The sequence below is a fragment of the Halorubrum wangae genome (genome assembly GCF_051194135.1).
Classification (GTDB): domain Archaea; phylum Halobacteriota; class Halobacteria; order Halobacteriales; family Haloferacaceae; genus Halorubrum.
On the sequence record NZ_JBLZNH010000004.1, the window covers coordinates 1 to 53626 of the forward strand.

Annotated in this window: 59 protein-coding genes and 1 tRNA gene (1 of these 60 cut by a window edge); 28 read left to right on the top strand and 32 right to left on the bottom strand. The window is 65.8% G+C overall.

All coding sequences use genetic code 11. The features are described from left to right. From ACNS84_RS12355 to ACNS84_RS12380, 6 genes are all read right to left on the bottom strand, one after another. A partial coding sequence (locus ACNS84_RS12355; protein ID WP_435075174.1) for an AzlC family ABC transporter permease occupies window positions 1-594 on the bottom strand: 594 nt, incomplete at its 3' end. A gap of 251 nt (window positions 595-845) precedes the next feature. Continuing rightward, window positions 846-1427: a hypothetical protein gene (locus tag ACNS84_RS12360; RefSeq protein WP_435075175.1), complete on the bottom strand. Its 582-nt coding sequence runs from the start codon at window positions 1425-1427 to the stop codon at window positions 846-848. A gap of 112 nt (window positions 1428-1539) precedes the next feature. Continuing rightward, complete coding sequence (locus ACNS84_RS12365) at window positions 1540-1917, bottom strand: hypothetical protein (protein ID WP_435075176.1); 378 nt, start codon at window positions 1915-1917, stop codon at window positions 1540-1542. Window positions 1918-2138: 221 nt separating this feature from the next. Continuing rightward, window positions 2139-2969, bottom strand: coding sequence for an IS5 family transposase (locus ACNS84_RS12370; RefSeq protein WP_435075598.1), 831 nt, complete (start codon window positions 2967-2969; stop codon window positions 2139-2141). Window positions 2970-3338: 369 nt separating this feature from the next. Then, entirely contained in the window at window positions 3339-3494 is a 156-nt protein-coding gene (locus ACNS84_RS12375; RefSeq protein WP_435075177.1) for a hypothetical protein, read from the bottom strand. A gap of 173 nt (window positions 3495-3667) precedes the next feature. Further along, window positions 3668-3741 (bottom strand) — tRNA-Tyr (locus ACNS84_RS12380). A 152-nt stretch (window positions 3742-3893) separates the two neighbouring features. Here ACNS84_RS12380 and ACNS84_RS12385 point away from each other — a divergent pair. Together ACNS84_RS12385 and ACNS84_RS12390 are read left to right on the top strand one after the other, a co-directional pair. Continuing rightward, entirely contained in the window at window positions 3894-4754 is an 861-nt protein-coding gene (locus ACNS84_RS12385; RefSeq protein WP_435075178.1) for a hypothetical protein, read from the top strand. A gap of 148 nt (window positions 4755-4902) precedes the next feature. Then, window positions 4903-5493: an NAD(P)/FAD-dependent oxidoreductase gene (locus ACNS84_RS12390; RefSeq protein WP_435075179.1), complete on the top strand. Its 591-nt coding sequence runs from the start codon at window positions 4903-4905 to the stop codon at window positions 5491-5493. Window positions 5494-5655: 162 nt separating this feature from the next. Here ACNS84_RS12390 and ACNS84_RS12395 read toward each other — a convergent pair whose 3' ends face one another. From ACNS84_RS12395 to ACNS84_RS12425, 7 genes are all read right to left on the bottom strand, one after another. Beyond that, entirely contained in the window at window positions 5656-6087 is a 432-nt protein-coding gene (locus ACNS84_RS12395) for a universal stress protein (RefSeq protein ID WP_435075180.1), read from the bottom strand. 113 nt (window positions 6088-6200) lie between these two features. Beyond that, a complete protein-coding gene (locus ACNS84_RS12400) occupies window positions 6201-7073 on the bottom strand; it encodes a sulfurtransferase (protein WP_435075181.1) in 873 nt (290 codons plus the stop codon). A 127-nt stretch (window positions 7074-7200) separates the two neighbouring features. Continuing rightward, window positions 7201-7626 carry a universal stress protein gene (locus tag ACNS84_RS12405; protein ID WP_435075182.1) on the bottom strand — a complete coding sequence of 142 codons (426 nt, stop codon included), beginning with the start codon at window positions 7624-7626 and terminating at the stop codon, window positions 7201-7203. A 72-nt stretch (window positions 7627-7698) separates the two neighbouring features. Beyond that, window positions 7699-8709 carry a Gfo/Idh/MocA family protein gene (locus tag ACNS84_RS12410; protein WP_435075183.1) on the bottom strand — a complete coding sequence of 337 codons (1011 nt, stop codon included), beginning with the start codon at window positions 8707-8709 and terminating at the stop codon, window positions 7699-7701. 60 nt (window positions 8710-8769) lie between these two features. After that, the gene (locus tag ACNS84_RS12415; RefSeq protein WP_435075184.1) at window positions 8770-9312 is read right to left on the bottom strand and encodes a GNAT family N-acetyltransferase; all 543 of its coding nucleotides are present in this window, start codon (window positions 9310-9312) and stop codon (window positions 8770-8772) included. Beyond that, window positions 9309-10610: an ornithine cyclodeaminase, nickel-pincer nucleotide-dependent gene (locus tag ACNS84_RS12420; protein WP_435075185.1), complete on the bottom strand. Its 1302-nt coding sequence runs from the start codon at window positions 10608-10610 to the stop codon at window positions 9309-9311. The genes ACNS84_RS12415 and ACNS84_RS12420 overlap by 4 nt, the downstream gene beginning before the upstream one ends. A 90-nt stretch (window positions 10611-10700) precedes the next feature. Then, the gene (locus ACNS84_RS12425; RefSeq protein ID WP_435075186.1) at window positions 10701-12566 is read right to left on the bottom strand and encodes a site-2 protease family protein; all 1866 of its coding nucleotides are present in this window, start codon (window positions 12564-12566) and stop codon (window positions 10701-10703) included. A gap of 135 nt (window positions 12567-12701) precedes the next feature. Between ACNS84_RS12425 and ACNS84_RS12430 the strand changes: the two genes are divergently transcribed. Then, window positions 12702-12941, top strand: a complete 240-nt coding sequence (locus ACNS84_RS12430) for a DUF8024 family protein (protein ID WP_435075187.1) — start codon at window positions 12702-12704, stop codon at window positions 12939-12941. A gap of 99 nt (window positions 12942-13040) precedes the next feature. Here the strand turns inward: ACNS84_RS12430 and ACNS84_RS12435 are convergent, their stop codons facing one another. Together ACNS84_RS12435 and ACNS84_RS12440 are read right to left on the bottom strand one after the other, a co-directional pair. Next, window positions 13041-14024 carry a 5,10-methylenetetrahydromethanopterin reductase gene (locus tag ACNS84_RS12435; RefSeq protein WP_435075188.1) on the bottom strand — a complete coding sequence of 328 codons (984 nt, stop codon included), beginning with the start codon at window positions 14022-14024 and terminating at the stop codon, window positions 13041-13043. A 1-nt stretch (window position 14025) separates the two neighbouring features. After that, a complete protein-coding gene (locus tag ACNS84_RS12440) occupies window positions 14026-14784 on the bottom strand; it encodes a coenzyme F420-0:L-glutamate ligase (RefSeq protein WP_435075189.1) in 759 nt (252 codons plus the stop codon). A 136-nt stretch (window positions 14785-14920) separates the two neighbouring features. Here ACNS84_RS12440 and ACNS84_RS12445 point away from each other — a divergent pair, with 136 nt between their 5' ends. Together ACNS84_RS12445 and ACNS84_RS12450 are read left to right on the top strand one after the other, a co-directional pair. Beyond that, entirely contained in the window at window positions 14921-15424 is a 504-nt protein-coding gene (locus ACNS84_RS12445; RefSeq protein ID WP_435075190.1) for a DUF367 family protein, read from the top strand. A gap of 107 nt (window positions 15425-15531) precedes the next feature. Next, a complete protein-coding gene (locus ACNS84_RS12450) occupies window positions 15532-16005 on the top strand; it encodes a redoxin domain-containing protein (RefSeq protein ID WP_435075191.1) in 474 nt (157 codons plus the stop codon). Window positions 16006-16050: 45 nt separating this feature from the next. On the opposite strand, the gene ACNS84_RS12455 is transcribed toward ACNS84_RS12450, so the two are convergent. Further along, on the bottom strand, window positions 16051-16413 hold the full coding sequence (locus ACNS84_RS12455; RefSeq protein ID WP_435075192.1) for a DUF5518 domain-containing protein: 363 nt from the start codon (window positions 16411-16413) through the stop codon (window positions 16051-16053). Between the two features lie 88 nt (window positions 16414-16501). On the opposite strand from ACNS84_RS12455, the gene ACNS84_RS12460 reads away from it, so the two are divergent. The 3 genes from ACNS84_RS12460 (at window position 16502) to ACNS84_RS12470 (ending at window position 18228) form a co-directional block, all read left to right on the top strand. After that, entirely contained in the window at window positions 16502-17488 is a 987-nt protein-coding gene (locus ACNS84_RS12460) for a hypothetical protein (protein ID WP_435075193.1), read from the top strand. 94 nt (window positions 17489-17582) lie between these two features. Continuing rightward, entirely contained in the window at window positions 17583-17882 is a 300-nt protein-coding gene (locus tag ACNS84_RS12465; RefSeq protein WP_435075194.1) for a WNWW family protein, read from the top strand. 169 nt (window positions 17883-18051) lie between these two features. Beyond that, window positions 18052-18228 carry a hypothetical protein gene (locus ACNS84_RS12470; protein ID WP_435075195.1) on the top strand — a complete coding sequence of 59 codons (177 nt, stop codon included), beginning with the start codon at window positions 18052-18054 and terminating at the stop codon, window positions 18226-18228. A 47-nt stretch (window positions 18229-18275) separates the two neighbouring features. Here ACNS84_RS12470 and ACNS84_RS12475 read toward each other — a convergent pair whose 3' ends face one another. Further along, entirely contained in the window at window positions 18276-19343 is a 1068-nt protein-coding gene (locus ACNS84_RS12475) for a type II glyceraldehyde-3-phosphate dehydrogenase (RefSeq protein ID WP_435075196.1), read from the bottom strand. 178 nt (window positions 19344-19521) lie between these two features. Between ACNS84_RS12475 and ACNS84_RS12480 the strand changes: the two genes are divergently transcribed. Then, the gene (locus ACNS84_RS12480) at window positions 19522-20472 is read left to right on the top strand and encodes an aminopeptidase (protein WP_435075197.1); all 951 of its coding nucleotides are present in this window, start codon (window positions 19522-19524) and stop codon (window positions 20470-20472) included. Window positions 20473-20495: 23 nt separating this feature from the next. Here the strand turns inward: ACNS84_RS12480 and ACNS84_RS12485 are convergent, their stop codons facing one another. Further along, complete coding sequence (locus ACNS84_RS12485; protein WP_435075198.1) at window positions 20496-21443, bottom strand: HVO_0234 family beta-propeller protein; 948 nt, start codon at window positions 21441-21443, stop codon at window positions 20496-20498. Between the two features lie 130 nt (window positions 21444-21573). On the opposite strand from ACNS84_RS12485, the gene ACNS84_RS12490 reads away from it, so the two are divergent. Then, a complete protein-coding gene (locus tag ACNS84_RS12490) occupies window positions 21574-22557 on the top strand; it encodes a nucleoside recognition protein (RefSeq protein WP_435075199.1) in 984 nt (327 codons plus the stop codon). Between the two features lie 52 nt (window positions 22558-22609). Here ACNS84_RS12490 and katG read toward each other — a convergent pair whose 3' ends face one another. The 4 genes from katG to ACNS84_RS12510 all read right to left on the bottom strand — a co-directional run bounded on the left by katG (window position 22610) and on the right by ACNS84_RS12510 (window position 27182). Next, complete coding sequence (gene katG / locus ACNS84_RS12495) at window positions 22610-24763, bottom strand: catalase/peroxidase HPI (RefSeq protein ID WP_435075200.1); 2154 nt, start codon at window positions 24761-24763, stop codon at window positions 22610-22612. Between the two features lie 318 nt (window positions 24764-25081). Further along, a complete protein-coding gene (gene nirK, locus ACNS84_RS12500; protein ID WP_435075201.1) occupies window positions 25082-26152 on the bottom strand; it encodes a copper-containing nitrite reductase in 1071 nt (356 codons plus the stop codon). 243 nt (window positions 26153-26395) lie between these two features. Further along, entirely contained in the window at window positions 26396-26629 is a 234-nt protein-coding gene (locus ACNS84_RS12505; protein WP_435075202.1) for a DUF2249 domain-containing protein, read from the bottom strand. A gap of 70 nt (window positions 26630-26699) precedes the next feature. Then, window positions 26700-27182, bottom strand: a complete 483-nt coding sequence (locus ACNS84_RS12510; protein WP_435075203.1) for a metal-dependent transcriptional regulator — start codon at window positions 27180-27182, stop codon at window positions 26700-26702. Between the two features lie 88 nt (window positions 27183-27270). Between ACNS84_RS12510 and ACNS84_RS12515 the strand changes: the two genes are divergently transcribed. The 5 genes from ACNS84_RS12515 (at window position 27271) to ACNS84_RS12535 (ending at window position 31920) form a co-directional block, all read left to right on the top strand. Continuing rightward, window positions 27271-28632: a heme o synthase gene (locus ACNS84_RS12515; RefSeq protein WP_435075204.1), complete on the top strand. Its 1362-nt coding sequence runs from the start codon at window positions 27271-27273 to the stop codon at window positions 28630-28632. A gap of 117 nt (window positions 28633-28749) precedes the next feature. Continuing rightward, entirely contained in the window at window positions 28750-28905 is a 156-nt protein-coding gene (locus ACNS84_RS12520) for a hypothetical protein (protein WP_435075205.1), read from the top strand. Between the two features lie 7 nt (window positions 28906-28912). After that, on the top strand, window positions 28913-29455 hold the full coding sequence (locus ACNS84_RS12525; protein ID WP_435075206.1) for a cupredoxin domain-containing protein: 543 nt from the start codon (window positions 28913-28915) through the stop codon (window positions 29453-29455). A gap of 1 nt (window position 29456) precedes the next feature. Then, window positions 29457-31181 carry a cytochrome c oxidase subunit I gene (locus ACNS84_RS12530; protein ID WP_435075207.1) on the top strand — a complete coding sequence of 575 codons (1725 nt, stop codon included), beginning with the start codon at window positions 29457-29459 and terminating at the stop codon, window positions 31179-31181. 49 nt (window positions 31182-31230) lie between these two features. Next, entirely contained in the window at window positions 31231-31920 is a 690-nt protein-coding gene (locus ACNS84_RS12535) for a hypothetical protein (protein WP_435075208.1), read from the top strand. A gap of 46 nt (window positions 31921-31966) precedes the next feature. Here ACNS84_RS12535 and ACNS84_RS12540 read toward each other — a convergent pair whose 3' ends face one another. Then, window positions 31967-34483 carry a heavy metal translocating P-type ATPase gene (locus tag ACNS84_RS12540; protein WP_435075209.1) on the bottom strand — a complete coding sequence of 839 codons (2517 nt, stop codon included), beginning with the start codon at window positions 34481-34483 and terminating at the stop codon, window positions 31967-31969. A 204-nt stretch (window positions 34484-34687) separates the two neighbouring features. Between ACNS84_RS12540 and ACNS84_RS12545 the strand changes: the two genes are divergently transcribed. Together ACNS84_RS12545 and ACNS84_RS12550 are read left to right on the top strand one after the other, a co-directional pair. Then, a complete protein-coding gene (locus ACNS84_RS12545) occupies window positions 34688-36046 on the top strand; it encodes a hypothetical protein (protein WP_435075210.1) in 1359 nt (452 codons plus the stop codon). Window positions 36047-36172: 126 nt separating this feature from the next. Next, window positions 36173-36796: a DUF7998 family protein gene (locus ACNS84_RS12550; RefSeq protein ID WP_435075211.1), complete on the top strand. Its 624-nt coding sequence runs from the start codon at window positions 36173-36175 to the stop codon at window positions 36794-36796. A gap of 91 nt (window positions 36797-36887) precedes the next feature. Here ACNS84_RS12550 and ACNS84_RS12555 read toward each other — a convergent pair whose 3' ends face one another. Further along, window positions 36888-37970 carry a DUF2249 domain-containing protein gene (locus ACNS84_RS12555; RefSeq protein ID WP_435075212.1) on the bottom strand — a complete coding sequence of 361 codons (1083 nt, stop codon included), beginning with the start codon at window positions 37968-37970 and terminating at the stop codon, window positions 36888-36890. A gap of 154 nt (window positions 37971-38124) precedes the next feature. On the opposite strand from ACNS84_RS12555, the gene ACNS84_RS12560 reads away from it, so the two are divergent. Both ACNS84_RS12560 and ACNS84_RS12565 read left to right on the top strand, forming a co-directional pair. Next, window positions 38125-38541 carry an SRPBCC family protein gene (locus ACNS84_RS12560; RefSeq protein ID WP_435075213.1) on the top strand — a complete coding sequence of 139 codons (417 nt, stop codon included), beginning with the start codon at window positions 38125-38127 and terminating at the stop codon, window positions 38539-38541. A gap of 29 nt (window positions 38542-38570) precedes the next feature. After that, the gene (locus ACNS84_RS12565; protein ID WP_435075214.1) at window positions 38571-39071 is read left to right on the top strand and encodes a molybdopterin-dependent oxidoreductase; all 501 of its coding nucleotides are present in this window, start codon (window positions 38571-38573) and stop codon (window positions 39069-39071) included. Window positions 39072-39335: 264 nt separating this feature from the next. On the opposite strand, the gene ACNS84_RS12570 is transcribed toward ACNS84_RS12565, so the two are convergent. The 5 genes from ACNS84_RS12570 to ACNS84_RS12590 all read right to left on the bottom strand — a co-directional run bounded on the left by ACNS84_RS12570 (window position 39336) and on the right by ACNS84_RS12590 (window position 43284). Next, entirely contained in the window at window positions 39336-40007 is a 672-nt protein-coding gene (locus ACNS84_RS12570; RefSeq protein ID WP_435075215.1) for a helix-turn-helix domain-containing protein, read from the bottom strand. Window positions 40008-40239: 232 nt separating this feature from the next. Continuing rightward, window positions 40240-40431 carry a hypothetical protein gene (locus ACNS84_RS12575; RefSeq protein ID WP_435075216.1) on the bottom strand — a complete coding sequence of 64 codons (192 nt, stop codon included), beginning with the start codon at window positions 40429-40431 and terminating at the stop codon, window positions 40240-40242. Between the two features lie 148 nt (window positions 40432-40579). Next, window positions 40580-40885, bottom strand: coding sequence for a cupin domain-containing protein (locus tag ACNS84_RS12580; RefSeq protein WP_435075217.1), 306 nt, complete (start codon window positions 40883-40885; stop codon window positions 40580-40582). Next, window positions 40882-41262, bottom strand: coding sequence for a cupin domain-containing protein (locus ACNS84_RS12585; protein WP_435075218.1), 381 nt, complete (start codon window positions 41260-41262; stop codon window positions 40882-40884). Before ACNS84_RS12585 ends, ACNS84_RS12580 begins: the two co-directional genes overlap by 4 nt. A gap of 186 nt (window positions 41263-41448) precedes the next feature. Further along, the gene (locus ACNS84_RS12590) at window positions 41449-43284 is read right to left on the bottom strand and encodes a multicopper oxidase family protein (RefSeq protein ID WP_435075219.1); all 1836 of its coding nucleotides are present in this window, start codon (window positions 43282-43284) and stop codon (window positions 41449-41451) included. A gap of 118 nt (window positions 43285-43402) precedes the next feature. Between ACNS84_RS12590 and ACNS84_RS12595 the strand changes: the two genes are divergently transcribed. After that, window positions 43403-43636, top strand: a complete 234-nt coding sequence (locus tag ACNS84_RS12595; protein ID WP_435075220.1) for a DUF2249 domain-containing protein — start codon at window positions 43403-43405, stop codon at window positions 43634-43636. A gap of 39 nt (window positions 43637-43675) precedes the next feature. Here the strand turns inward: ACNS84_RS12595 and ACNS84_RS12600 are convergent, their stop codons facing one another. Next, complete coding sequence (locus tag ACNS84_RS12600) at window positions 43676-43963, bottom strand: glutamyl-tRNA reductase (protein ID WP_435075221.1); 288 nt, start codon at window positions 43961-43963, stop codon at window positions 43676-43678. 129 nt (window positions 43964-44092) lie between these two features. Between ACNS84_RS12600 and ACNS84_RS12605 the strand changes: the two genes are divergently transcribed. From ACNS84_RS12605 to ACNS84_RS12620, 4 genes are all read left to right on the top strand, one after another. Then, window positions 44093-44458 carry a group I truncated hemoglobin gene (locus tag ACNS84_RS12605; protein ID WP_435075222.1) on the top strand — a complete coding sequence of 122 codons (366 nt, stop codon included), beginning with the start codon at window positions 44093-44095 and terminating at the stop codon, window positions 44456-44458. A gap of 79 nt (window positions 44459-44537) precedes the next feature. Then, on the top strand, window positions 44538-45857 hold the full coding sequence (locus ACNS84_RS12610) for a phosphoribosylamine--glycine ligase (RefSeq protein ID WP_435075223.1): 1320 nt from the start codon (window positions 44538-44540) through the stop codon (window positions 45855-45857). A 95-nt stretch (window positions 45858-45952) separates the two neighbouring features. After that, window positions 45953-46522: a helix-turn-helix domain-containing protein gene (locus ACNS84_RS12615; RefSeq protein WP_435075224.1), complete on the top strand. Its 570-nt coding sequence runs from the start codon at window positions 45953-45955 to the stop codon at window positions 46520-46522. A 58-nt stretch (window positions 46523-46580) separates the two neighbouring features. Next, window positions 46581-46799 carry a hypothetical protein gene (locus tag ACNS84_RS12620; protein ID WP_435075225.1) on the top strand — a complete coding sequence of 73 codons (219 nt, stop codon included), beginning with the start codon at window positions 46581-46583 and terminating at the stop codon, window positions 46797-46799. Window positions 46800-46862: 63 nt separating this feature from the next. Here the strand turns inward: ACNS84_RS12620 and ACNS84_RS12625 are convergent, their stop codons facing one another. Together ACNS84_RS12625 and ACNS84_RS12630 are read right to left on the bottom strand one after the other, a co-directional pair. Then, a complete protein-coding gene (locus ACNS84_RS12625; protein ID WP_435075226.1) occupies window positions 46863-47267 on the bottom strand; it encodes a universal stress protein in 405 nt (134 codons plus the stop codon). Between the two features lie 616 nt (window positions 47268-47883). After that, window positions 47884-49428 carry a DNRLRE domain-containing protein gene (locus ACNS84_RS12630; RefSeq protein WP_435075227.1) on the bottom strand — a complete coding sequence of 515 codons (1545 nt, stop codon included), beginning with the start codon at window positions 49426-49428 and terminating at the stop codon, window positions 47884-47886. 374 nt (window positions 49429-49802) lie between these two features. Between ACNS84_RS12630 and ACNS84_RS12635 the strand changes: the two genes are divergently transcribed. The 4 genes from ACNS84_RS12635 to ACNS84_RS12650 all read left to right on the top strand — a co-directional run. Then, a complete protein-coding gene (locus tag ACNS84_RS12635; protein WP_435075228.1) occupies window positions 49803-50777 on the top strand; it encodes a hypothetical protein in 975 nt (324 codons plus the stop codon). Window positions 50778-50874: 97 nt separating this feature from the next. Next, the gene (locus ACNS84_RS12640) at window positions 50875-52137 is read left to right on the top strand and encodes an HD domain-containing protein (protein ID WP_435075229.1); all 1263 of its coding nucleotides are present in this window, start codon (window positions 50875-50877) and stop codon (window positions 52135-52137) included. Window positions 52138-52203: 66 nt separating this feature from the next. Continuing rightward, window positions 52204-53268, top strand: coding sequence for an amidohydrolase family protein (locus tag ACNS84_RS12645; protein ID WP_435075230.1), 1065 nt, complete (start codon window positions 52204-52206; stop codon window positions 53266-53268). Window positions 53269-53295: 27 nt separating this feature from the next. Beyond that, on the top strand, window positions 53296-53626 hold the 5' portion of the coding sequence (locus ACNS84_RS12650; RefSeq protein ID WP_435075231.1) for a hypothetical protein. Its footprint extends 125 nt past the window's final position; 331 of the gene's 456 nt are visible here — the first part of the coding sequence; the start codon lies at window positions 53296-53298; the stop codon falls past the right edge of the window.

A 53626-nucleotide genomic window follows, 5' to 3' on the forward strand; every position in this document is an offset into this window, starting at 1 on the left:
ACCGACGAGGGACACGACGCCGGCGACGACAGCGACGACGGCGATAGTCCACGTTTTGATCATGCTGTTCAGGAGACCGATGAACACGAGCGGGACGACGAAGTCGAACTCCCACGCCGAAGGGATGCCTACGCCAAAGACGATACCGGCGGCGAGCGAAGCCTGCCATGCGAGCCAGAACGGGCCCACTACGCCGAGATAATAGCCGCGGATATCGGTATCAGTGTCGGCCTCAAACCGCCGCACTGAGAGCGCGTAGTTTGGGGTGTTGAGAAAGTACGCAAGCACCCACTTCCAGGAGGTCGACACACGCTCGAAAAAAGGGGCGATGGAGAGACTGAGGATAGTAAAATGAACGACGACCGACAGCGCGGTGAGGATGATTACGATGTCCGGGGCACCGGCTGCCAGCAAATCGATAGTCGTGATCGTCGATACTGGCGAGAAGAAGAGCACGCCCATCCCGAGAATTTCGACTGGCGAGAGCCCCGCCTCAGTGCCGGCGATGCCGGCCACGGCCCCGATTGTGATAAGCGGCGGGAGTAACGCCGTGACGTCCTTCGCACCAGCTAGGACATCAGTTTTGAATGACATCTATGCCACTATGGTACCGTCTCCATCACCCTAAACGTTCGGCAGCGTCCCTGCCCGATAGGCGCGATGTATCCAGCAGTGTCGTTTCGAACTACTCCGCGCTTGTCAGTATCAGCATGACCGATACAGAGGTTGTGGTCAGCACGGGAACTGCGTTATTTTCTCTATCTGAATGCTGAATCAGCCGACAGAATGCGCTTATGTATTGTTCACCAAAACTCTACGGTGGTCATCGGAACTACTGGATCTTCTCAGGGGGCGTGATAATCGACGGTGATATCAGTCGGTCGGTCGGCACCGTTCAGATGCCAGAGAGTGAACGAATAGTCGTAATGATACTCAGGGGTGTCCGGGTCTGGCGGGAAAGCTTGGTATGAGGTTACGTCGTATCGGAGTTGCCCGTTTTGGTAGACTGAGCGGTCGGTGAAGTCATCAACGACATCTTCGACGACATTCTCGTTCTCTTCGCTATAGTCCATGAGGGCGTCACCCGTTGGAAGGATGCCGACAATGACCGACATAAACTGCGTATCCGGGTCGAACGTGCGGAACTCCGCTCCGGGGCCGCTGTCGCCCTCTTCTGGGGTGAGTTCTCCCCAGTCGATGAGTTTGCGCGCAGCATCTGGATGCCCGAGTATTATTCCCCAGGCCGCGGGGACACCCTCCTCGGGTGTTGGTTGGTCATCAATAACCGCATCATAGACAGTCGTTCCAAGCGATGAATTAACCTGTGGTTGAGCGTCGAGTCCCACGGCGCTACAACCAGCAAGGCCAGTGAGGGCTGCTAAACTGGAGAGGTGGAGGGTCTTCCGTCGTGACCATTCAGGGGCCATACGCACAGGTGACTATACTGACTGTTATAACCGGCTAATTAAACTCAAAATGCCGTATTGATGCTTCAATGGCAGGAGGATTCACTAGATACCTTGTCTACACTGAACTGATTCATGTCCCGCTTGTCGCAGTCCAGGTTGCACTCGCTTCGACAGCAGTCTCGAAAGTGAGGTGAGCTACTTCTGGCGGATAATCCTCACCACCGCCTGCGGGGAGAAACTGGAAACTGATTTGTTCGCCAGTCTCTCCGAGCAGAGCTTCAAGAGTCACGATGTCACCCGATTCGGCGGTGACAAATTCACGACGGACAACCGTTTCACCGCCAGCGACTTCGGTGTCAAGTTCGGCATCAAACTGCTCTAATTTTGTGTTTACCGAGACTCTCACAGGTCTGTCACCGATATTTTCAATAACTAATGTCCCACCCGGATACTCAGGGGCCGTATTACCGCTTGGAAGCATTTTCGCACACCCTGCGAGTGATAGCATACCAGAGCAAGCTCCAATCCCCCGGAGAAATCGTCTTCGCTGCATACCTGTACACTCAACCCATCATCAAAATATCTGTTCATAAGTCAAGAATTTCTCTCAGATTCTCTGTACTGAACAGTTCTTCGACTGTGTTGACCGATCCACTCTGATCGAACGGTGAATGGTTCTGTGCGAGATACGCGCCCTGGGCCTTGTTTAGACGCTCGAATTCACGTGGTTCAGGCGGTGAGAGACTGCTTGATGTTTCTGATGGCGGCCTTTAGGACAATTTCTCGAAACTGACCAAACCACGTTCTGGCTTTAATCGTCGAGCCGAATCGCTTGCGCAGCGCGAAAAATATCGATTCGACGATAGACCGTCGATGGTACGTTTCATCATCAATCCGAGCATTGTGAGCGGCATCAAGCGAGTAGAATTCACGGTGCTTGATCACCGGTCTGATGCCTTCTTTACGCAGCATATGACGGAGTTCGTCCCAGTCAAAGCCTTTGTCGGCGACTACAGTTCCTAGCTGTTCGAGATTTCTCGTGAGGACTTGCCACGCGATTTGTGTGTCGTGTGGAAGATTCTTTGAGCAGTGAACGTCGAGGATTGCTCTCGTCGAGCAATCCACGAGAAGCGTGGTTTTAACCGACTCAAACGTGCCTTTGACACGCTTCGCGTAGTTGTGGCTGGACGAACGATGAGCGAGACTGGTGGAGTCGATGGCCTGAATCTCTCCAGTATCAAATAGATTCACCGACAGCCGCAACAGCACTCGCCAGACGCGCATCTTCAGCGCTTGTTTCCGAGCACAAACCGTGGTGAAGTCCGGCAACTCCTCGACCGACAGCCCGATTTTCTCCACGATATCAGGCATTTCACGGAGGATATCGAGGAGTCGTCGGTACGGAAGGTCGAGGTATTCGCGGAGTCCATGGAGAGTGATGATCACCCAGTCAGCGTAGCCACCTTCCCCTTTCTTGACAGGCTGATTTCCGTCACTCCCGACAGATTTTTGAGACAAAGCCACACATCGGTCGGTGAAGCGGGCGAGTTTCGAAGGCACATCGAACTCTGCTCGCTTCACTTCCTCGAAATCCCGCCGTTCAGGCAATATTCTTAGCGTCTAAACACAGCCCGCGCCCTGTATTCAGCAGAACGCTGAGAATATATCACCGGTTGAGGATTTCAACAGAGCCCAGATAATAAATGTCAAGATATTAGACCGCAGTTTTGGATTTTTGTATAGAGAGTCCCAAACTAGTCTTAGACGTTACCACGACACCGATTGACTCACTTCTAAAGAAGAAACTATCACTGGTTACAAAAGTTTCATTTGTAAGTGATTCCATATACATTTCGGGGATTCGTTCCCTAATAGTCAGAGGCAAAACTGCATCGCGACCCCCCTCCCTCCTCCTCCTCGGACCAGGTGTCATCGTCCACCTCTGTGGAGCGCATCGCGAGCATCCCGGTTGAGTGCGTGGATCCTCTCGTGGCGCCGGAACCTAGTCAAGAACTCGCCAGCGAAAGATCGGTCGATGTCGACAGCGATCTCGATCTCCTCCTCGCTGTCGCGCTCCGCACTCATGCTGCACCTCCGTCCACTATAGAAATCGCAGGACGGCGTCGGGGGGCGTTATCTACCTTGTTGCACTCCGATTTTTCGGGGCGTCTTCTGAAAACGCGGACTACCGTCTCATGTCTTCTACGGTCCGAAATCGTCGGTTCCGGGGTGCACCCGGAATCGACCAGAAGTTGGTATCCGCCCTCCCCGAATTGAACGGGGGACAAGTCGATCTACAGTCGACTGCTCTACCAGGCTGAGCTAAGGGCGGTTACTGTATTCTAGCCGCCGGATTCGACTTAAGAGTTCCCTTTCAACAGCGGTGTGATCCGCCATACCGCGGACGTCTCGGGTCGCGACCGGCCCCCCTCGACCTCGCTCGTCGCGCGCGGTTTTTAAGTCGCTCGCGGCGGGAGCGAGCGTATGGCCGACGGCGACGACAGACAGGCGACGTTCGGGTCGGACGGGAGCTTGGAGACCGACACGACGCCGGACGCGACCGGCGAAAACGACTTCGGCGAGCCGAAAGAGCCGAACGAAACCGACGGCGGCTACAGCCGCTACGCCGTCTCCAGCCTCCTTCAGAAGGCCGTGCGCCGCTCCGACGAGGAGGTCGCCGCGTGGGCCGCCTGGGAGTTGGCCCGCTCCGGGTACGCGTGGAACCTCTGGGACCGCCTGACGCTGTACATCGTCGAGGACCTCCGCGCCGGCAGCGAGGTCGCCCTGACGATCGAGCGCTACGAGGAACTCGCCACCGAGCGGTGGGAACCCGCCGAGTGGAAGGGTCGTCTCTGTGCGATCCACGCCGCGCTGGCGGCCGCCCGAGCGCAGTCGACGCGTGAATCGCCCAACGCCGACGAGTACTTTCGAGCCGTCGCCGACCAACGCGCCGAGGCCCGCGAGCGCGGCGAGGAGCCAGCCCACGATTTCCCAGTCGGCGACCTCGAACCCGAGGGGACGTTCGACGCGATATTCGACGGCCACACCGGCGAGGGGTCGAAACGCGGGCGCGGCACGCGCTTCTTCAAGACCCGAGGCGCGCGCGTCGGCCCGGAGGGCGAGGGCGAGCACAGCGCCCGTTGGCAGCGCCTCGCGATGCTGCTCGACGACGATCACGACTACTCCGCAGCCGAACTCGACCGCGCCGTCGAACCGGTCGACCCCGACGATCCGTGGCGCGAGCCCGGCCCCGTCGGCGACGCCGACGACGAGGGCGACGGTCGGCAAGACGAGGCCGGCGGCGATGACGGGGACGACACCGACGACTCGCGCGGCTCTCTCTGACTTCTCGTCGTAAGCGACGACGATCCGGCGGGCGAAACCCGGCAGCGGACCGGCGTCTCTCTCCCCTCGCGGACGGCGGCGGACGAACTACCGCATCCCGGTGGCCGGTTCCGCCAATCCTTATCCTCCGGAGCCCGAAACGGGGACCATGACCGATGTAGCAATCGTTGGTGGCGGACCGGCCGGGCTCAGCGCGGGACTGTTCGCGGGCAAGAACGGCCTCGACGCGGTCCTGTTCGACACCGACAAAACCTGGTTGCACAAGGCACACCTGTTCAACTACCCCGGAATCGGCTCGGTCGGTGGCAGCGAGTTCCTCGCGACCCTCCGCCAGCAGGCCGACGACTTCGGCGTCGACCGCCGCCAGGGCGAGGCCGTCAAGGACGTCGCAGCGGCTGACGAGGGATTCACCGTGACGACCGAAGAGGGCGAGTACGAGGCCGACTACGTCGTGCTGGCGACCGGCGCGAGCCGCGACCTCGCCACGTCGCTCGGCTGCGCGCTCGGCGACGACGACACCGTCGACGTCGACGTCTCGATGGAGACCAGCGTGGAGGACGCCTACGCGACGGGCGGAATGGTCCGCGCCGAGGAGTGGCAGGCGGTCATCTCGGCCGGCGACGGCGCCGCCGCGGCCCTCAACATCCTCTCGAAGGAGAAAGGGGAACACTACCACGACTTCGACGTCCCCGACACGGCGACGTCGGTGTTCGGCGGCCTGATCGACGACGACGAGTGACGTCCGGCGCTCCGACTCTTCCTTTTTAATCCCCGTCCAACCGCTCAGTCGCTTGCCACGCCCATCGCACCCCACGCGTGGCCACTATCGTGGTCTCGATTACGATCGGCGTCGGGCATCGCAGGACACTCGCGCGGGACTCGACGGGTGAACCGGGGGACGTCAGCGGACGACCGTCACCGTCACCGGCGCCTCACCGACGACGCTCGTCGCCACCGTTCCAAGCAGCCGACGGGTGATGCTCCCCCGCTCGCCGCCGTGCCCACCCATGACGACGTGGTCGACGCCGGTGGCGTCAACGTACTCGAGGATGGTCTCGGCCGGGTCACCAGTCTGGACCACCGTCTCGACGGTTCGGTCGGCGGCGGTGGCCTGTGTCCTCGCTCGTTCGACGAGGCGGTCGGCCCGGTCGCGCGCGTCCTCGCGACGACTTTCGTCGGCGTCGAGCACGCCTCCCTCGCTCATCGAGGCGTCGAGCGGCGTCACCACGTTCAGCACCGTTACCCGGCAGTCGAACAGTTCGAGCGCCTGCGCAAGCGCCTCGTCGGCCAGCGGCGACCCGTCGAGGGGGACGAGGACGTGTGACGGAGCCATGTGACGGCTTGCGTCCCGGCATACATATCGACGGTGATCCGTCACGGAGCGCGTGGGGTGGAGGGACGAACGCTTCAACAACAGATGCGGCGATCGGCGTCAGCGAGACGCGGTTACTCGCCCGTCTCGATCGGCGCGCCGACGAGGTTGCCCCACTCGGTCCACGAGCCGTCGTAGTTGCGGACGTCCTCGTAGCCGAGCAGTTCGTGCAGGAGGAACCACTCGATCGAGGAGCGTTCGCCGACGCGGCAGTAGGTGATCGTCGACTCGTCGCCGTCGACGCCGGCGTCGGAGTACAGTTTGCGGAGCTCATCCGCGCTCTTGAACGTACCGTCCTCGTTCAGCGTGGTTCCGATCGGGACGTTGCTCGCGCCGGGGATGTGTCCGCCGCGCTGGGCAGTCTCGTTGAGTCCCTCGGGGGCGATGACCTCGCCGGAGAACTCCTCGGGCGAGCGGACGTCGACCATGGGAATCCCCTCTTCGATCGCCTTGTCAATGTCGTCTTTATAAGCGCGGACGCTCTCGAAGGGGCCGCGGGCCTCGTACTCGCGCGGCGTGAACTCCGGTTCCTCGGTGGAGAGCGGGTAGTCGTTGGCGACCCAGTACCCCTTTCCGCCGTCGATCACGCGGACGTCCTCGTGGCCGTAGTACTTGTAGATCCAGTAGCCGAACAGCGCGAACCAGTTGGGGACGCGGCCGCCGCCGTAGACGACGACCGTCGTGTCGGCGTCTATGCCGGCCTCGCCGTTCCGGGCCGCGAAGTCCGCCTTCGAGACGATGTCGCGCTCCGTCTCGTCGGTGAACACCTCGTCCCACTCGAAGTTCAGCGCGCCGGGGATGTGGCCCTCCTCGTACGGCGTGTACTCCGACTCGTCGGTGACGGTCGGGTTGTTAATCTCGACGAGCCGGAGGTCGGCGTCGTCGTCCTGAAACGCGTCGAGGTTCGATTCCACCCAGTCCGCGGTGACGAGTACGTCTTCTGGCATCGGTTCCCGTTACGCACGCAACCTGTTTTGAAGGCCCGATACGGGTCGTCGTTGCCGTCGTCTCTGACGCTGCGAGCCCGCCGACCTCTCGCACGACTCGCTGCGCCCGCTCAACGCAGCGAGGCCGCTACCGGATCACCGTCACGGGGACCCTCGCCTTGTCGACGACGCTCTTCGCGACGCTCCCGACGACGTGCTCGTGTTTCGCGCTCAGCCCGCGGTGACCGACATAGATTGCGGTAACGTTCGCCTCGGCCGCGTACTCCGCAACGGCGTCGGCCGGGCGTCCGGTGAGGAGCTGGGTCTCCACGTCGATGACCTCGTCGCCGACCGCCTCCTCGGCGAGCGCTTTGGCGTTCGCGAGGACGCTCTCTCCGGCCTCGACCGCTGCCTCCTCTCCCGGGAGGATGATCGTCCCGTTGACGAGCTCCGAGTCCGGCGTCAACACGTGGACTATCTCGAGGGACTCGTCGAACGCGGCCGCCTGTCGCGCCGCGTACCTGACGGCCTTGTCACTCTCTGTCGATCCGTCGATGGCCACGAGATAGCTCATACCGAGATATCGGTGCGGATAGAATATAACTCCTGTCGGGTGTTCTCACGCCCTGCGGTTCCACGCCCCGTGTCAGTCAGTTCGCGGAGCGCTTTCGTCTCCTGCGTCTCCGCCGTCGAGCGGGACGCGGTCGCCGTCGGACGCGTGGACTGCTTCGAGCGTGCGCTGGACTCGGGTCGCCTCGCCAAAGGAGACGAGGTCACCGGCGTCGCCGTCCATCGCCGCTGCGAACTCGGTGAGAAGCGCGGCGGTGGTGTCGCCGCGCTCGTCGACGAGGGTTCGCTCGCTCTCGCGGCCGCGGTCGCGCACGAGCCGGTGCCACGCCGTCAGCGAGAGCGACCCGTCGTCGCCGACGACCGTAATCGCGTTCACCTCGTCGCCGGCGTGGTCACAGAGCAGGTCGAGCGTCCCCCGGACGCCGTCGGCCCGGAACGTCCCGACGGCGTCGTTCTCGTACGCGTCGGGGCCGGCGTAGCCGACGTCGGCGCTCACCGAGTCGACGGAGCCGAACAGCTCCTGCACGCCGAACAGGAAGTGGGTGCCGACCTCTCGAAGCGGGCCGCCCTGCTCGCGTGACTCCAGCCAGGCGACCTCCTGCCACTCGCGCGGCCACTGCGGGAACCGGAAGCGGAGTTCGACCCGTCGCGGGTCGCCGATCGCCCCCGCCTCGACCAGTTCGCGGAGCCTGACGAATCCCGGCGTGTACCGGAACGGGAGGTTCACCGCGGTCGCGAGGTCGCTTTCGGCGGCGAGCGCGGTCATTCGCGCGCCGGCCTCGGCGTCGGCGGCGATGGGCTTTTCACAGATCACGTGACGTCCGGCGTCGAGCGCGTCGGCGACCACCGTCTCGTGGGCGAGCGGGGGGACGCCGACGTACACTGCGTCGAGCCCGTCTCGCGACACGAGTTCGGTGTGTTCGGTCGTCGTGGCCGTCGATTCGGTACCGTACTCGGCCGCCAGCGACGCGGCTCGGTCGGCGTCGAGGTCGCAGGCGGCGGCGAGCGCGTACCGATCGTGGGCGTCTATCGCGGCGGCGAGTCGGTTCCCGATCACGCCGCAGCCGACGATCCCGATATCGTACATGCGTCGAGAAACGGGCCGGGAATCTTGTACCTTCGGAGACGGCGTTGCAGCGCCGCCGACTCAGTCGGGGTTGACCGCCCGCGAGAGCATCTCGCCCCACGGCTCGAAGCCGTAGCGGTCGTAGAAGGCCCGAGCGCGCTCGTTCGCGGGATCGACGTCGAACACGATCCGATCCAGCGGCAGCGACTGGTCGCTCGCGATGTCGATGGCGGCGGCCATCAGGTCGTCCGCGACGCCCGTGCCGCGGTGCGCCGGCGCGACGTACAGCTCGTTGATCACGGCGGCGTCCCAGATCATCGTCAGTCGCTCGGGCAGCACGAAGACGTAGCCGACAATCTCGCCGGCGTTGCCGGTCGCTTCGTCGTCGGCCTCTCCTTCGGCCCCCTCGACGGCGACCGTCACGCACCGCTCGTCGTCGGCGACGCATCGGTCGACCCACGCGAGCCACTGGTCCCGGTACTCGTCGGTGAGTTTATCCTCGTAGACGCTCGCTTTCGCGTCGCCGCCGGTGTTCTCGCCGAGCCCGCGCTCGAAAGCGCGCTTGCAGTCGTAGAGCCCGTCGGCGTCGGTCGTCGCGTCGTACGGACGGAGCGTCACGGTCATGCGCTCTCATCAGTATCAGTGGACATAGTCCCGTCGCCTGCGCCCTCCGACTCGTCACCGTCGCCGTTCAGCACGAACTTCGCAAGCGCGGGGACGAACGTCCCGATATCGGTGACCATCCCGATCGCCTGCGCCGAGCCGCGGTCGAGTAGTTGGGTGACGGTCGCGGGGTTGATGTCGACGCAGACGGTCTTCGTCGTCGACGGCAGGCAGTTCCCGACGGCGACCGAGTGGAGCAGGGTGGCGAGCATGATCACGACGTCGGCCTCGTGAGCCTGGTCGCGGATCGCGTTCTGTGCCTCCACCGCGTCGGTGATCGTGTCCGGAAGCGGCCCGTCGTCGCGGATCGACCCGGCGAGAACGACGTCGACGTCGTTCTCGATGCACTGGTACATCACGCCCTCCGTCACGATTCCCTCGTCCACGGCGGCCTCGATCCCGCCCGCACGGATGATCTCCGAGATGGTCCAGATGTGGTGTTTGTGTCCCTTTCGCGGGTGTTCGAGCGTCTCGACGTTCATTCCCAGCGAAGTGCCGTACAGCGAGCGCTCCAGGTCGTGGGTCGCGAAGCCGTTGCCGGCCGAGAGCGAATCGACGAACCCCGCTTCGACGAGGTCGGCGAGCGCGTCGCCGGCCCCCGAATGGATCACCGCCGGCCCGGCGACGACCATCACGTTCCCGCCCGAGCGCTTCACGTCGCGGAGCGCCGCCGCGACCTCGCGGATGGTCGACTCCGAGGGCCGCTCAGCCGAAACGCCGCCCTGCATGAAGCCGAAGGCACCGCCCCCGCTTCGCGGACGTTCAGGGGGGTTCACGCGGATTCCGGACTGGTCCGTCGCGACGAGGTCACCCTCCTCGATCGCGTTGAGCACCTTCGTGTGGGCTCGCGGACTCCCGTTTCGGCCGCCTTCTGGCTCGATGACGAGCGCGCAGTCCATCTCGATCCGCTCGACGTCGATCCACTCGCCGTCGTACAACACCTCGGTCGGATGATTCGTGGTGGAGTAGAAATTCGGCGGCACGACCCGGTCCGCCGGCGCCGAAACGAGGTGTACCTCGCTCGGGTCCTCGAGGACCGCGCCGTTCTGGTGGAGCTCGTGGAGGATCGCTTGCAGCGTCTCCGGCTCGTCCGCGGAGACCGTCAGTCGGCAGTACGACTCCTCGTCCTCGTGTTTCCCCACGTCGAACTGCTCGACGTCGAAGGACCCCCCGAGGTCCATCACCGCGCCGAAACAGCGCTGCATCGTTCCGCTGTCGATGATGTGCCCCTCGAGTTCGACGGTCCGGGCGTGGCTCATATCCAATCGTTTCGTTCCGAAGAGAAACCCGTTTCCCTCCCGAGGGGGGCGGCTGCGCGGCAGCGACCGACGGCCGTCAGTCCCGCCGCCTCAGATCAGGCCGAGCGCCGACATGATCTGGTTCCCGAAGATCATCGCCACCAGTCCGGCCAGCATGACGAGTCCGGACGAGACGGTTATCGTGCGGACCGCGGCGTGCCGGTCGGATATCGGGACCCGGCTGATCACCGCCTCGGCGACCATCCGGAGGATTCGACCGCCGTCCAGCGGGAACGCGGGCAGGCAGTTGAACAGCGCGAGTTGGACGTTGATCCAGCCGGTCCAGAAGAGGAGGTTCGCGAGCAGGAAGGTTCCGCCTCCGAGCGCGCCAAGTGCCCCCTCGACGACGAAGAAGTTTGTCACCTCGCCGGTGAACCCCGCGAAGTTGAACGGGAGCCCGAACAGACTTCCGAGCGGGAGGATGAGCGCGATGAATACGAGCCCGAGCGGCGAGCCGGTTACCCCGTCGAGTGGGACGCCGCCGCTCGTGTTCTGTCCGGCGTCGCCGCCGAGCAGTTCGAGGTAGGCACCGGCAGGGTACTCGGAGACGCCGAAGTCGTCGAGTGCAAGCCCACTGGAGCCGGGGAACACCGTCACGCCGACGAAGCCGCCGTCGCGGTTCGGGTGGGGGTCGAGTTCGACGTCGTACACCTGCCGCTCGTCGGCCGCGTCGTACGCGATCACCTCGACAGTCGTGCCGGCCTCACGGTCGCCGAGGACGGTCGAGAGCGCGCCAGCGTCGTGGATGCGCTCCCCGTCGATAGAGACGATCGTCAGCGGCTCACCGGGCGCCGCGCCGGCGGCGTCGAGCGGGCCGTCCGCCTGCACGCCGAGGGCGTACGCGCCGACCGGAATCTCGGCGGTGGTCGCGTTCGCGTCGCCCCCGTCGGCGTCCGTCACCGACACGGTGGCGCGCTCAGCGTCGCCCACGGCGTCGTAGAACCCGCTCTCGGTCGATACCGGCTCGCCGTTCACCGACGCGACCGATAGCGGCGCGTTACTAACCGTCACGCCGAGCGCGTTGCCGCCGGCGGACCCGATGATCTGCAGCTCGCGATCCACCTCCACGGTGCGCTCGCCGTCGCCGTCGTCGGCCGTGACCGTCACCGTATCGCCCGCGTCCGCGATGGCCGCCTCGAACTCACTCGCCGTCTCGACCGGAGTGCCGTCGACCTCGACGAGCCGGTCGCCGGCCGCGAGACCGGCGGTGTCGGCAGACGATCCCGGCGTCACCTCGCCGACGGCGTACCCCGGCGCCGGCGAGATGGCCCCGACGACCGGACCGAACAGCAGCGCGAACACGACCACCGTGAGCAGCGTGTTGGCGGTGACGCCGGCGGCGAACATCCGGGCACGGGCGCCGCGGGACGCCTCTTGGGTCGCCTCCTCGTTCGGCTCGACGAACGCACCCACGGGCAAGAACGTGAAGAAGACGAGCCCCATCGATTCGATGTCGATTCCCTCGACGCGGCACAACAGGCCGTGTGCCCCCTCGTGGACGACCATCGCGACCGCGAGGCCGGCGATGATCTCGGGCGCGACCGACAGCGGGAGGAAGTCGTTGACGCCGGGGATGATGAGGAAGTTCTGCGGCTGCTGGATCGCGGAGGGCTGCGCGGTGTTCAGCGACGACGCCGCGGACGACAGGATCAGGAAGAACGACCCGACCATCGCCACCAAGGCCCCGCCGAGCCCCAGGTTCGCGAGCGCACGCCAGAACCGCTTCGGGGAGGCGAGACGGTTGAGAAAGATTCGGCCGCGGAGGGTTCGGAGGGTCAGTATCGGACCGGAGACGCCGACCGACTCGGGGAGTATCCCACGGTTCCGAAGCCACAGCGCGGCCGCGGAGTACGCGAGGACACCGGTGAGGACCCAGAGGAGCGTGTTCTCGGCGAACTGGTCCAGCAGCGCGTTCATGCCTAACCGATCCGTGTCCGTCGGGTGTAAGGCGTTCGGTTACCGGTACACGTCGGGCGGGGATCGGAGCCGCGCCGCCGGCGAGGAACGGCCGAGAACTCAACACCCAAGTACCCCGCGGGTCAACGACGGTGTATGTTCGCGCTCATCGACTTCGTCTCACGGCTCGTCGGCGACGTCGGCCGCTTCGTCGACATCTTCCTGAACGACCTCATCCTCGGCGCCGGTGACCCGCTCTCGGCGCTGCTCGTCCTCGTCGGACAGGTGCTCATCATCGCCTCCGTCGCCGCGCTCGGCTACGCCGCAGTCGGGGCGCTCTTACAGGAAATCGGCGTCACGCTCCCCTCGCTCGGCGGTCGCGGACGCTCGGAGTGAGGTGAGCGAGAGGCCGAATTCCACCCGACTGAGGGGTGGCACGAAGTCCCGGCTGACGATGCGGAGCGTGGTGTAGATTGCGACGATCGTCCAGAGGCTTTAAAAGAACTCGCCGACCGACTCGGCCGCCAGATCGACTGCAGTCTCCAGGTCCGGCCCGAGCGGCGACCCGACGACGAGTCCGTCGGCGTGCTCGGCCACGGCGCCGGCGCGTTCGCGGACCGTCTCCGGCGAACCGGCCATACAGAAGGCGTCGACCATCGCTGGCGTCACGCGGTCGAAGGCCGCAGAGAACTCGCCGGCCGAGACGCGCTCGCCGATTTCGGACGCCGCGTCGGGGTCGATCCCGTGCCGCTTCAGCACGGGGGGTGCCGCGCCTCCGACGATGAACGCGACCGGCGGGCGCGCCGCCTCTCGCGCGGCATCGGCGTCCTCGTCTATCGAGACCGCGGCGTACGCGATCAGGTCGAAGTCGCCGCGGCGGTCCGGGCGGTCCGTGAGCCCGTCGTCGACCTGCTCGCGGGCCCACGCGAGGTCCTTCGGATGCGAGCCGTTGTACAGCAGGCCGTCGGCGTGCTTCGCGGCCATCCGGCACATATGCGGACCCTCGCCGCCGACGTGGACCGGAATCGACGCGCCCTGAGGGGGCTCGTAGTTGAGCCCCGCCTCGCTGGCGTCGAAGGTCCCGTCGTGGTCGACGCGCTCGCCGGCCCACAGCTTCTGAGCCGTCTTGAACGCCTCCAAAACGGACCGGAGTCCGCGCTCGTCGGCGAGCCCGAGGTTCGCGAGCGTGGAGGGGTCTCCGGGGCCGAGTCCGAAGACGGCACGCCCCTCCGACAGCTCGTCGAGCGTGGCGACCTTCGAAGCGAGCGTCACCGGGTGAGTCTCGTACGGGTTGGCGACGCCCGGTCCGAGTCGAACGGAGTCCGTGGCGGTCGCGAGCTGTGAAAGGAACGCCCACGGGTCGCGGTTGTTGTAGTGACACGTCGAGTAGACGGCGTCGTAGCCGGTCTCCTCGGCGCGGACGCCGAGGTCGACGAGGCGGTGCAGGTCGTGTTCTGGGGTGAGTTCGATGCCGAGCATGTCAGTGGTCCTCGAAGCTCCAATCGCGCAGCGCCTGCCGGACGAAGTCGCCCTCGACTTCGCGGAAGTGGTTGTCCGAGCCCTCGTGGTCGCCGAACGCCCAGTCGCGGACGACGACGACGGGAGTGCCGCCGTCCCCCTCGCCGGCGACGAGGTTCGCCGCCGCCGCGAGCTCGTCTATCACGTTCTGGACGGTGACGTCCATCTCACGGCCGTCGCGGTCGAGTTCGCCGCGCCAGTCGCGGCTCGCGGGCAGGCCCGCCCAGCCGATGGCGACACCGCGCTGACCGTGTCGGAACGGCCGCCCACAGGTGTCGCTGACGACGACGCGGTCGGCCGCGATGCCCTCGCGGACGCGTTCCGCGCTCTCGGAGGGGCGCTCCGGGAGCAACAACAGGTCGCCGTCGGGGACGTTCGACCGGTCGATACCGGCGTTGACGCTGATGTGACCGAAGCGTGTCGCCGTCAGGAGAAACGGGGCCTCCATGATCAGTTCCGTCGACTCCTCGATGACGGCCTGCGCGAAGCGCGGGTCCTTCTTTTCGCCGGCGATTTCCGATAGCCGGTCCGCCACCTCGTTCGCGCGCGGCCCGGCCGGGAACTCGGAGAGGTCGTACGTTCGCCCCTCCGCCTTGGAGACGACGGTGCTGGCGACGACGACGACGTCGTCCTCGCGGAGGTCGACGCGCTCGTCGATCATGGCCGCGAGGTCGTCACCCGCCCGGATCTCCGGGAGGTCCGGGACGGCGAACAGCTCCATACGTCACCCTGCGAGGCGCCGAGGAAAAACCCCGCCGGTACCGGGTCGGTTTGACGGTACCGACCGGTGGCCCGCCCGCGACCGACGACGCCGGTCGCTCCGCACGGCTTTTAACTGACTCGGCCGAACTTATCGCGTGCATCTCCACGTCCGGTACGAGGGGGACGACGACCCCGACAAGTGCACGGCCCGGAAGCTCGCGCGGTTCGACCTCGCGGAACTACACCGCTCCGACCGCGCCACGCCCTACGGCGTCGTGCTCAACCCGCACGCCGAGCGCGCCCTTTCGCCGGCCGACGCGGACGTGGCCCGCGAGAACGCGCTCGTGGCGCTCGACTGCTCGTGGGAGTCCGCGGGCGAGAAGATGTTCAGCCTCCCCGGCGAACACCGCGCGCTCCCGTACCTCGTCGCCGGCAACCCCGTGAACTTCGGGCGACCGATGCAGCTCACCACGGTGGAGGCGTTCGCCGCCGCGCTCCACATCCTCGGCGAGCCCGACCACGCGGCGGAGATCATGGCGAAGTTCACGTGGGGGGAGACGTTCCTCGACCTCAACGAGGAGCCACTTCGACGGTACGCGGACTGCGAGGACTCCGCCGAGGTCGTCGCGGTCCAGCAGGAGTACCTCGACCGGGAATAGCGCGGCTTCACACTCGTCGTTTCGCCCTCGACTAACGCCCAGACGGATACCGGAACCAAACGGGGGTGCGACAAGGCTTTTCCACGAATCGCACGTATCAGTAGACGATGGTTTCCACCGGAGACATCGCACCCGACATCTCGGCGACGATCGGTACGAGCGACCACGAACCGTTCGAACTCGACGACCACCTCGACGACGGCCCGGTGGTGCTCGCGTTTTTCCCCGGCGCGTTCACGCCGCCGTGCACGAACGAGATGGTGGCGTTTCAAGAGCACGCCGACGCCTTCGACGAGGCCGGCGCATCGATCTTCGGGGTCAGCGCCGACTCCCCGTTCTCGCAGGGCGCCTTCCGCGAAGAGTACGACATCGAGTTCGACCTCGTGAGCGACATGAGCGGCGATGCGATCCGAGCGTACGACCTCGAGATGGATATTGCCGATCTGGGCCTTCATGACATCGCCAACCGCGCCGTCTTCGTGCTCGACGAGTCGGGTGAGGTCGTCTTCGACTGGACCGCCGACGATCCGACGAACGAGCCCGACTACGAGGCGGTGCTCGACGTGGCACGCTCCGCGTAACACCGGATCTCGATCCGCCGACCGTCGGCGCTTTTTATATCCCAGTCAGTCCCCGAGCACGCCGCCGATAGCCCCCGCCAACGCCGAGTCGATGGCGAACAGTAACGTCAGGAAGAGCCCGACGACAAGGATACTCGCCCCGCCGAGCAGGCTTCCGATCGGTCCGCCGGCAAGTCCCACGAGTCCGCCGAACGCGGCCAGGATCAGGGTGACGACGACGCCGCTCACGGAGCCGGCCAAGAGGCCGTGCCACGTCCCGGAGAGGAGCCCGCCTCCGGCGACGTAGCCGGCGACGAATCCGCCTATCAGTCCCGCACCGATGTGGCCGACGACCGGGGCGAACGTCGCGAGCAGTCCGGCGATCAGCATCACGACGAAGCCGTAGCCGACGGCGCGCCAGTCTGTCATACCTACCGATAGTCGGCCGCGAGGTAAGTATTCGCCGGCACGTCACGGGCGTCTGGATTTAAGACGCTCAGCACGCTATCTCTACGGCGTGCCCTCCCATTCGCCTCCCTCGGCCGAGGAGACCGTCTCGGCGGAAGCCGACGGTGACATCGCCGCCGCGAGTGACTCGGCCGACTCCCCGGAGTCGACAGACGCCATCGAGTGGGGGCCGGTCCGTTTTGACCGCCTTCGTTCGCTGGCGCTCGGCGGGACCGTCGCCGCGGCCGTCCTCGTCCTCGCGGTGCTCGCGGCCGTCGCGGTAGGAGTCGGCGCCTCGCTGCTCGGAGGCGACGGTCCGCCGACGGCGGCGTTGGCGGTGGCCGTCGTCCTCCTCGTCGGCGGTCCGGTGTCGCTGCTCTACTGGATCGTCGCCTACGACCGAACCTCCCCGGCGCGGCGCCGAGAACTCGCGTCGCAGTTCGGCGACTACTCTTTCGACCCCTCGCGGTTCCGTCCGGGCTGGACCCTCGCCGGCGCGGGGGCCGTGCTCGCCCTCGCCGTCGCGGCGACCGGGATCGGCCCGCTTCCCGACTTCCCGTCGCTGTCACCGGTACTCGCGCCGCTGGTCGTCTCGCTCCTCTCGTTCACGCCGGCCTTCGCGGGCTCGCGAGGGACCGACGTGCGGCTCGATCCGGGGGCGATGTGCGTGGAGCGGACCTACCTGAGCCACGATCGGACGCGCTCGGACGACCTCGGATCCGTAATCCGGACGCGCCGGATCGATCTCCCGTGGGTGACCGTCTTCCTGCTGGCGTACCGCGGGAACGCGTGGTACCGCTCGACGCCGTGGCTGTTCGTTCCGACCGACCTCGCGGACGAGGTGGATCGGGGTCTCACCGAAGCACTCGCGCGGAGCGACGGCCCCGACCGCGCCAGCGTCCCGGAGCGGTTCATCCTCGCGATCCTCGGGTCGGCTTCGCTCGTCGTGGGACTCGCGATGGCCGTCGCGGCGGGAGAGGGGGCAGCTGGCGTCCTGTTAATGCTCCTGACGGCGCCGTTCAGCCTCCTCTTTTTGGCGCTCGCGGCGCGGCTGTGACGGCCGCCCGAAGCGCCGCGCCCTCGCCTCGTCGACACCGGACGTGACAACCCCTACCACGCGACTCATATACTCGGCTCTCCTACCGTGATACATGGACAGCAAGCGTCTGGAGAACGCATTGGCGGAGGCGTTCGGCGGGACCGAGGCCGAGCGGCGGACGGTCGCCCGTGCGGCCGGCGACCTCGCCGACTCCGGCCGGCCATCCGAGGACCGCGGGCACGCGCTCACCGTTCCCGGCGTGATCGACCATCTCGAGGACGCGCCCGACGGCTCCTCCGTCGTCGAGCGCTGGAACTGGTGGATCGGTGCGCTCGACGCCGCCTACGGCGGCTACGACTACTTCATGGTGCGGTTCGTTGAGGGAGACGAAGAAGCGGGACTCCGTCGATAGTCCGGAGTCGGGTCGTGGCGGTCGCGGTCGGTCGATCGACCGGGAAATCGGCTCCCGATCGGCGTCAGCATCGAGTTCAGATCGCCTTCGCTCGGCGGTGAGCCGTTTACTTTCAGTTTCACTCCGGACATGGCTCGGTTATAGGGGCATTCCGGTCATCCGGCCAAGTATGAGCGCGACTACCCACGACCGACCGCAGTACGCGACGCCGACGCGCGTGGACGTCACCGACTGTCGAACGGACCGGATCGCCGAGCGTGCCCGGATGAACCGTGTTCGCGGCAGCGAAGTCTCGATAGAGCGCCGCGGCGGCCGGACGTTTCTTGTGACGCGCCCGTCGGAGTAATTGGTTGTCCGTCGAAGTAATCGGTCGTCCGAGGCGTCGAGCGCGAGTCAGTCGTCCGCCACGAGCTGGCTCCGCCCGACGCCGCCGTCGGAGAGCAGACTGTCGAAGCCGATACCGAGCGACTCGTCGGTCTGTGCGACGGACTCCTCACGGGACATGTCGGTCGCCAGCGCCCGGATCGCGTCCACGTTCTCCGGCACGACGTCGGCCTCTTGGTGGACGTTCTGGAACAGGTACAGGTCTCGGTCTTCCATGTGTACGGACTCCTCCCAGACGCAGTTCTCCCAGAGGTCGCCGCGCGGACGGCCGACGTCGGCCGCGTAGTCTTTCAGCGCGCCGGCGCCGTCGATGCCGGCGCCTTCGGGAATCATGAACACGCGACTCTGGTCGCGGAGGAGTTCCGTGACCGCGGCGGTGCTCGGCGCGGTGTCGAGCGTGACGTTGAGACTGTGGGTGTGCATCGCCGTGACGGGGGCCCGTAAGGCGGCCGTGTCGACGGGAACGTCCGGGAGGACGGTGCCCACGTCCGGACCGTGATGGGAGGGGAGCGTCACCGGATCGGGCACGAGGTCGTTAATCGGGCCGCGGTCGGTCTCGCTCGGGTCGCCGCCGCGCCGAACGAGGGTCACGCGCGCCTTCTCGACGCCGTACTCCTCGTCGAGGGGCGCGAGTATCCGAGAGAGCCCGGTAGTGTTACAGGAGACGACACGGAGGGAGTCAGCGCCGCGGGCCGCCTCGTAGCTGGCTCGAGAGTTAAACGAGGCGTCGGCGACGGAGGCGTCTTCGCCGCCCTGATAAATCGCCGGCACGCCGTGGGCGTCGTACGTCGATTGATTCGCTTCCCCGATCCCTGACGGACAACAGTCGACGATGACGTCGATGTCGGCGAGCAGGTCGGAGAGCGTTCCGGTCACGCCGAGGCCGGCGGCCTCGAACGCGTCGACCCGATCGTCGATCCCGGCGTAGAGGTCGTATCCACGTCGCACAGCGGCCTCGGCGCCGTAGTCGGGGGTCGTCTTCGTCACGCCGACGACTTCCATGTCAGGCTGGGCGGCGACCGCGTCCGCAACGCGTTTGCCGATAGTGCCGTAGCCGTTGACGCCCACAAGTATCATATACTATCTATCCTTCGCGTACCGGCATAATCTTTTCGAGGAATTTAGAAAGAAATTAACTACGCCGTGAGTAATCGGTCGGTAAATTCGGGCGACGTAGCGCTGTAACTGAGTTACGAAAGAGAGTAAACAAGCGCGAATACGAAGGACTAACGCCTGTGAACGCCATTATTGAGCTATGACCTCGGACCTTTCGGAGGCGGCTTCGACCGCCGTGAACCAGTGTCTGAACGTCGCGGCCGACGAGTCGGTCGTCGTCGTCACCGACGACGAGCGCAAACGCATCGGAGAGGCCCTGTACGAAGCCGCGAACGACGTCACCGACGACGCGACGGTGCTTCGGTACCCGCCGGCCGAGCAGCACGGCACCGAGCCGCCCGCTCCCGTGGCGGCTGCCATGGCCGAGAGCGACGTCTTCCTCGCGCCGACGACGAAGAGCCTCAGCCACACTCGCGCTCGCGGGGCCGCCTGCGACGCCGGCGCTCGCGGCGCGACGCTCCCGGGGATCACGGAGGACGTGTTCGTCACCGGGCTCGACGCGAACTACGCCGCCATCGAGGCCGCGTGCGACGACGTGCTCGCGCAGGTCGCCGGCGCCGACGAGGTGCGCGTCACCTCCCCCGCGGGCACCGACGTCACGTTCGGCATCGGGGACCGCGAGTGGCTCTCCGACACCGGCATGGTGCGCGCGCCCGGCGACTTCTCGAATCTCCCCGCTGGCGAGGTGTTCGTCGCGCCCGAGACCGCGACGGGCACCTTCGTCGTCGACGGGACGATGATGCCGCACGGGCTGCTCGACGAGGGGCACGAACTGACGTTCGAGGTTGAGGACGGACTCGTCACCGCCATCGACGACGACGCGGTGCGCGCCGACATCGAGGCGGCCGCGGAGTCTGTCGGCGACGCCGCGTACAACCTCGCCGAACTCGGAATCGGAACCAACGTCGGCGTCGACGAACTGGTCGGCTCCGTCCTCTTGGACGAGAAGGCCGGCGGAACAGTCCACATCGCGATCGGCGACGACGCCGGGATCGGCGGAGAGACCGACGCCCCGATCCACCTCGACGGCATTCTCCGGAACCCCACTGTCTACGCCGACGGCGACGCGATCGAACTCCCGACCGCGTAGGAGCCGCTCGGGCGGCGCCTCCTTCACTCCACGAGCGCGAGTGCGACGCCAGCCACGTCGCGCACGCCGATCACCTGGTGTCGCCAACCGTCGCCGGCGTCGACGCACAGCGTCCCGGCCGCCGTGACGGCGACGGAGACGCCGGGGCCGTAGCCGAGCGCGAGCGCCTCCTCGTCGACCGGGAGGTCGGCGGCGCGCCAGTCCTCGCTGTCCCATCCGTCGGTCTCTTGGCCGCGCTCACGCTCGTGCTCTCCGTTGGGTTCGTCGCCGTCGCGGGTCCAGAGGTCGCCGTCGACGACCGCCATCGCGTGGCCGTCGCCGTCCGCCGCGACCGCCGTGGCGGTCCCCGTCAGCGCCGTCATCCACCCGTTACCGAGCCAGTAGAGCCCCGACCCGGTCGCCGCGAGCGGCATCCCGGAACCGGCGACGTCGCGGGCGTCGTCGAGTCCGACCGAGACGACGTCGTAGCCGTCGGCGCCCGTTCCGCCGCCCCCGGTGACGCGATACACTCCGTCTTCGGCGGCGATGAGAGGCCCGTCGATCGCTCGGGGGGTCGACACGGTCCCGACTCGGGAGTCTACCGTCGCGGTCGGCCGTCCGTCGATCACCTCGACGGACATCCGGTCGAGCGCACCCTCCTCGCTCGCGACGAGGAACGCGCCGTCGTGGACGCCCGCGGCGACGGCGGGCTCTCCGGCGGGGGCGCCGAACTTTGGTTCGTCGCCGACCTTGGCGACGCGCAGCCCTTCGGCCGTCGCGATTCCGACGAGGTCGGGTCCGTCGTCGCGCGGGAGCACGGCGACGTCACGGGCGGCATCGCGAGCGACCATGTCGAACGCGCCGACCTTGTCGGCCGACAGCGCCACCCGGACGACGCCGGACCCGGTGGCGACGAACGCGTCGGTTCGACCCGCCGTCCCGGCGTACACGCGCTTCTCCTCGATCGAGATGTCGTCCTCCGCGGGTGCCATCGTGCGGGAGTTCGGTCGGGGGTCTGATAAGCCCCGCGCGCCGGCCCCTCCGGAGACGCCGAGTCACAGAAACCGGTCGACGCCCCATCCTTTCGACGCGCATTAGGTCGGCGACCGCGTACCGCCGCCCGTGCAATCGGTCGCCGTCGAACTCGTCGCCCTGCTCTCCGACGTGGTCCCACGCCTCGTGCGGATAACGACGTTCATCGCGGTCGGCGTCTTCGCCGCCAACGTCGCGGTCGCGTTCGGGCTGATCCGGTACGTCGCCGGACTGGCCGGGTGGCTCACCCGCCCCGCGAACCTCCCCGACGAGGTCGGCACGGCGATCCTCACGACGGCGGCGTCGACGACCGCGGGCTACGCCACGCTGGCGGAGTACCGCGAGTCCGGCTTGCTCGACGACCGCGCGACCCTCGTCGCCGTCACCATCAACACGTTCTTCGGCTTCGTCCAGCACGTGTTCACCTTTTATATTCCCGTCCTGATCCCCATCCTGGGCGTCGAGACGGGCGTCACCTACGTCTCCGCGCGCGCCGGGATCGCCCTCGCGATCACGGTGACGGGCGTCCTCGCCGGCGGCGTCCTGCTCTCCGAGCGCAACGTGGACCGCTCCGTCATCGACGAGGTCGACGCGACCGGCTCCGAGGCCGACGACCGCACGAGCCGAGAGCGCGTCCGCGAGGCGGGCGTGAAATCGTGGGCGACCCTCCGCCGTATCGTCCCCCGTCTCGCGGTCGTCTACACGCTCGTGATCGCGTTCGTCACGTACTACGACGTCGTGGCGCTGACGAGCGTCGCCGAGCCGATCACCGGCCTCCTCGGCCTGCCCGGCGCCGCGGTCCCCGTGATCGCCGTCTACACCCTCGACACGACCGCCGGCGCCGTCACGCTCGCCGGCACCGAGCCCGGTGTGTTCACCACGCGAACGGCCGTCGCGAGCCTGCTCATCGGCGGCATCCTCTCGTTCGCCGTCTCCACGTTCCGACGGTCGATCCCCTTCCAGTACGGTATCTGGGGTGCCGAGTTCGGCACGAAGGTGATCGCCGTCAACACGGCGCTGAAACTCGTCTTCATCTCCCTGACGGTCGCGCTGCTGCTCGCGCCGGTGTGGTGAGGTCGAATCGACGACCGAGTTTAAAAGGAACGGCGGACCGACGTCGCGCCGATTACGCCAGATCGAAGCGATCGAGCCGCATGACCTTCGTCCACGCGTCGACGAAGTCCCGTACGAACCGTTCTTCGGCGTCGTCGCTCCCGTACACTTCCGCGACGGCGCGGAGCCGGGAGTGGGACCCGAAGATGAGGTCCAGTCGGGTGGCCTCCCAAACGACCTCGCCGGACTCGCGGTCGATGCCTTCGAACACGTCGGCGTCGCCCGCGTCGTTGTCGGCGGGCACCCACTCGGTCTCCATATCGAGCAGGTTCACGAAGAAGTCGTTCGTCAGCGCTCCGGGGCTGTCGGTGAGGACGCCGCGGTCGGTGTCTCCGTGGGTGGCGCCGAGCGCGCGCATCCCGCCGACGAGCGTCGTCATCTCGCTGACGTCGAGGTCGAGGAGGTCCGCCTTATCGACGAGCAGCTCCTCGGGCTGGTGCTCGACGCCGTCGCCGACGTAGTTCCGGAAGCCGTCGACGCGCGGCTTGAGCGCCTCGAACGAGTCGACGTCGGTCTGCGCCTGTGACGCGTCCGTGCGCCCCGGCTCGAAGGGGACCGTCACGTCGACGCCGGCGTCCGCGGCCGCCCGTTCGACGGCAGCGGCCCCGCCCAAGACGATCAGGTCGGCGAGCGAGACGCGCACGTCGTCATCGCGGGCCTCGTTGAACGACGACTGAATCTCTTCGAGCGTCTCCAGCACGGCCTCGAGAGTCTCGGGCTCGTTCACGTCCCAGCCGCGCTGGGGGTCGAGCCGGACGCGTGCGCCGTTGGCGCCGCCCCGCTTGTCGCTGTCGCGGTACGTCGACGCGGCGGCCCACGCGGTCTTGACGAGTTGCGGGATCGTCAGGTCGGTCGCGAGGATGTCGGACTTGAGCCCGTCGACCTCGGCGTCCCCGATCAGATCGTGGTCGACCTCGGGGATCGGGTCCTGCCAGATCATCTCCTCGTCCGGCACTTCCGGACCGAGGAACCGCGACGGCGGCCCCATGTCGCGGTGAGTAAGCTTGTACCAGGCCTTCGCGAAGTTCATGCCGAACTCCATCGGGTTCTCCTGGAACCGCTCGACGATCTCGCGGTACTCAGGGTCGCGTTTCAGGGCGACGTCCGTGGTGAGCATCATGGGCGTGACGCTCTCGTCCGGGTCGTGGGCGTCCGGAGCGCTGCCGTGGAGCGACTCGTCGGTCGGCGTCCACTGCCATGCGCCGCCGGGGCCCTTCTCAGGCTCCCACTCGTACTCAAGCAGGTTGTCGAGGTAGCCCATGTCCCACTCGGTCGGCGAACCGGTCCACGGGCCCTCGATCCCGCTCGTGATCGTGTCGCCGCCCTTGCCTGAGCCGTGGTCGCTCTCCCAGCCGAGGCCCTGCGCCTCGATGGGTGCCGCCTCCGGCTCCGGGCCGACGTGCTCGTCGGGGTCGTCGGCGCCGTGGACCTTCCCGAACGTGTGTCCGCCGGCGATGAGCGCGGCCGTCTCCTCGTCGTTCATCGCCATGCGGTCGAACGTCTGGCGGATGTTCTTCGCCGACGCCATCGGATCGGGCTGGCCGTCCGGGCCCTCCGGATTCACGTAAATGAGTCCCATCACGGACGCGCCGAGCCCCGGTTCGATCCCACCGGGCTCGTCGAAGCGCTCCTGAGTGTCCATCTCTGATTCCGGCCCCCAGTAGGCGGAGTCATCGGGCGCGAAGGCGTCCTCACGGCCGCCGGCGTAGCCGAACGTCTTGAATCCCATCGACTCGATGGCGACGTTCCCGGCGAGGATCATCAGGTCCGCCCACGAGAGACTGCGACCGTACTTCTGTTTGATCGGAAGGAGGAGCCGGCGCGCCTTGTCCAGGTTCGCGTTGTCGGGCCAACTGTTGAGCGGGGCGAGTCGCTGTCCGCCGCCGGCCGCGCCGCCGCGGCCGTCCGCGGTTCGGTACGTCCCGGCGCTGTGCCACGCCATCCGAATAAAGAGCGGGCCGTAGTGGCCGTAGTCGGCGGGCCACCACTCGTTCGACGTCGTCATCAGCTCTTCGAGGTCCGATTTCACCTCGTCGAGGTCGAGCGACTGGAACGCCTCACCGTAGTCGAAGTCGTCCTCGTGAGGGCCGACGTCGCGAGCGTTCTGGTCGAGAACCTCTAGGTCCAACTGGTTTGGCCACCAGTCGTGGTTTGTCTTCTGAGACATTCGGTTTCGTCCCTACCTTCCGTCACCTCGAATAAAAGAGTGTTCACTTCCGAGAAATACCCCTAACAAAAGCAACCCTAATTTTTATTTTGAGAACGCACGTTTCATTATTGCGAAACACCACTGGTTTCGTTACGTTTGAGTCTGTCTACTAGCGACTCGCCGACGTGCAGACCGGAGCCGATCACCGGTAGCGCATCCGGGACCGAACGTCGCTCGTACACATGGGACCGACGTCGCCGCCGGTCGCTCCGCGGGTGAGTGAGCACCGCTCTCAAACGGTTCACTGCGAGACGTTCCCGAGGCGAACCGACCGCTTCACTCGTCGGATCCGGAGTCGTACACGTCCGGGTTCGGTTCGCCCTCGACGTTGATGACCGCCAGCGCGCCGCGGCGTCCCGCGCGGGAGAGCGCGTGATCGACGAGCTTGATCGGCCCCGGGACTACGAGGTCCATCTCTCCAACGGTCGCCGTGCCCGGCGCCACCGGCGTGGTCTCGACGTACCGGGCCGGCGGCGACACGAGGTCGCCGTCGCGGTACAGCCGCGACCAGACGTTGCCGATCGGGTGCCACGAGCTGGACTGGTTCGGTCCGCCGTTGACGAAGAACACGCGAACGGTCTCGCCGACCTCCGCGCCGATCTCGCCGAGGCGGTCCTTCGTGAAGCCGTGGTCGGTCCCGTTGAACACGACGTAGGTCGGGTCCTCGTCGACCATCGCGCCCTGGTCGAACGGGTGGTGCCCCTTCTCGCCGAGGCCGCCTTTGGTGTACAGCTCGTGTTGTCCGAGGTAGAGCTCGCGGTCGACCGCCGAGAGGCCCGCCTCGGGCTCGACGAGGATCGCGCCGAACATCCCGGAGCTGACGTGGTGATCCATCGCGGGCACCGCGCAGTGGTAGGTGAACAGGCCGGGGTACTCGGCGCGGAAGCTCAGTTCCGCCGCCTCGTCGCCCGGGACGAGCGTCGTGTCGACGGCCCCGCCGCCGGGACCGTACACGGCGTGGAAGTCCACGTTGTGGATGTCGCTGTTGTCGTCGGCCGGCACCTCGAACCGGAGGTTCACGGTGTCGCCCCGCCGGACGCGGATCATCGGCCCGGGGACCTGCCCCTCGAAGGTCATGTACTTGAACGTCACGCCGGGCTCGATCTCCGCGACGAGCTCCTTCGTCCGGAGCGTGACGTCGTGCTCGCGCGGCTCGTCCCAGTCGACGGGCGTCGGTACGTCGCTCGGATCGGCCGCGATCCGGTCGGCGTCGACGTCGCGAGCGGGATCGAGTTCCGGCGCTACGTCCGGAGTCGTTTCGGCAGCGGGTGTCGGCTTCGCGTTCACCGGCGCACCGATACAGCCGGCAACGGCGCCGATCGCTCCGATCCCGAGTGCCGAAACCATCTTCCGTCTACTGAGGTCTTGTGACATGATTCTCCCCTACCACCTCCGAGGCGCCCTGATATCATATATAAGATATACTGTTCTCTACTATTGGGTCAAAACCGCCTATCAACCCATATATAAGGGATATTAAATACTCTCCTCAATCCGACACGGCAGGGGTTGATCGGAGTCGTCGGTCTCGAGTCGTCGTCCGCGAAGGCGGCCGTATCGACGGAGATACGCCGGACTCGAGGGGTCAGTTCACTCGTGTCGGATCTCGATATACCACACGTCGGACGCGTCAGAAGTCGTCTCGTACTGGAACCCGCGTTCTTCGAGGACATGATACAACGGTTCCGGCTCGAAGCCGTTGATCAACAGCAGCGTCTCGTCGTCGGGGAGCGCTTCGAGTTCGGCCGTGATGTCTCCGAACGGTTCGCCGTCGATATCTCGGACGTCTAGGCGTCGATCGGCCTCGTTTCGCTCAGTGGCCATATTCGGTTACGTGCCGGTGACGGGGTGCGTGTTCCCCCGAATGTATTCGGGACGCGCCCGTCGATGAGGATCAACACTCGGTTCCCGCGAACGGGCACCGTTCGACTCCGGTCGGCGGAGTCGCAGAGCACGTGTTCGGCGTCTCGTCTACGAGTGCTCTCAGGCGGTCGATCGCTTCGTCCGGAAGGACGTATCCGATTCGGTAGCCCGCTTCGAGGGGCATGTCGAACCCCGTTCGACGACGAAAGAACGTTCGGACGGCACACTGGCGCCGCTCCAGCTCCAACGCGACCGCTCTCCCCCGGTCGGTGAGGGCGACTCCGGCCCGTTTCTCGTATCGGAGGAGCCCGGCCGCGGCGAGTCGGTCGAACATCTCCGTTACGCTCGACGGCGCGACGTCGAGGCGATCGCTCACCTCCCCGGTCCGAATCCGGTCGTCGCGGTCGGTACCGACCCGCCTGACAGCGACGAGGTACAGCCCCCCGTTTCGGCCGACGCAGGCGGTGGGACGCGCGCAGCCGCAGACGTCCGCTCCCGAGCGGTCGATAGCCATTACCGGACGTTCGACATGCTTCGGACATGAGGGTACCTCCGAATATGTTCGGGGGAAAGGACGCGGGGGTCGAATACGGACCGGACGTATGGATCGACCACGGCTCACGACGCTTCTGATCTGGTCAGTCGTCGGGACGTATCTGCTCGTCGCGCTCGGAGCGACCGCCGCCGCGGACGCCGGCTCGGTGGTCGCCGCGGTCCACCAGGTCTCCGCGGTGGTCGTCGGCGTCCTACTCGCTGCCACGGCGCTTCTCGCCCACCGAACGGCCGCCTCGCGCGGCGTCCGCGTCGGAACGATCGCGGTGTCGATCGCGTACGTGGCACAGGCCGGTGTCGGGCTCGCGGGGCGAACCGGCGCCCTCCCGTTCGACGGGGGGATCCACCTGCTGGGTGGGATCGCGGTGTTCACCGTCCTCCTCGTGACGCTCGTGATCAGAGCAGAGGCTATCGCGGGGAGACCGATTGAGGACGACTCTCCGAACGGTACGGCCAACGACGTAACGCCGATCGCGTCTGACGGGGACGCTCCTTCCTCGGTATTCGAAACCGGGTCGACTCGGTTTCGAGACCGCGTTCGAGCGTATTTCGAGTTGACGAAGCTCCGGTTGATGTGGCTGTTATGCCTGCTCGCGCTGGCGGGGATGGGATTGGCCGGCGCGACCGGCGCCGAACTGGACGGCGTGACGGTCGTCGCGACTCTCGGAGGCGGCGTCCTCGCGACCGGTGCGGCGGGGACGTTCAACCACGTGTACGAACGCGATCGCGACCGCAAGATGCGACGGACCGCTGACCGACCGATCGCGACCGATCGGGTCGGCGTTCGACGCGCGACCGGCTTCGGCGTCGCGCTCGTCGTCGCCTCGATGGCGGTGATGTTGGTGTTCGTTAACGTCCTCGCGGCCGCGCTCACGGCGGCGGCGATCGTCTATTACGCGTACGTCTACACGGTCCTGTTGAAGCCGACGACCCGATGGAACACCGTGATCGGCGGCGGCTCCGGGGCGTTGCCCGCGCTGATCGGGTACGCCGCCGTGACCGGGACCGTCGGCCTCCCCGCGGTTCTCCTCGCGCTCGTCGTCTGCTGTTGGACCCCGGCACACTTCTACAACCTCGCGATCGCCCACCGCGAGGACTACGCTCGGGCCCAGTATCCCATGTTACCGGTCGTCGCCGGCGTGCGGACCGCACGCCAGCGAATTCTCGCCTGGTTCGGGATCACCCTGATCGCCGCGGTGTTGTTGGGGACCGTCGCCGATTTCGGCGTCCTCTACGCGCTCACCACCACGGTGCTCGGAGCGGTGTTCGTTCGAAGCGTGATCAGACAGTACGACGTCGATCAGCGAGGATCCGAGGACGAACGGGCCGCCGCCTTCCGAAGTTTTCACGCCTCGAACGCCTACCTCGGAGCCGTTCTCGCGGCGATTCTCGTCGAAACGCTCGCAGTATGACCCCGAGCGCTGGGGTCTCGGCTGTCGCGGGTTTCATCCCACCGTGAAACCGGAGGCGAACATGTACGCGATAACGCTCACCATGGTCATTTGAGTACCGTTCCGTGTGAGTGGCCGATGAGCAATCAACCGACACACGACAGCGGCGACACCCCGGCGATGCAACGGCTCTACAACCGCATTTGGCTGCTGGCTGCGGCCGCGATGGTGTTCTTCCTCGTGGTCTACGTCGGCTGGGGGCTGCTCGACCTCCTCTCGTTACCCGTGCGGTGATTCATATATGAGTAATCCGCTCGAAGACCCCGACGACGATTGGTGGAACTCCCCGGTGAATCGCCGTGAGAGCATCTGGCTCGGGATCGCAGGCGCGTGGTCGCTCGGCATCTTCACGTGGATGGCCGGGTTCACGCAGTTCGGCGACCAGAACCCGATCGGCACGACCTACGACGTCGATCCCGACCGGTATCAGGACCGCGTCGGCGAGTACAAGGAGGCCGCCGAGAAGACCGACGACGGACTGATCCCGCCCGACGACAACGTGTACGTCGGCGCGATGCGGTTCAACTGGGACGGACTTCCGGTCGTCCTCGAAGCGGGACGCGAGTACGACATCCACCTCGGCGCCTACGACGTCCAGCATGGCTTCTCGGTCAGGCCGGAAGAGAATCTGAACAAGCAGATCAACCTCCAGGTGTTCCCGGGATCCGAATGGGTGATCCCGATGACGTTCGACGAGCCGGGCACGTATCACGTCGTCTGTAACGAGTTCTGCGGACAGGGACACCGAACGATGCACGGCCGCTTCACGGTGGTGGAGGGGTAGTATGTCGGCGATAACCGGACTCTTCGAGAACGACTACGACACGGACGGCTTCCGGACGTGCTCGGTGACCGGGCTCAACGTTCACCGGTCCGTGGAGAACTACGTGAAGCTGTTCGGGCTGACCGCGGTGATCGCGCTCACCGTCGGCGGGACCTTCGCCTTCTCCGTCGCGATGACCCGGTGGGAGTTCATCGGCCTGCTCGAACCGGACAGCTACTACACGCACCTGAGCCTGCACGCGTGGAATCTCCTCATCTTCTGGATGGTGTTCATGGAGATCGCCGTCCTCTACGTCGGCGGCCCGATGGTGCTCGGCCGGAAGCTCCCGCTCCGCCGGCTCGCGACCGTCGGGTGGATCACCATGGTCGTCGGCGCGGTCGGCGTGAACGCGTCCATCTGGCTGACCGAGGCGCCGAACGAGGCGCCGCTATTGACGGCGTACGTCCCGCTTCCCGTCTCGCCGTGGTTCTATGGCACGGCGATCGTCTTTCTGCTCGGCGCCACGATCGCGGCGCTGCCGTTCTTCGCGACGATCTGGTCGGAGACCCGCGACAAGAGCAGAACGCTCCCGCTCGTCGCCTTCGGCGCGTTCGTCACCGGGATCATCGCCGTGGAGGCGATCCTCGGCGGCATCGCCGCGTTCGCGTACGGGCTCGCCTGGCGGGTCGACCTCATCGCCTCCGTGGACCCGGGGATCTACCGGCAGCTCTACTGGATCGTCGGCCACGGGACCCAGCAGATCAACCTCCTCGCGATGATCACGGTGTGGTACTTCCTCACTCACGTCGTGGGGGGCGCCGTCGTGGTCTCCGAGAAAATCTCTCGGACCGCGTTCATCCTCTACCTCTTCTTCATCAACCTCGGGGCGGCGCACCACCTGCTCGTCGACCCCGGTATGTCCGCCGGCTGGCGCATCTGGAACACCTCATACGCCTTCTACGGCGCGGCCTTCGCGAGCATGATCCACGCGTTCGCGATCCCGGCCGGTATCGAGGCCGGCCGCCGTCGACGGGGACAGGGCGGCGGGCTCTTCGGCTGGCTCACGTCCGCGCCGTGGCGGAACCCGGTCTTCGCCGCCACGGTCTTCAGCATCATCCTCTTCGGCTTCCTCGGCGGGATCACCGGCGTCGTGATGGGCCAGGTTCAGGTGAACATGACCTGGCACAACACGCTCGCGACGGTGGGGCACTTCCACGCCACCGTCGCGCTCGGGACGACGCTCGCGTTCTTCGGGCTCGTCCTCTTCGTCATCAAGACGATGTTCCGACGCGATTTCGTCTCGGACACGCTGGCGACCGCGATCCCGTACGCCTACGGGGCCGCGATGAGCGTCGCCACGCTGATGTTGATGTACGCGGGGATCCTCTACGGCGTGCCGCGCCGGACCGCCGAGGTCGTCCGGAACATCCCCGGCTCGGAGTTCAGCTTCTCGGCCGCGATTCCGATATTCATGATCTTCGGAATCTTCGCGCTGTTGGCGATCCTCTCCGGGGTCCTGTTCGTCGGCGTCTCGGTCGGCTCGCTGCTGTTCGGCGATCGGCTCACCCCCGGCGACGACGGCGGCATGCTCCCCGAAGGTGGACTCCACGCCGACGGCGGCGAGTCGGTCCACGCGGTGGAGCTCCGGGGGACCTTCGCCCTGTGTCTGATATTCCTCGGCGTCTTCGCCGCCGTCTACGTGTTGAACTGGTACCTGCTGACCCAGCTGTGGGCGATCGGCGCGTAGCCACCGACCGCCCGAACCACCCACCGAACGACCGTGCGACACCCAACGAATGACTGACACCTCCCGAACGAATCCTCGGACGCGACTCGGCGGTATCGTCCGCCAGGCCTGGCGCGATCTCCTGAGCGTGTACTACGCGAACACGCCCGTCTGGCGCTGGTTAAAGAGCGGGGCGCTCGTCTTCCTCGGGCTCTTCCTGTGGATGGGCGGGAACGTCCTGTCGGCCTACTGGATAGACTCGACCGCGCTGCGATACGCGATCGCCTACGGCTTCGTCCTGATCGCGTGGGGGCCGTTCACCCACCTGCTCGTCGTGCCGGCCGTGATCCGGCTGCGGCGCACAGCCGAAAATCCCACCGTACGGCGGATCGTCCGCCACGGATCGAAGATCAACTTCACGACGTTCCTCGTGATCGTCGCGGTCGTGGGGACGGTCGGGCCCGGCGTGATGCTGCTCGACTTCTCCTCCGAATTCGGAACCGACGGCGGCGACGTGACCGCGGAACTGGTCTGCGACACGGACGGCGACCCCGTTACCTGCGAGCTCGAGGCCTCCGAGGGCGTGGACCACGTCGTCCTCCTCGCCGGGGGCGAGGAGATCGACCGCAGCGACGAGCCGCCGTACGCGGTGTCGGCGCCTCGCGAGTCGCTCTCCGAGGGACCGTCCGGGTCGCAGTTCGTGATCGAACTGCGGGACGCGGACGGCGATACCCTTCGTCGGTTCATCCGGACCGTCTGACGAGCCCGTCAAAGCGGTTCGTCGCTCTCGACGGGGCAGCCGCGTTTTACTCTCGCAGCACCGATCGCGTCGAGTTCGTCACGACGATGCCGCTGCTGGCGGCCATCACCAGCGCGGCGAAGAAGGGATTGAGCGCCCCCGCGACCGCGAGCGGGATCGCCACCGCGTTGTAACACAGCGCCCACGCCACGTTCTCGCGGACGCGTCGCCGGGTCCCCGCCGCGAGGTCGAATACGGTCTCGACCGCTCGGAGGTCCTCGTCGGCGATCACGACGTCCGCGGCCTCGACGGCGCGAGCCGTCCCGTCGCCCATCGCGATCCCGAGATCGGCCGCCGCGAGCGCCGGCGCGTCGTTGGTCCCGTCGCCGACCATCACGGTGGGGCCGGCGGCCGCGAACCCGCGGACCGCCTCGAGCTTCCCGTCCGGCGGCACGCCGGCGAAGACCTCGTCCACCGCGGGGTGGTCCCGAAACCGGTCGGCCCGAGGGCCCTCGTCGCCCGTCAGGATCGCTACCTCCCGATCGGCGAACGCCTCCAGTACCTCCGTCCAGCCCTCTCGTTCGCGATCCTCGACGGCCATTACCCCGCGTGCCGCGCCGTTCCACCCCACCACGACCGGCAGCGCGCCCCGGCCCGTGACGGCTTCGACGTGCTCCCGTAGGTCTTCGGGAACGGGGCCGCACTCGCGTTCGACGAGGTCGGCGGTCCCGACGACGATACGCGCCCCACCCGTTCGGGAGTCGGGTCCACCGGGGTCGTCGACGAGCGTTCCCGAGACCCCCGAGCCGGGGTGGTGGGTGAACGATTCGACCGTCGCCGCCTCGATGGCGTCAACGGCCGCCGACCGGTCCTTGGTGGCCGCCTCCCGAATCGCATCTGCGACAGGGTGATCGACGCGGCGTTCGACCGCGGCGGCACGCCGGAGCGCCCGGTCGTCGCCGCACGTCGCGCTGACAGACATCTTTCCGGCAGTCAGCGTCCCCGTTTTATCGAACACGACCGTCTCCGCGTCCTGAGCGACCTCGAACACCGAGGCGTCCGTGACGACCACGCCGCGATCGAGCGCGTCGCGGAGCCCGCCCGAGACGGCGAGCGGGGTCGCGAGCCCCATGGCGCACGGACAGGAGACGACGAGCACGGTCAGTCCGGCGAGCATCGCGGCGGCGACCGTCTCGCCGGTCGCGAGCCGCCAGCCGGCGACGAGCAGCCCGAGCGTCAACACGACCGGCACGAATATCGTCGCGAGCTTGTCGACGAACCGCTGGATACCCGGCGTGGCGGTCTGGACCTCCCAGAGGGCGGCGGCGAGGCGATCCGCGGTGCTCTCGGAAGCCTCACCGACCCGCATCACGATCGCGCCGGCCGATCCACCCCCGTTGGTTTCTCTCCCGTCGGCCTCGCCGACGTCACCGAGCAGCGTCGCGCCGCCGATCACGGTCTCGCCGGGTCGCTTTCGCACCGGGAGCGATTCCCCGGTGATCACGGACTCGTCGACGTCGGCAGTCCCCTCGATCACGGTGCCGTCGACCGGTACGCGTTCGCCGGGCGTGACCCGGACTCGGTCGCCCGATTCGAGTTCCGCGATCGGGACCGTTTCCGATCCGGTTTCGCCGAGTCGAGTGGCCGACTCGACGCGGGCGGCCGTGACGGTCTCGAGGAGGTCGGTCGCCCGCGATCGGACTCGTCGCTCGTAGTACCGGCCGAGCGAGACGACCATCACGACCGCGACCGTGACGTCGTAGTACAGGTGCGTGTGTCCGGTCGCGAGCGCCAGCGTGCTGTACGCGTACGCGGACAGCGCGGCGACCGCGACGAGGAGGTCCATGTTCGGCCGGCGCGCTCGAACGCTCACGTACGCGCCTCGGAGGAGCGGTGCGCCCGTGTACCCCAACAGGACGGTAGTCAGGAGCGCGATGAACGCCAGCGGGAGGTACCACCCCACGGACGTGGTCGTGTCGACCGCGAGGACGTTCGTCTCGATGCCGAGATAGCTCGGATACAGTGAGAGAACGTACCACGGCATGATCAGCATCGCGAGGAAGCCGCCGACGACGAGTCGCTCGATCGTCTTCTCGTTCCGAGGGCTCGCGTGATCGACGGTCACACCGTCGTCTGTCGGTGTCCCGTCTCGAAATCGGAGCGCGTAGCCGTACCCGGAGAGCGCTTCCGGGAGCTCCGCCCGTTCGATCTCCGCCGGGTCGTAGACGACGCGGGCGGTCTCAGAACCGTAGTTCGCTTCCACGGTCTGGACACCCGCCCGATCGTCGCCCCGTAAACCGAGGAACGTCTCGCAGGTCGTACAGTGCATCCCGTCGACGGCCAGATAGGCCTCGGCCGCGTCAGGCGGTAGCGCCGTCTCGACCGCCGATCTGTCGCCTCCGGTCGACCCCTCCCCGAACGGGCCCGTCTCCGACTCGACGGTATCCGCATCGTTCACTCCGTCCACGTCGTCGAGGCGACGGGCCACCTCCAAACAGCCGCGGCAACAGAACTCGCCGTCGACGTCGGCCGTTCTGACGGGTGGGTTCGGGGTCGGGAGGTCACAGAGACGGCAGTCGGCCATCGGTCGTCATTGTGGGGCGATCCACGAGTCGCTACCTGCGAACGTGTTCGGGACCGGGGTCGCGTCGTATCGGATCGGGCCGCACTTGAGCCCACACGGTCGACGCGGCCTTCACGCCGACCCCAGCGAGGGGTGGTCCGCGACCGGCGGAAGGGGAACATCTTCGGTGTTACCGTCAGGTGAGGGGAGGACGTACGCGAATCCATGGGTGCTATCCCGGGGAATATCGAGACGGACCAACAGCCCCCGATGACGGTCCCGTTACGGCACTTCGTCGTCGGGCTCGCCTTTCTCGTCGCGGGAATCGGACTGGGGATCGGCTTACACCTGAACGCCGTTCCCGGGCTGGGACGGCTCGCTCACGTCCACCTCCTGTTAGCCGGGTGGATCTGTATCACGATCATGGGGGCGATGACGCAGTTCGTGCCCGTCTGGTCGGGTGCGACCCTCCACTCGAGGCGTCTCGCGAACGTACAGTTGGGGCTGGTCGTCGCCGGTCTCTCGGGGTTCGTCATCGCGTTCCTCCTAGTCAAAACAGCGTGGCTGATCCCGTTCGCGGCGCTCATGCTCGTCGGCTTCTGGGTCTTCGCGTACAACATCGTCCGAACGCTCGGCACGGTCGAGGAGTACGACGTCACCGAACGGCACTTCCTCGGTGCACTCGGCTTCTTCCTCGCGTTGACCGTTCTCGGCGTCCTCCTCGCGATCGATTTCACGGTTCCGACGCTCTCTCGGGTCGGCGTACGCCGGTCCGGAGTGGTGGGAGCACACGCGACCCTCGCGGTCTTCGGTGCCGTTCTCACGACGGTGTACGGGGCGCTGTACCAGCTCGGAACGATGTTCACGCAGACGGAGTTGCACGGGATCGACCACCGCCTTCGATCCGTCGAGGAGATCGCGCATCCCCTCGGTGTGGTCGCGCTCGCGCTCGGTCGGCTCGTGGCCAACGCCCCCGTCGCGCGGGTCGGCGGCCTGTTGGTCCTGTTCGCCGCGTCGGCGTTCTGTCTCATCCTGGCACGCAAACTGTACGAGATGCGGGTCGAACGGACGCCGATGCACACGCGGTACATCGTGGCGACAGGCGCACTCGCGCTGTGGATCGGCGTCTCGGTGCCCGCTTGGATATCTGACCCGTTGACTCGAGACCAGCTGCTCGGCGCGGCGAACGCCGGCCACCTGCTGCTGTTGGGAGCGATCGGATTCGTTGTGGTGGGGACGCTCTATCACATCATCCCCTTCGTGATCTGGGTCAACCGGTACAGCGATCTGTTAGGGTTAGAGGACGTACCGATGATCGACGACCTCTACGACGACCGGGTCGCCGCGATAGACGGGGTACTCCTCGGGAGCGGAAGCGCACTGATCGTCGGCGCGAACCTGCTGGAGGTCGCCGGAACGCCGGCACTTCTCGGCGGGCTGCTAGTGGGCCTCGGCGTCGCGGCGTTCGTGTTCAACATGGCTCTCGTGTTAGTCCGTCACAGCCCCCACTCGATCGATCGGATCGTCTTGGGCTCCTTCTCGCCGCGCCGAGCGCGCGGTTCCGACAAGGCGATCGAGGAGTGAGATAAGTGAAACTCGCGGCCTCGTTGGACTGAACGGCTGACAGGACGGACGCTTCCGGAGCGACGGGCCGCACCCCCGAACACGTACGGGATCAGGGGTACCCCTCCCGGTCTCGAACGTGTGCGTATGCCCAGCTTTCCGTCCCCGTTCGGATCCGATGACAGCGACCTCTTCGACGGGTACGACGAGTTCGTTTCGGACCACGTCCCGAGACCGGGCGAGTTCCTCGATCCCCACGCCCCGCTCACCGGAGCGGACCACGTCGCGTTTCACCGCCTCACTCGCGACTGCTTCGAGGACCGAACGGTGTACGATATGACGTTCAACTACAATCTCGCCCGGCTGAACCTCGACACTCGCCACCCGAGCGCCGGCTACCGCTACGCCGTCGAACGCGAGGACGCCGCAGACGCCATCGAAGCGGACGGCGTCGACCGGGTGCTCCGCGCGGAGTTCACGCCGACGACCCCGTTCTGTCCGCAGACTCACACGCTGACGATCGGGTCGTTCCGGGCGTGGAACGGACTTTCGGACCGACACGAGTACGACCTCGTCCGCGTCCGTGCGGCACCGATGCACCACCAGAGCGAGTCGATCAACGAACGGCTCGTCGAACTCGAAGAGACCTATCTCGAGACGGGAGACGTGACCGCCGACCCGGAGGGCGGTACCGAGATCGGGTCGAACCCGATGGAACGGTCGATAGAGAGCGAGGGACCGAGTCGCGGATCGACGGACGCTCCGTTCTAAAAGGGGCCGAGGCTCTGGCAACAGCCACCGCGTGGTCGGGACCGCGATACGCGGTCCCGCACTGGATACGTCCGTATTCGAGACTTCCCCGTCAGAACGGTGCGTTCGGATCCGCTGAGGCAGTCGGGTCGCCACCGCGCGACTCGGCCTTCCCGATCAGCACCCTGAACTCGCCGGGGTCGCGCTTGCGGTACTCCCAGTGGAACTCCGGTCCGGCCTCGGCGTCGAACTGATGGTAGAGCGGCTTCGGATCGTGGTCGTTCACCAGAATAAATCCCTCCCCGTCGTCGAGGTCCGCGTACGCCTCGAAGATCTTCTCGTGGCGCTGAGCGGGTGGACGGTCGCGGACGTCGAGTTCCGCCGTACTCTCTGAAATCTCGTCGGACGCTTCCGCGGACACCCCGTCATCGTCAGCCGTCGCGGACGTGGGACCCTCATCGTCTGTGGTGGATTCGCTTCGTTCAGTCTTCGTGATCTGTACGCGACAGCGACCGGGCCGTTTTTCGACTACCTCCCAGTCGAACGCGTCACCGTACCGCTCCCGGAACTCGCGACGGAGCGGTCGCGGTTCGTGCGGAGCGATGAGCTCCATCGTCTCCCCGTCGGGTATCATGCCGTACCGGTGGTGGATCGTCTCGTGGCGATCCGGCTTCGGGATCTCCCGGACGTCGTATCGCGTGATCACGCCCTCGTCGTCGGCCGTCGAAGCGTCAGTCTTCACGATCTCGACGCGCCACCCACCTGGCCCGCGACTCGCGTACTCCCACTCGATGACGTCGCCGTGCATCGACCGGAGTTCGTAGTAGAGCGGCTTCGGGTCGTGGTCGTTCACCAGCACGAACCCCTCGCCGGGCCCGAGGCGATCGAACGTATCGAGCAACACCTCGTGTCGCCGCTGCGGTATCAGGTCGCGCACGTCGAACGTCCCCGACTCACCGTCACCGAGCGGTTCCCGTTTGGACACCCGAACCTCGCGGGGATCCGCGTCGGGATCCTCGTGGACCCAATCGAGAGCCCGGCCTCGTTCGATCTGATACCGGATCAGATGAGCGTCGATATCTCGATCGGCGATAACGAGAAGTTCGTCATTTGTCTCGGTCTCGTCGAGCGCGTCGTAGATCCGTTCTTGAAACTCGCGAGGCGGATACTGTTGCAGGTCGGTTTCGGTAACCATCTCTCGGATCGACCGTGGTCGCGAAGAGGAATGGTCTCTCAGCCGAACCCGTTCGGGAGACGTATTAACCGAAACGGACTCGGCGAATGAACTATCAAATGCTCACCATCCCATCACGGAAGTCTCGGCTGTTTCCCGAAACCTCCCCCGACCCATGAATTCGGTGACGCTTTCGCGGACGATCGACGCGTCGCCGACCGCCGTCCGCGAATCGATGGCTCGGATCGATCCGTTCATGCGAGCGTCGGGATTCGACGAGGTGCTCGTCGACGGCGACACGGTCCGTGTCGCGAACGAGGTGGGAATCGCGACTATCGAACTCACGCTCGAACTCGTTGACCGCCCCGAGGCCGACCTCGCCTACGAACAACGCGACGGCGTCTTCGATGAAATGCGGACGGCGTACACCGTCGCACCGGCGCCCGACGGGAGTGAGGTGGTCGCAACGACGGAGTTCGCGCTCGACGTCGCGATCGTCGGCGACGTGCTCGACTCGACGATCATCAAACGACGACGGCGAACGGAACTCACGGCCCAGTTCGACTGGCTCGAAGAACGCACCGCTATCTAGCATGCGGGCACACACCACCGAATAGCACGATGTCTCAGCTACGAACGCACGGCGTTCCCGACGGGATCGACTCGGGCGATTGGACGCTCCAGGTCACCGGTGCGGTTTCCGAGCCCCTTCGCATCACGCGGGAAGAGTTACTGGAATTCCCCCTGGAAACGGTCACAGACGACTTCGAGTGTGTCGAAGGGTGGATCGCAGAGGGTCTCTCGTGGCGAGGGATACGCGTCGGCTCGGTTCTGAACCGCGCCGACCCCGAGGCCGATGCCGACTACGTGCTCGTCCACTCGATGGACGGCGAGTACGCCTGTTCGTTCCGGAGAGACCGCATAGCCGACGCGCTCCTCGCCGTCGAACTCGACGGTCGACCCCTTCCGGTCGAACACGGTGGGCCGGCCCGACTCGTACCGACTACCGGCGACTCGGACTGCTGGGAGAGCGTCAAGTGGGTGACGTCGCTGGCGGTGCACGACTCGGAGCCGGTCGCCGGCGACACCGCCGAGGACATCGCAACCGGCAGACTTGAGTGAGCGTTCCCCCGCGGAGACAGGCAATCCGAATCGATACGCGTCACGGATACTGCGATCACTCCCGAGGACACGTCGGAACGATATGCCTGCACCGAAACCAAGGGTACTCTATCGAAAGTGAGCGCGGCCGTCTCCTCCGAAAGGAGCACACGACCTCCGTGGAGATCCATCGCGGATGAAACCGGACCGCGGTCAGTTCTCGGTTCCTCGATACCGAGGCAGCCCAGTCGGACACCCCCACCACGGACCGTTGCTACCGACGCTTTAAGCGTCGGTTTCCGCGTCGGGCTCGAACTCGATCGGATTTCGAGGGAGATCGTCGACGAACTCCCGAACGATCGTCCGTTCGACGCGCTGGAGGAGCTCGCTACACGTCGATTTTGCGATTCCGACGTGCTCAGCCACCTCGGTTAGTGTGCAGGTGCGCGGCACGTCGTAGTAGCCGCGATCGACCGCCTCGAACAGCACTTCACGCTGCCGCTCAGTGAGCGATTCGCCCGGGTTCAACCGCTGTTGAACGTACTCGACGTCGAATTCCGCTCCGACACCTCGGAGCATTTTCCCGAAGTCGGCGACGCGCTCGTGGGCGCCAGTGACATCGATCCGAGCCACTCCGTTCTCTATCTCGACGGGCATTTCGATCGGGATGCCAGCCTGCTGCGCGGCCGCCATCAACAGCGGTGCGTGCGCCTCAACCTGGACGGTGGCGACCCCGTCACTCAACGCCATTACCGAGACCTCCTCGATCGTGTCGTGAACCTCTATCGCGTCCAGAATCTCATCGATGTCGTCAGCGGTGATCTTCACAAGCGCGAATCCCGCACCGTCTCCGGGGGTCGCACTAAGTACCTGGATCCGCGCCTCCGGGAACGCCCGAGAGACCTCGCCAATCCAGGGTCCATCTGGGAGATCAACGTTGAGTCGAGCCTGTGCCATACCGCCTATTCGCAGTCACGGGGCAAATGGATTCGTCTTCGTGTCTCGATTATATTCTGAACAGGTTCGCTAGATCAGAGGCGCGCGAACTCTCACGTGAATGTAGCCTACGGCACCGGAGTGGGTCCAACAGTGGGAAGGACCAGACTACGTTCGGACAAACCCGGTTGACGAGCGTTGACTTCCTCCCCGCGCTGAAGCACGAGGATTCCTCCGTAGGCGACTCTCAGCGTTACTCCTCAGAGGTAGCATCGTTAACGAACAGCAGTATCTGTTCTCCGGGCGCCAGGTCGTCGACGAGCAGTCCGAACTCGTCGCGTCCAGCGAACGAGCGAACGCGTGGGGCAGGAGCCTCTTCGTCGTTCCGCTCACAGACGAGTTCGATCGTTCCAGTGTCGTCAGCTCGAAGTGTGAACTCCTGCATAGGCCACTCTACCACAGTCTCGTGTAAAGAGGTACGCACGAATGCGTGCAGAAAGACTGGAACGGTCTCCACTTACGTCATACAGATGCAAGAGAATACCTGGGCCGATCTGCTGTGCACAGAGACGATGCCGCCCGCCGGCCTCCGACTATTCGTCGGACTGAGACGCCAAGACGATCAGGGCAGTGCTTTTTTCAATGGCACGGGGAGCGATCTCCTGGTCGCCGTTGAAGCGGGCCACATCGCCTGCCAGCAGTTCGTGTGTCTCGTCGCCAAGTTCCAACTCGATTGCTCCCTCTATGAGATAACAGACGATCTCGCGGTCGGGATGTGAGTGAGATGCGACTTCGCCACCCGCATCGAGAGTGAGCCTGATCGTCTTCGGTTCTTCGTCGGGGAAGACGTTGGCGTGGGGCTGTCCGTTCAGTTCGTCGAGGGTGTGTATCGTCGTCATTTATTAGTGGGATCGAACTCGCCGGTTCGGAGTCCCCGACGGACCGGTTCGTGTTCGGCATCAGTCGGCGGTGGTGCGGTGACGAGCAATGCTTCGAGCCGCGAATCGTCGTCGGCTTTGATGCCCCGATCAGTATCGGCTTCGACGGTCACAATGTCTCCCGATGCGACGCGATGTTCCTCGTCACCGTCGCGAACGATCCCAGCGCCGGACCGAACGTCGATCAGCACGTCACTGGACGGTGCGTGAACCGGAATAAACTGTCCCGGTTCGAAGTAGCCGCAGACGACCTTCATCCGATCGCTCCGGAACACTTCGGCCGTCGAGAACGTCTCGTCGTCGTACGTCCGTTCCGCGTCGAAATCGATGGCAGTCATATTGAGTCACCCGTTCGCCAGGTGTCACTGCCGATCGGTCGGACAGCGGATCGCGTACTGACGGCTGAGGACTCGACTGTTTGATACTCTTTAGGTTGGCCTAAACTCATGCACATCAGTATGTAGCGGGGAAGCACAATAGGGTTGAGTCGAACATGTTCCCGTCAGATCGGGCCTATCGACGAATTAGTCACTCTCATTCGTATCATCGGCCGGCAGGACCTCGAACGGTCGCATCATGTCGTGGTCCTCGTGTTCGATCATGTGACAGTGCCACATGTAGTCACCCGTCTGATCGGTGAATAGCCCCTCGTATTCCCCGAAGTGCGCGATCACGTGAACCACGTCGCCCGGATCGACGCTGACCATATCGTTCCACCCGAGTTCGTACGACTCGGGGTCGTCGAGCGCGTCCAGATCGATTTCGTCTTCGGACGGGTCGTAGTCGGCGGCCGACTGTCGCCCCAACACCTGGAAATGGACGAGATGGAGATGCATCGGGTGTGACATCCCGGTGAAGTTGGCGAGACTCCAGACCTCGGTGTCCCCGAGCGTCGGGGTCTCGGTGACCGGGTCCGTGAGGTCGAATCCGGTCTTCTCGTTGCCAGTCCCGAGCGCGTAGAGCGGGCGACCGTACTCGTCCGATTGCCGGGCGAGCGTGAGGTAGCGTTCGTTATCGACAGAGTCAACCGGAATGTCGGGCACCCGCGTCAATTTGTCCGGGAGTCGCGTGGACTGCGGGTCGCCCTCCGCCGCTGCCACGTCGACGAGCATGACCTCCGGAAGGGGTTCAGCGTCGTCCGCCTCGATCCCACTCGTGCCGCGATACTTCGCCGGAGCGTCGTTATGCAGGAGCAGGGTCTCGCCCGCGTACTCGCTGAAGTCGACGACGACGTCCGCACGCTGACTCGATCCGAGTTCGAGGCGGTCGGCGGTCTCGATGGGCTCAGAGAGGAGCCCGCCGTCGTTACCGATCTGGACGAACGGCGGACCCGCATCGCCCGTGTCGCCAGATTCCTCGTCGTACTCGAGCAATTTGAGGTCGTAGTATCGGCTGTTGGCCCCGTTGAGCAGGCGGAACCGGTACTGTTCGGGATCGACGGACAACCGGGGCCACGCCTTCCCGTTGACCGTCGACGTGTCACCATAGAACTGCGGGACGATGCTCGGGTCGGGGCGTGAGTCGTCTCCGTCTCCCTGTGTAGCCGGGGTAGCCGTGGGGTAGTACAGCGAGCCGTCCTCGTTGAAGCTCCGGTCCTGGAACACGAGCGGAATTTCGTTGTCGCCCGTCGGGAGGTCGAGCGCTCGCTCGTGATCGCTCCGGAGCAGATAGAACCCGGCGAGGCCGGCGTAGACGTTCAGGCGCGTGATACCGAGCGAGTGGTCGTGGTACCAGAGGGTCGCCGGCGGTTGATCGTTCGCGTAGTAGTAGTCTTTCTTGTCGAAGTCGGGACCCGTCTGCTCGAAGTTGCGGGTGAACCACGCCTGCGGTTTCCCGTCGCTCTCGTGTTCGACGTTGCCACCGTGGAGGTGCGGTACGACGCGGACGCCCGGTTCGTCGTACGGGACGATGTCCCCGTGGATCGTCGGATCTTCCGGGAACAGGTGTTCGTCCGGCAGGTGATTCTGCCACCGGACGTAGATCGGTTCGCCCTGCTCGGCCTCGATCGTCGGACCGGGAAACTGACCGCCGTAGCCCCACAGCGTCGTCGGCGGGAGGTCACGGTGGAGCCTCTGTTCGATCTCGGCCATCTCCACCTCGTAGCGGGGCTGTCCATCCCTCGTTCCGCTCGGTTCGATGACGCCTGGGCGAGGTACTTCGTCGACCCACCGCTCGAGATCGGGCGACGTATGACTCGCGTTAGCTGCGCCGTCGGTGTCTTCCGACTCGTCTGCAGCTACCGGGGCACTGATACTCCTCTCGGAACAGCCTGCGAGCGCCGCGGTACCGGTGATACCCACGGCCGCGAGAAACCGCCGCCGTGCAACGTCGCTTCGGGAGTGGCTAACCGTGTTCTCCATTACGTACGACCTAGCCGGGGTATTCGGTTAGGGGGGCGGACAAACCCCATTTGGTGAAGATCAGTTCGAACATGTTCGGCTCAATACGCATTCGGGTGCGTCGAGAACGGTTGATCGCATGCCAGACCTCGACGTTCGCGAGATCCCGCCGGTGAACCGCCACGACAAGATCCACGAGGAGTTCGACGAGATGGCCCCGGGCGAGACGCTCACCATCGTCAACGACCACGAACCGAAGCCGCTGTTCTACGAGATGGCCGCGGAGGTCCCCTCGTTCGACGAGGAGGCGTACGAGGTGCGACAGAACGCGCCCGACGAGTTCGTCGCGGAGTTCCCGAAGGCCGAGGAGTAACGTTATCGACGGCAACGGCGGCGTTTTCCGGAATGATCGCTACGTCTCGTCGTCGAGCTCGAAGAGCCGGCTGATCGCGTGGATCGGCACTCTATCTGTCTGACCTGCTTGCTCCAGCGTTCGCTCCGGCGGCGCGGTCAGCGCCTCGACGAGCGCGGAGCCAAGCTCTCGAACGGTCTCGCGCTGCTCCTCGGTGAGGTCACCGCGCGCGTCGAGCGCCGAGACGGCCTCCTTGACCTCTCGTCGTTCGACCTCAGCGGTCTGACGGCGGAGCCGTTTCCGGAGTCGCTCAGGATCGGGAGACGATTCGGACCTATCGGTGCTCATACCCGAGGGTCGGTCGGCACCGGGGTGCGTGTTCTCCCGAACGTATTCGGGGGCGGAACCGGCGTCTCGGCGTCTCCCGAACATGTTCTTTCGGAGGTGTCTTCTGTTGGAACGAAGTTGCTCAACGTGATGCCCGACTCCCAATCGATATACGAATCTATCGGCGGCCGAGAGGCCGTCGAGGCCGTCGTCTCGGACTTCTACGACCGCGTCTTCGATGACTCCGTGCTCGAACCGTATTTCGAGGACGTCGACCGCGAGGCGCTGTACGCCCATCAGGTCCAGTTCATCAGCGCGGTCGCCGGCGGCCCGGTCTCTTACGAGGGCTCGGACATGCGTGCGGCCCACGAGGGGATGGGGGTCACCGAGGAGGCGTTTGGTCGCGTCGCGACCTACCTCAGGGAGGCGCTCAGAGAGAACGGCGTCGGCGAGGAGAGCGTCGAGACGATTCTTGCGGAGGTCGGCGCGCTTGAACCCGACGTAGTCGGACAGTAACTCGCCCGGGTCGGTCCTCGCTCCTCCGCGATCGGAGGTCGGCCTACACACTAAAGTTCCCGCCGCGAGACGTGTCGCCATGGACTCCGCTCGCTTCCTGTTCGTCTCCGCCGACACCGCGCTGATCACCGACCTCGCGTGGCAGGTCCACCGCGAGGGCCACGCCGTGAAGTACTACATCGAGGCCGAGAGCGACCAAGAGATCGGGGACGGATTCGTTCCGAAGACCGACGACTGGGAGGCCGAGGTCGACTGGGCCGACGTCATTATCTTCGACGACATCTGGGTCGGTTCCGGCGTCGGAACCGGTGCGCTCGCCGAAGAACTCCGCGAGGAAGGGAAGGCCGTCGTCGGCGGCACGCCGAACACCGACCACCTCGAAGAGGATCGGGGATACGCGATGGACGTTCTCGAAGAACACGGCGTCAACACCGTCGAGCATCACATCTTCCACGATTTCGACGAGGGTATTCAGCACGTACAAGAGAACCCCGCTCCGTACGTCATCAAACCGCTCGGCGAAGTCCAGAACGTCAAGCGGCTTCTGTACGTCGGGAGCGAGGACGACGGGAGCGACGTCGTCGACGTCCTCAAAGCGTACAAGAAGGCGTGGGGGCACCGCATGAAGGGCTTCCAGCTTCAGCGCAAAGTCGAGGGCGTCGAAATCGCCATCTGCGGCTTTTTCAACGGCAACGAGTTCATCGACCAAGTCAACTTCAATTTCGAGCACAAGAAGTTGTTCCCGGGAAATATCGGTCCGTCTACCGGTGAGATGGGGACGTCGATGTTCTGGGCGGGTCAGAACAAGCTGTTCAAAGAAACCTTCGGCAAGCTCGAAGGCTGGCTCGCCAACGAGGGGTACGTCGGGAGCATCGACATCAACTGCATCGTGAACGAGAACGGGATCTATCCGCTGGAGTTCACCCCGCGGTTCGGCTACCCGACGATCGCGTTGCAAGAAGAGTCGATCGAGTCGTCTACCGGCGAGTTCTTCTACGACCTCGCCCACGGTAACGAGCCCGACGTAACCGTGCACAACGGCTATCAAATCGCCGTTCGAGTCGTCCTCCCGCCGTTCCCGTTCGACGACAAGAAGACGTACGACGAAAACTCTCGAAACGCGGCCGTAGTGTTCGAGACCGAAAGCAGGGACGGAATCCATCTCGAAGACGCCAAGAGTGTCGACGGCCAGTGGCGGGCCGCGGGCGACAACGGGATGCCCATCGTCGTGACCGGAAAGGGCGAGACGATGCAAGCCGCTCGTGAACAGGCGTACGACCGCATCGACGACATCGTGATGCCGAACATGTACTACCGTGACGACATCGGCGAGCGGTGGGTCAACGGCGAGGGCGACCGGCTGCTCGCGTGGAGCTACCTCGGGCCGGGCAGGGAGTGACGCCCGAGGAGCCGAACCGACGCCGGGAGCCGGAGCGGTGAATCGACCGCCGTCGCTCCACGACTTTTTAACCGTCCGGGTCCACCAGTCGCGGTATGGCGAAGTACTCGACGGGCAGTGGCGGCGGCGGCGACGACGGCGACGCCTGCGAGCTCTGCGGGCGCGAGACCACGAAGCTCCAGCGGGCCACGGTCGCCGGCGCGAAGCTGCTCGTGTGTTCGGACTGCCGGCCGCACGACGACGCGGGCAACGCGCCGGCGAAACGGGGGCGTTCGGGCTCCGGCGGCAGTCAGGGCGGCAGTTCAGGCGGGAGCCCCGGCGGCGCCAGCGCGGACTCCGGCGGACCGGAGAGCCGGAAGAAGGAGCTCGCGCAGAAACAGGCGAAGATGTACGACTCCGCGACCGGCGACTCCAAGCACTGGGAGGAGGGCGGCACGAGCTACGAGTCCGACCGGCTCCCGTACCTCGTCTCCGGCTACGGCGACGACGTGAGCGCGGCCCGACAGGACGCCGGCCTCACCGTCGAGGAGCTCGCCGAGGAGCTCGACCTCGACGAGGACGACGTGTTCGCGGTCGAAGACGGGCGGGCCGCGACGGCCGGCGTCGGCGGCTCGGTCGTTCGTGCCCTGGAGGAGCGACTCGGCGTCGACATCGTGGACGAGTGACTCGCGCGGGGCGAGACACCTCGTCGACTGACACCGCCTCAGAGCCGAACGGATCAATTTGTCGGCGCCTGACGACCGGACGATGAAGGCGATCAAGGACAGGGTTCACGGCCACGTTCGGCTCGGCGACGTCGCCGCCGAACTCGTCGCCGGCTTGCGAAGCACGGAGCGCCGCCGCTGGACCCTCGGCGTCTACTGCCCGCCGGAGCACGTCGACACGGTCGGCGCCGCCGCGCGCGACGTGCTCGGACTCAGAACTGCCGGTTCAACGGGTTAAAAGGGTATTCTCGGTATTGAGAGGGACAGTCAGTCCGTCACCGGTCCGGCTCAGCGCGCAGCGCTACTCCTTGGGGGGCGCCGGAACGGTGAACACCGGCCGGTCGCTCCCGAGGATGACCTCTTGGGTCACGCTGCCGAAGACAGCCTTTCCCGTCGGACGCCGCTTTCGGCCGGAGACGCAGATCGCGTTCGCGTCGACGTCGGCGGCGGCCGCGAGCAGTTCGTCGGCCGGATCGCCGCTCGCCTCGTAGTGAACGCAGTCGATGCCCGCGTCCTCGAGCAACTCTCGAGCGCGTCTGACGGCCGATATCTGGTTGACTGAGGCGGCCTCGGGGTTGTTTTGGAACACGTGACAGAGATGCGCGGTCATCTCGCCGGCCCCGTGCGGGAGGTCCACGATGGCGTTCGCCTGCGCGATAGCACGCTCGTCCTCCGCGTTGTCGATTCCGATGAGCACGTCGTACATGTATCGACGTTCGTGGACGGGGATTATAAACGGTGGTAGCCGCTCTCAGATGCTGTCACCGACCGTCCCGCCAGATTTCTGTAAGTCGCAACCGACGATCGGAGTCCGTGAAGCGTGGTAAGACGCGTGCTTCGACGCGTGTAACAGGGCGATTTTGGGGGATCCCGACCGGGAGAAGAGTTAACTTGTCATCAATTGAGTGTCATTTATGAACAGCCGGCGAAACCTCTACACGGCCGCGTTTGTCGGAGCGTCATTATCGTATATTTTCACCGTTCTCGCCTTCACGGGCACGTTCGACGTGTTCCGGTGGTTCGTGTTCGCCGTCGTCTTTCTCGCATTTACGTACGGATTCGAGAGTTTCGTTGATTGGCAACTCGGTTCGGACTGATACGCACTGGTGCAGTGACCCCCCGTAGACCACGATGACGAGCGTGTCACGAGACTGGTGATCGCTCTGCGTCGCCCTCGAGTCGCGAGAGTCGGCGTCCCGTGCCGTCTCGAACCTCTCCCCGCGACGCCGTTTGGTCCCGTCCACTCACGTCGGCACCCGACTTGACGGCGGCAGCGCGTCATCGGACTTCCCCCATAATGGGGCCGTCCCGACGGTGCCCCGCTACGCCGTTTCGTACGAGACGACCAGTTTCGGGGCCGGAGTTCCCTCCGAGGAGGCGAAGTCCCAACCGTTTCTTCCGGACGGGACGAACACCCATCCCAAGTTGGCTGCGCCGTTGACCCACGCGTTGACGCTCGACGTGACGTCGACCGTGGTCGTTCCCACGGACGTCGAGCCGGTTTTCACGTCCGCGGACGAGTTCGCCTCCACCCCGTCGGTCTGAACGCCGTTCAGAAGTGACGCCCAGGTGTCCGACTCGGCCCAGTCCGTCTTCATCCGATGGAGCGACGCGCCCGACCCGCGGTCGACGGTCGAGAGTTCGAGTTGCGCCGACGTCACGGTCGCTCTCGGCGGCACCTGTCCGGTCCCGGTCCCGACAATGTCGCCGAATCGAACGAGCCCCTGAGCGTCGAACCCCGAGTCGACTGGGTCGTCCCTGTCGACGACGAGTGTCGTCTCGGACCCGTTATCGGCGTTCTGGGCCGCCTCCTGAAGGTAGGTGTCTCGAGTCGAGGAGTAGCCATTAGCCCCTTGCTGAAACGACGCACTCGCTCCGGCGGGCGGCGTGGGCGGCGTGGACGTGCTTGAGAATCGGCTGGCGAAGTCGAGATCGAAGGAGAACTGGCTGCGTCTGTCGGTCTTGTACTCGTTCCTACTCGGCGAGTAGGTCCGAACCGAGATACGGTCGAGTCCGCTCGATCCGCCGTCGGGGACGAATTTCACGAGACGCATCCATCCGTCGCCGCCGTTGGCGTAGTCCTGATAGTTCGAGAGCATCTCGTAGATCCTCGATCCGGCGTCGTTTGTCGACGTCTGATTCCACTGTCCGTCGGCGCGGTGGTAGTGGCCGTTGAGCATCATGAACACCTGCGGATGCCGTCGGATGAGGTTACGATAGATGTCGCGCCCGGAGTTCGCCCCTTTGCGGTCTGTCGCGTGGCCCTCGTACCCCACCCGATCCCACAGGTAGGCGTGGGTCGTGACGATCGTCGGAGTGTTCGGGTTCTGTGACAGGATGCCGTTTGCCCATCCCATCACCGTGTTGGCGTTCGAGACGGTCCCGGGCACTCCCCATTCCAAATCGAGGTGGAGGAAGTCGTAGCCGCCGGCAGAGAATCGCTGGTAGTGGGCGCGGTCGTTCGGTCCGGTCCCGCGGAACCAGCTACGACCCGAGTACCGGTTCCGCCCGAAATAGGTGCTGTAGTTCGCCGTGCTGGACGAGCGGTCGCTCGTCGTCGCGTAATCGTGGTTGCCGACCGTCGTCGCATACGGAACGACGCCGTCTAGCGTGTCCATCACACCGTCTATTCGCCGCCACTCGGTCGTGCTACTCCCGTTTTCGACGAGGTCACCGGCATGGCTGACGAAGACGATGTTCTCGGCGCTTTTGTTGTTCTTGATCCAATTCGTCTGCGCCGCCGCACGGGAGATGAGCGACGAACTCTCGGCGTACTTTTGCGTGTCGGGGAGGACGGCGATGGTCCACGGCGTCGCCGCCGTCGCCCGGCCGCTGAAGGACGACACGCCGAGCCCGACGGTTCCCACTGCACCGAGTCCCCTGAGAACGTCCCGACGCGGAACGCCTCGACGTCGGCTGTTCGTCGTCGAGTTATTTTTTGGCGAGTCGTTTGTCGGCGGATCTTTCGTTGGCGGATCGTTCGTTGGCGGATCTTTCGTTGGCGGATCGGTCGTCTCTTGCATAACTGTAACTTGTGCGTGAACTCCACTCTGCGGCAAAAGTGTTGTTCGCACAACACGTGACGGTCATCAGATCGTGAATATGTATACTTTTTTATGTGGCTGCAGTGTCACTATCATGAGATGAGTCAGAAGTCGAGCGGCCACCCGACGTCGAGTTGCTGGTCGCACCAGTGTCAGTCTGATCGTGTCGGTCGACCGCTCTCGGACGGACGAGGCCGATGGAAGTAGTCGACCTCGGAACGCTCGATGGGCGCGGCGTGAGCGAGGCAACGGACGTCAACACTCGCGGTATCATCGTCGGATGGAGCGAAACGGTCGTCGAGGGTGCGCAGTTCGTCCGCGCCGTCCAGTGGGAGGACGACGAACCGACCGCGCTCGGATCGCTCCGCGAGGACGGTCTGGGAGACACGGACGCGACGGGTATCAACGCTCGCGGCACAGTTGTCGGAAGCGCACAGGACTCCGACTGGAACTGGAACGCGGTTCAATGGGTCGACGACGAACCGGAACGACTCGAAGCACGGTCGGGAGAATCACGGAGTCGGGACAGCCATGCCACGGATGTGAATGCCCGTGGAACCGTCGTCGGTCACTTCGACGACGGCGACAGCGAGGTCCGCGCTTTTCAATGGACGGAGCGCGACGGGATGGTCTCTCTCGGGACGCTCCGTGACGACGAGACCGGACGGAGTGTCGCAACGGCGGTCGACGATGACGGCACCATCGTCGGGTACAGCGTGGGGAACGACGGACGGACGCACGCGTTTCAGTGGACGAAACGCGAGGGCATGACGGACCTCGGGACACTCTCTGGGGACGGATCGAGCGCCGCGTTCGACGTACAGACGGGAGCCGTCGTCGGGTGGTACGCAGAGGACGGCGAGTTCGCGAACCGAACCACGACGCGGTGGGACGGCGAGACGTTGGACAGCATCGGCACCTTCCGCGTCGACAACACGGGGTACAGTCAGGCGTACGGCGTCGCCGGTGACGTCGTCGTCGGCGCCAGTCAGGTGGATGCGGGAGGCAGTCACGCGTTCGTATGGGTCGACGACCGCCTGATCGACTTGGGGACGCTCAGCAACGACGACACGGGACAAAGTAGCGCCGCGGCCGCGAACGTACAAGGGCGTGTGGTCGGGTGGAGCCAGGTCGACGGCGGGAACAACCACGCAGTCCGGTGGACGTGGTAACGCCGGAGGACGTGCGAACGTCGCTCTGCGAGGTATCCGCGCAGCACCAGACTGAGCCTCCCACCCCTTTTAACCGATGCCCGACGAACGGGCCCGCATGATCACGGTCAAGGACACCGTCCACGACCACATCGAAATCGACGGTGTCGCCGCGGATCTGATCGATACCCCCGCCGTCCAGCGCCTCCGTCACGTGAAACAGCTCGGCACGGTCCAGCTGGCGTACCCCTCCGCGAATCACACACGCTTCGAGCACAGCCTCGGCGTCTACCATCTGGCGAACCGGGCGCTCGATCACCTCGGAATCGGCGGACAGCGAGCCGAGCGACTCGAAGCGGCGGCGATGCTCCACGACGTGGGACACGGTCCGTTCAGCCACAACCTGGAGTCGCTCACCCACCGGCGGACCGGGAAGTACCACGACGACGTCGCCGAACTGCTCGCGACCGGTGCGGTTGGCGACGTACTCCGCGACCACGATCTTGACCCGGACCGGATCGCCGGGCTCGTCGCCGGCGAGGGACCGTACGCCGGGCTCGTCTCGGGCGAACTCGACGTGGACCGCATGGACTACCTCGTGCGCGACGCCTACCACACCGGCGTCCCGTACGGCACCATCGACACGGAGCGGTTCGTCCGCGAGTTGACGTTCGTCGAGCCGGACGGCAACGCGACCGGTGACCGCCCGGACCGCGACGGCCCGGAACTCGTCCTCGACGAGGGGAACGTCCAGACGGCGGAGAGCCTCCTCCTCGCTCGCGCGCTGATGAACCCGGTTGTTTACACCCACCACGTCGCGCGCATCTCGAAGGCGATGCTGCGTCGGGCGGCGACCGACCTGCTGGACGCGACCGCGACCACGGCGCCCGAGCTTCGCCGCATGGACGACCACGACTTCCTCGCCGCGATCCGCAACTGTCCGGCGACCGCGGGACTCTCACGCCGATACGACGAGCGAGACCTGTACAAGCTGGCGGTGTGGGCCGAGTACGACGACGTCCCGGAGCGAGTCCACGAGGCGGACCACGCGACCGGAGTCGCCTTGGAGCGCGAGATTGCCGAGGAAGCCGGCGTCGACCACGAGCACGTGATCCTCGACGTGCCTCCCGAACCGTCGATGCGCGAGTCGACGGCCCGCGTGACGGTCAACGGCGAGATCCGTCGACTGGAGCGGCAGTCCCCGCTCGTCTCCGCGCTCCGGACCGCCCAGCGAAACCAGTGGCGTCTCGGCGTTTACGCCCCGGAGCCGGCCACCGACCGCGTCGGCCGCGCGGCCGCGGACGTACTTGGGCTCGATCCCGACGGGCTCGTGGCCGACGTACGGGGGGCGATGCCGACGACCCTCGACGAGTTCGAGTAGCGACCGATCCGCGTCTCAGCGACCCGTTCCCGTACCGTTTTAACCTCGGGCTGGCGACCGGGAGGTATGCAGGTTGAGGGGACGATACTCGTCGGCGAGGCGTTCGAACCCGTGGAGGGGCGGGTGGTCGTCGCCGACGGCGAGGTCGTCCGCATCGAGGAGGCGTCGGTCGAGAGCGACGACGTGGTCCTCCCCGCGTTCGTCAACGCCCACACCCACATCGGCGACTCCATCGCCAAGGAGGCCGGCGAGGGGCTCTCGCTCGACGAACTCGTCGCGCCGCCGGACGGGCTCAAACACCGACTCCTCCGCTCCGCCAGCCGCGACGAGAAGGTGGCGGCCATGGCCCGGACGCTCCGATACATGGAGTCGACCGGCACCGGCACCTTTCTGGAGTTTCGCGAGGGCGGTGTCGACGGAGTGAGTGCGCTCCGAGACGCAGTCGCCGGCGAGGGCGTCGACTTCGACGAGCGCGTGATCGAACCGATCGTGTTCGGCCGCGACGACCCCGACGTCCTCGGGGTCGCAGACGGATACGGCGCCTCAGGCGCCCGCGACGGTGATTTCGACGCCGTGCGGGCGTCGACCCGAGAGGCCGGAAAGCTGTTCGGGATCCACGCCGGCGAGCGCGACGCCGACGACATCACACCCGCCATGGATCTCGACCCGGACTTCCTCGTTCACATGGTCCATGCGGGCTCGGACCATCTCGACCGTCTGGCCGACCGCGGCACGCCGGTGGTCGTCTGTCCGCGCTCGAACCTCGTCACGAACGTCGGCGTCCCGCCGATCCGAGACCTCGCGGAGCGGACGACAGTCGCCCTCGGCACCGACAACGTGATGTTGGACTCCCCGTCGATGTTCCGCGAGATGGAGTTCGCTGCCAAGTTGGCGGACCTCCCCGCTCGCGACGTGCTCCGGATGGCGACGGTCAACGGGGCCAAAATCGCGGGGCTGAACCGCGGCGTGATCAAGCCCGGCGCCGACGCGGATCTGCTCGTTCTCGACGGCGACTCCGACAACCTCGCCGGGGCGCACGACCTCGTCCGAGCGATCGTCCGCCGTGCGGGCGCCGCCGACGTCTCACGGGTCGTAATCGGCGGCGAGGCGGTCGATGCGGCGGGAGACTGAAACCGATCGCGGCCGTACCGATCTCCGATGGCCACCTTCTCGCTGCTCGCCGGCCTCGCGCTCGGGCCGGTCGTCGGGTTGCTCGCGACGCTTGCGATGGACCTCGTGATGCCCCGGCTTCCGGAAGGAACGACCGCGCCGAAGGTCGCCGCGGGCGTCCTTACGGACACGCCGGTCGACGAGGCCCCCGAGCGGCTGGCGACGTGGGTCCACTACGTCGCCGGGGGCGGCTCCGGGCTCCTCTTCGTCGGACTCGTCTCGGCGGTGCAGACGGTGATCGGCGGCAGCCTCGTGGTCGCGCTTGGCGTCGCCTCGCCAGTCATGCTCGCGCTGATGGTCGGCTTCTTCGCGCTCGTTC

Bases quoted from the DNA above. Each gene is read 5' to 3' on its own strand.
- ACNS84_RS12515 (WP_435075204.1), top strand. From the start codon at position 27,271: ATGGATCGACCACGGCTCACGACGCTTCTGATCTGGTCAGTCGTCGGG.
- ACNS84_RS12540 (WP_435075209.1), bottom strand. From the start codon at position 34,483: ATGGCCGACTGCCGTCTCTGTGACCTCCCGACCCCGAACCCACCCGTC.
- ACNS84_RS12615 (WP_435075224.1), top strand. From the start codon at position 45,953: ATGGCGAAGTACTCGACGGGCAGTGGCGGCGGCGGCGACGACGGCGAC.
- ACNS84_RS12465 (WP_435075194.1), top strand. From the start codon at position 17,583: ATGGACAGCAAGCGTCTGGAGAACGCATTGGCGGAGGCGTTCGGCGGG.
- ACNS84_RS12625 (WP_435075226.1), bottom strand. From the start codon at position 47,267: ATGTACGACGTGCTCATCGGAATCGACAACGCGGAGGACGAGCGTGCT.
- ACNS84_RS12545 (WP_435075210.1), top strand. From the start codon at position 34,688: ATGGGTGCTATCCCGGGGAATATCGAGACGGACCAACAGCCCCCGATG.
- ACNS84_RS12580 (WP_435075217.1), bottom strand. From the start codon at position 40,885: ATGACGACGATACACACCCTCGACGAACTGAACGGACAGCCCCACGCC.
- ACNS84_RS12475 (WP_435075196.1), bottom strand. From the start codon at position 19,343: ATGATACTTGTGGGCGTCAACGGCTACGGCACTATCGGCAAACGCGTT.
- ACNS84_RS12365 (WP_435075176.1), bottom strand. From the start codon at position 1,917: ATGCTATCACTCGCAGGGTGTGCGAAAATGCTTCCAAGCGGTAATACG.
- ACNS84_RS12600 (WP_435075221.1), bottom strand. From the start codon at position 43,963: ATGAGCACCGATAGGTCCGAATCGTCTCCCGATCCTGAGCGACTCCGG.
- ACNS84_RS12565 (WP_435075214.1), top strand. From the start codon at position 38,571: ATGTCTCAGCTACGAACGCACGGCGTTCCCGACGGGATCGACTCGGGC.
- ACNS84_RS12535 (WP_435075208.1), top strand. From the start codon at position 31,231: ATGACTGACACCTCCCGAACGAATCCTCGGACGCGACTCGGCGGTATC.
- ACNS84_RS12470 (WP_435075195.1), top strand. From the start codon at position 18,052: ATGAGCGCGACTACCCACGACCGACCGCAGTACGCGACGCCGACGCGC.
- ACNS84_RS12375 (WP_435075177.1), bottom strand. From the start codon at position 3,494: ATGAGTGCGGAGCGCGACAGCGAGGAGGAGATCGAGATCGCTGTCGAC.
- ACNS84_RS12440 (WP_435075189.1), bottom strand. From the start codon at position 14,784: ATGGAGCTGTTCGCCGTCCCGGACCTCCCGGAGATCCGGGCGGGTGAC.
- ACNS84_RS12410 (WP_435075183.1), bottom strand. From the start codon at position 8,709: ATGTACGATATCGGGATCGTCGGCTGCGGCGTGATCGGGAACCGACTC.
- ACNS84_RS12640 (WP_435075229.1), top strand. From the start codon at position 50,875: ATGATCACGGTCAAGGACACCGTCCACGACCACATCGAAATCGACGGT.
- nirK (WP_435075201.1), bottom strand. From the start codon at position 26,152: ATGGTTTCGGCACTCGGGATCGGAGCGATCGGCGCCGTTGCCGGCTGT.
- ACNS84_RS12405 (WP_435075182.1), bottom strand. From the start codon at position 7,626: ATGAGCTATCTCGTGGCCATCGACGGATCGACAGAGAGTGACAAGGCC.
- katG (WP_435075200.1), bottom strand. From the start codon at position 24,763: ATGTCTCAGAAGACAAACCACGACTGGTGGCCAAACCAGTTGGACCTA.
- ACNS84_RS12455 (WP_435075192.1), bottom strand. From the start codon at position 16,413: ATGACAGACTGGCGCGCCGTCGGCTACGGCTTCGTCGTGATGCTGATC.
- ACNS84_RS12530 (WP_435075207.1), top strand. From the start codon at position 29,457: ATGTCGGCGATAACCGGACTCTTCGAGAACGACTACGACACGGACGGC.
- ACNS84_RS12610 (WP_435075223.1), top strand. From the start codon at position 44,538: ATGGACTCCGCTCGCTTCCTGTTCGTCTCCGCCGACACCGCGCTGATC.
- ACNS84_RS12510 (WP_435075203.1), bottom strand. From the start codon at position 27,182: ATGGCTATCGACCGCTCGGGAGCGGACGTCTGCGGCTGCGCGCGTCCC.
- ACNS84_RS12400 (WP_435075181.1), bottom strand. From the start codon at position 7,073: ATGCCAGAAGACGTACTCGTCACCGCGGACTGGGTGGAATCGAACCTC.
- ACNS84_RS12555 (WP_435075212.1), bottom strand. From the start codon at position 37,970: ATGGTTACCGAAACCGACCTGCAACAGTATCCGCCTCGCGAGTTTCAA.
- ACNS84_RS12360 (WP_435075175.1), bottom strand. From the start codon at position 1,427: ATGGCCCCTGAATGGTCACGACGGAAGACCCTCCACCTCTCCAGTTTA.
- ACNS84_RS12395 (WP_435075180.1), bottom strand. From the start codon at position 6,087: ATGGCTCCGTCACACGTCCTCGTCCCCCTCGACGGGTCGCCGCTGGCC.
- ACNS84_RS12520 (WP_435075205.1), top strand. From the start codon at position 28,750: ATGAGCAATCAACCGACACACGACAGCGGCGACACCCCGGCGATGCAA.
- ACNS84_RS12430 (WP_435075187.1), top strand. From the start codon at position 12,702: ATGTTCGCGCTCATCGACTTCGTCTCACGGCTCGTCGGCGACGTCGGC.
- ACNS84_RS12560 (WP_435075213.1), top strand. From the start codon at position 38,125: ATGAATTCGGTGACGCTTTCGCGGACGATCGACGCGTCGCCGACCGCC.
- ACNS84_RS12420 (WP_435075185.1), bottom strand. From the start codon at position 10,610: ATGAGCCACGCCCGGACCGTCGAACTCGAGGGGCACATCATCGACAGC.
- ACNS84_RS12595 (WP_435075220.1), top strand. From the start codon at position 43,403: ATGCCAGACCTCGACGTTCGCGAGATCCCGCCGGTGAACCGCCACGAC.
- ACNS84_RS12385 (WP_435075178.1), top strand. From the start codon at position 3,894: ATGGCCGACGGCGACGACAGACAGGCGACGTTCGGGTCGGACGGGAGC.
- ACNS84_RS12525 (WP_435075206.1), top strand. From the start codon at position 28,913: ATGAGTAATCCGCTCGAAGACCCCGACGACGATTGGTGGAACTCCCCG.
- ACNS84_RS12505 (WP_435075202.1), bottom strand. From the start codon at position 26,629: ATGGCCACTGAGCGAAACGAGGCCGATCGACGCCTAGACGTCCGAGAT.
- ACNS84_RS12575 (WP_435075216.1), bottom strand. From the start codon at position 40,431: ATGCAGGAGTTCACACTTCGAGCTGACGACACTGGAACGATCGAACTC.
- ACNS84_RS12570 (WP_435075215.1), bottom strand. From the start codon at position 40,007: ATGGCACAGGCTCGACTCAACGTTGATCTCCCAGATGGACCCTGGATT.
- ACNS84_RS12485 (WP_435075198.1), bottom strand. From the start codon at position 21,443: ATGGCACCCGCGGAGGACGACATCTCGATCGAGGAGAAGCGCGTGTAC.
- ACNS84_RS12590 (WP_435075219.1), bottom strand. From the start codon at position 43,284: ATGGAGAACACGGTTAGCCACTCCCGAAGCGACGTTGCACGGCGGCGG.
- ACNS84_RS12605 (WP_435075222.1), top strand. From the start codon at position 44,093: ATGCCCGACTCCCAATCGATATACGAATCTATCGGCGGCCGAGAGGCC.
- ACNS84_RS12645 (WP_435075230.1), top strand. From the start codon at position 52,204: ATGCAGGTTGAGGGGACGATACTCGTCGGCGAGGCGTTCGAACCCGTG.
- ACNS84_RS12390 (WP_435075179.1), top strand. From the start codon at position 4,903: ATGACCGATGTAGCAATCGTTGGTGGCGGACCGGCCGGGCTCAGCGCG.
- ACNS84_RS12435 (WP_435075188.1), bottom strand. From the start codon at position 14,024: ATGCTCGGCATCGAACTCACCCCAGAACACGACCTGCACCGCCTCGTC.
- ACNS84_RS12480 (WP_435075197.1), top strand. From the start codon at position 19,522: ATGACCTCGGACCTTTCGGAGGCGGCTTCGACCGCCGTGAACCAGTGT.
- ACNS84_RS12635 (WP_435075228.1), top strand. From the start codon at position 49,803: ATGGAAGTAGTCGACCTCGGAACGCTCGATGGGCGCGGCGTGAGCGAG.
- ACNS84_RS12585 (WP_435075218.1), bottom strand. From the start codon at position 41,262: ATGACTGCCATCGATTTCGACGCGGAACGGACGTACGACGACGAGACG.
- ACNS84_RS12425 (WP_435075186.1), bottom strand. From the start codon at position 12,566: ATGAACGCGCTGCTGGACCAGTTCGCCGAGAACACGCTCCTCTGGGTC.
- ACNS84_RS12415 (WP_435075184.1), bottom strand. From the start codon at position 9,312: ATGACCGTGACGCTCCGTCCGTACGACGCGACGACCGACGCCGACGGG.
- ACNS84_RS12450 (WP_435075191.1), top strand. From the start codon at position 15,532: ATGGTTTCCACCGGAGACATCGCACCCGACATCTCGGCGACGATCGGT.
- ACNS84_RS12550 (WP_435075211.1), top strand. From the start codon at position 36,173: ATGCCCAGCTTTCCGTCCCCGTTCGGATCCGATGACAGCGACCTCTTC.